The 52686-nt window shown below is 61.6% G+C and carries 46 protein-coding genes, 1 tRNA gene and 1 pseudogene; 26 read left to right on the top strand and 22 right to left on the bottom strand.

What is annotated here, in order from left to right:
• A pseudogene (locus Q0562_RS01190) lies at positions 1–453 on the bottom strand (M23 family peptidase); the annotation flags it as partial.
• A 60-nt stretch (positions 454–513) separates the two neighbouring features.
• On the opposite strand from Q0562_RS01190, the gene tyrS reads away from it, so the two are divergent.
• From tyrS to Q0562_RS01165, 5 genes are all read left to right on the top strand, one after another.
• On the top strand, positions 514–1710 hold the full coding sequence (gene tyrS / locus Q0562_RS01185) for a tyrosine--tRNA ligase (protein WP_366144667.1): 1197 nt from the start codon (positions 514–516) through the stop codon (positions 1708–1710).
• Positions 1707–3086 carry a serine protease gene (locus tag Q0562_RS01180; RefSeq protein WP_298640030.1) on the top strand — a complete coding sequence of 460 codons (1380 nt, stop codon included), beginning with the start codon at positions 1707–1709 and terminating at the stop codon, positions 3084–3086. The genes tyrS and Q0562_RS01180 overlap by 4 nt, the downstream gene beginning before the upstream one ends.
• Entirely contained in the window at positions 3071–3973 is a 903-nt protein-coding gene (locus tag Q0562_RS01175; protein ID WP_298640028.1) for an FHA domain-containing protein, read from the top strand. Before Q0562_RS01180 ends, Q0562_RS01175 begins: the two co-directional genes overlap by 16 nt.
• A gap of 69 nt (positions 3974–4042) precedes the next feature.
• Positions 4043–4513 carry a Dps family protein gene (locus Q0562_RS01170; RefSeq protein WP_298640026.1) on the top strand — a complete coding sequence of 157 codons (471 nt, stop codon included), beginning with the start codon at positions 4043–4045 and terminating at the stop codon, positions 4511–4513.
• A gap of 139 nt (positions 4514–4652) precedes the next feature.
• On the top strand, positions 4653–4796 hold the full coding sequence (locus Q0562_RS01165; RefSeq protein WP_298640023.1) for an entericidin A/B family lipoprotein: 144 nt from the start codon (positions 4653–4655) through the stop codon (positions 4794–4796).
• A 441-nt stretch (positions 4797–5237) separates the two neighbouring features.
• Here Q0562_RS01165 and Q0562_RS01160 read toward each other — a convergent pair whose 3' ends face one another.
• Complete coding sequence (locus tag Q0562_RS01160) at positions 5238–5687, bottom strand: MarR family transcriptional regulator (protein WP_298640020.1); 450 nt, start codon at positions 5685–5687, stop codon at positions 5238–5240.
• 129 nt (positions 5688–5816) lie between these two features.
• Between Q0562_RS01160 and Q0562_RS01155 the strand changes: the two genes are divergently transcribed.
• The 4 genes from Q0562_RS01155 to Q0562_RS01140 all read left to right on the top strand — a co-directional run bounded on the left by Q0562_RS01155 (position 5817) and on the right by Q0562_RS01140 (position 10917).
• A complete protein-coding gene (locus tag Q0562_RS01155) occupies positions 5817–6146 on the top strand; it encodes a hypothetical protein (protein WP_298640017.1) in 330 nt (109 codons plus the stop codon).
• Between the two features lies 1 nt (position 6147).
• Positions 6148–6528 (top strand): MipA/OmpV family protein, encoded by a 381-nt coding sequence (locus Q0562_RS01150; RefSeq protein ID WP_298640036.1) that lies wholly within the window; start codon positions 6148–6150, stop codon positions 6526–6528.
• 152 nt (positions 6529–6680) lie between these two features.
• Positions 6681–7799 carry an efflux RND transporter periplasmic adaptor subunit gene (locus tag Q0562_RS01145; protein ID WP_298640016.1) on the top strand — a complete coding sequence of 373 codons (1119 nt, stop codon included), beginning with the start codon at positions 6681–6683 and terminating at the stop codon, positions 7797–7799.
• Position 7800: 1 nt separating this feature from the next.
• On the top strand, positions 7801–10917 hold the full coding sequence (locus Q0562_RS01140) for an efflux RND transporter permease subunit (protein WP_298640013.1): 3117 nt from the start codon (positions 7801–7803) through the stop codon (positions 10915–10917).
• A 141-nt stretch (positions 10918–11058) separates the two neighbouring features.
• On the opposite strand, the gene Q0562_RS01135 is transcribed toward Q0562_RS01140, so the two are convergent.
• From Q0562_RS01135 to Q0562_RS01100, 8 genes are all read right to left on the bottom strand, one after another.
• Positions 11059–11985: a LysR family transcriptional regulator gene (locus Q0562_RS01135; RefSeq protein WP_298640011.1), complete on the bottom strand. Its 927-nt coding sequence runs from the start codon at positions 11983–11985 to the stop codon at positions 11059–11061.
• Between the two features lie 142 nt (positions 11986–12127).
• A complete protein-coding gene (gene phnE / locus Q0562_RS01130; RefSeq protein ID WP_298640007.1) occupies positions 12128–12949 on the bottom strand; it encodes a phosphonate ABC transporter, permease protein PhnE in 822 nt (273 codons plus the stop codon).
• Positions 12942–13754, bottom strand: coding sequence for a phosphonate ABC transporter, permease protein PhnE (phnE, locus tag Q0562_RS01125; RefSeq protein WP_298640004.1), 813 nt, complete (start codon positions 13752–13754; stop codon positions 12942–12944). Before phnE (Q0562_RS01125) ends, phnE (Q0562_RS01130) begins: the two co-directional genes overlap by 8 nt.
• On the bottom strand, positions 13751–14509 hold the full coding sequence (gene phnC / locus Q0562_RS01120) for a phosphonate ABC transporter ATP-binding protein (protein WP_298640001.1): 759 nt from the start codon (positions 14507–14509) through the stop codon (positions 13751–13753). The genes phnE (Q0562_RS01125) and phnC overlap by 4 nt, the downstream gene beginning before the upstream one ends.
• Before the next feature lie 39 nt (positions 14510–14548).
• A complete protein-coding gene (gene phnD, locus Q0562_RS01115; protein WP_298639998.1) occupies positions 14549–15526 on the bottom strand; it encodes a phosphate/phosphite/phosphonate ABC transporter substrate-binding protein in 978 nt (325 codons plus the stop codon).
• Positions 15527–16049: 523 nt separating this feature from the next.
• On the bottom strand, positions 16050–17444 hold the full coding sequence (aspA, locus tag Q0562_RS01110) for an aspartate ammonia-lyase (RefSeq protein ID WP_298639995.1): 1395 nt from the start codon (positions 17442–17444) through the stop codon (positions 16050–16052).
• A 351-nt stretch (positions 17445–17795) separates the two neighbouring features.
• Positions 17796–19586 (bottom strand): aminopeptidase P family protein, encoded by a 1791-nt coding sequence (locus tag Q0562_RS01105; protein WP_298639992.1) that lies wholly within the window; start codon positions 19584–19586, stop codon positions 17796–17798.
• Between the two features lie 105 nt (positions 19587–19691).
• Complete coding sequence (locus Q0562_RS01100) at positions 19692–21149, bottom strand: oligopeptide:H+ symporter (protein WP_298639989.1); 1458 nt, start codon at positions 21147–21149, stop codon at positions 19692–19694.
• 225 nt (positions 21150–21374) lie between these two features.
• On the opposite strand from Q0562_RS01100, the gene Q0562_RS01095 reads away from it, so the two are divergent.
• The 7 genes from Q0562_RS01095 to Q0562_RS01065 all read left to right on the top strand — a co-directional run bounded on the left by Q0562_RS01095 (position 21375) and on the right by Q0562_RS01065 (position 29601).
• Complete coding sequence (locus tag Q0562_RS01095) at positions 21375–22475, top strand: hypothetical protein (protein ID WP_298639986.1); 1101 nt, start codon at positions 21375–21377, stop codon at positions 22473–22475.
• 71 nt (positions 22476–22546) lie between these two features.
• Positions 22547–22639, top strand: a tRNA-Ser gene (locus Q0562_RS01090).
• Positions 22640–22788: 149 nt separating this feature from the next.
• Entirely contained in the window at positions 22789–23304 is a 516-nt protein-coding gene (locus Q0562_RS01085) for a hypothetical protein (RefSeq protein ID WP_298639984.1), read from the top strand.
• 9 nt (positions 23305–23313) lie between these two features.
• A complete protein-coding gene (locus Q0562_RS01080; RefSeq protein WP_298639981.1) occupies positions 23314–24357 on the top strand; it encodes a TerY-C metal binding domain-containing protein in 1044 nt (347 codons plus the stop codon).
• A gap of 2 nt (positions 24358–24359) precedes the next feature.
• Positions 24360–26093, top strand: coding sequence for a protein phosphatase 2C domain-containing protein (locus Q0562_RS01075; RefSeq protein WP_298639980.1), 1734 nt, complete (start codon positions 24360–24362; stop codon positions 26091–26093).
• On the top strand, positions 26090–28102 hold the full coding sequence (locus Q0562_RS01070) for a helicase HerA-like domain-containing protein (protein ID WP_298639978.1): 2013 nt from the start codon (positions 26090–26092) through the stop codon (positions 28100–28102). The genes Q0562_RS01075 and Q0562_RS01070 overlap by 4 nt, the downstream gene beginning before the upstream one ends.
• Positions 28099–29601: a lipopolysaccharide kinase InaA family protein gene (locus tag Q0562_RS01065; RefSeq protein ID WP_298639975.1), complete on the top strand. Its 1503-nt coding sequence runs from the start codon at positions 28099–28101 to the stop codon at positions 29599–29601. Before Q0562_RS01070 ends, Q0562_RS01065 begins: the two co-directional genes overlap by 4 nt.
• A 330-nt stretch (positions 29602–29931) precedes the next feature.
• Here Q0562_RS01065 and coaE read toward each other — a convergent pair whose 3' ends face one another.
• Genes coaE through Q0562_RS01040 form a run of 5 tightly spaced genes read right to left on the bottom strand, consistent with a single transcriptional unit; the run spans position 29932 to position 34941 of the window.
• Complete coding sequence (gene coaE, locus Q0562_RS01060) at positions 29932–30537, bottom strand: dephospho-CoA kinase (protein ID WP_298639973.1); 606 nt, start codon at positions 30535–30537, stop codon at positions 29932–29934.
• 4 nt (positions 30538–30541) lie between these two features.
• Positions 30542–31420, bottom strand: a complete 879-nt coding sequence (locus Q0562_RS01055; protein WP_298639970.1) for an A24 family peptidase — start codon at positions 31418–31420, stop codon at positions 30542–30544.
• Entirely contained in the window at positions 31420–32637 is a 1218-nt protein-coding gene (locus Q0562_RS01050) for a type II secretion system F family protein (protein WP_298639967.1), read from the bottom strand. The genes Q0562_RS01055 and Q0562_RS01050 overlap by 1 nt, the downstream gene beginning before the upstream one ends.
• 16 nt (positions 32638–32653) lie before the next feature.
• Positions 32654–34351 carry a type IV-A pilus assembly ATPase PilB gene (pilB, locus tag Q0562_RS01045; protein WP_298639964.1) on the bottom strand — a complete coding sequence of 566 codons (1698 nt, stop codon included), beginning with the start codon at positions 34349–34351 and terminating at the stop codon, positions 32654–32656.
• Entirely contained in the window at positions 34348–34941 is a 594-nt protein-coding gene (locus tag Q0562_RS01040) for an aminodeoxychorismate/anthranilate synthase component II (protein WP_366144666.1), read from the bottom strand. The genes pilB and Q0562_RS01040 overlap by 4 nt, the downstream gene beginning before the upstream one ends.
• A gap of 65 nt (positions 34942–35006) precedes the next feature.
• Here Q0562_RS01040 and Q0562_RS01035 point away from each other — a divergent pair, with 65 nt between their 5' ends.
• Complete coding sequence (locus Q0562_RS01035) at positions 35007–35669, top strand: recombination protein O N-terminal domain-containing protein (RefSeq protein ID WP_298639958.1); 663 nt, start codon at positions 35007–35009, stop codon at positions 35667–35669.
• A gap of 42 nt (positions 35670–35711) precedes the next feature.
• On the opposite strand, the gene argG is transcribed toward Q0562_RS01035, so the two are convergent.
• Positions 35712–37085, bottom strand: a complete 1374-nt coding sequence (gene argG / locus Q0562_RS01030) for an argininosuccinate synthase (protein ID WP_298639955.1) — start codon at positions 37083–37085, stop codon at positions 35712–35714.
• Between the two features lie 110 nt (positions 37086–37195).
• On the opposite strand from argG, the gene queC reads away from it, so the two are divergent.
• Positions 37196–37852, top strand: a complete 657-nt coding sequence (gene queC, locus Q0562_RS01025) for a 7-cyano-7-deazaguanine synthase QueC (protein WP_298639952.1) — start codon at positions 37196–37198, stop codon at positions 37850–37852.
• A gap of 43 nt (positions 37853–37895) precedes the next feature.
• Here the strand turns inward: queC and Q0562_RS01020 are convergent, their stop codons facing one another.
• Positions 37896–38678: a pilin gene (locus tag Q0562_RS01020; RefSeq protein ID WP_298639950.1), complete on the bottom strand. Its 783-nt coding sequence runs from the start codon at positions 38676–38678 to the stop codon at positions 37896–37898.
• 150 nt (positions 38679–38828) lie between these two features.
• Positions 38829–39575: a hypothetical protein gene (locus Q0562_RS01015; RefSeq protein WP_298639947.1), complete on the bottom strand. Its 747-nt coding sequence runs from the start codon at positions 39573–39575 to the stop codon at positions 38829–38831.
• A gap of 95 nt (positions 39576–39670) precedes the next feature.
• Between Q0562_RS01015 and Q0562_RS01010 the strand changes: the two genes are divergently transcribed.
• Complete coding sequence (locus tag Q0562_RS01010) at positions 39671–41398, top strand: suppressor of fused domain protein (protein ID WP_298639943.1); 1728 nt, start codon at positions 39671–39673, stop codon at positions 41396–41398.
• Positions 41399–41616: 218 nt separating this feature from the next.
• On the opposite strand, the gene yjjJ is transcribed toward Q0562_RS01010, so the two are convergent.
• The 4 genes from yjjJ to Q0562_RS00990 form a co-directional block, all read right to left on the bottom strand.
• Positions 41617–42939 carry a type II toxin-antitoxin system HipA family toxin YjjJ gene (gene yjjJ, locus Q0562_RS01005; protein ID WP_298639941.1) on the bottom strand — a complete coding sequence of 441 codons (1323 nt, stop codon included), beginning with the start codon at positions 42937–42939 and terminating at the stop codon, positions 41617–41619.
• Between the two features lie 127 nt (positions 42940–43066).
• Positions 43067–44776 carry a carbon starvation protein A gene (locus Q0562_RS01000; protein WP_298639938.1) on the bottom strand — a complete coding sequence of 570 codons (1710 nt, stop codon included), beginning with the start codon at positions 44774–44776 and terminating at the stop codon, positions 43067–43069.
• Positions 44777–44813: 37 nt separating this feature from the next.
• Positions 44814–45026 carry a DUF5363 domain-containing protein gene (locus tag Q0562_RS00995; protein WP_298639935.1) on the bottom strand — a complete coding sequence of 71 codons (213 nt, stop codon included), beginning with the start codon at positions 45024–45026 and terminating at the stop codon, positions 44814–44816.
• A gap of 213 nt (positions 45027–45239) precedes the next feature.
• On the bottom strand, positions 45240–46244 hold the full coding sequence (locus Q0562_RS00990; protein ID WP_298639933.1) for an ornithine carbamoyltransferase: 1005 nt from the start codon (positions 46242–46244) through the stop codon (positions 45240–45242).
• A gap of 333 nt (positions 46245–46577) precedes the next feature.
• Between Q0562_RS00990 and ccmC the strand changes: the two genes are divergently transcribed.
• Genes ccmC through Q0562_RS00955 form a run of 7 tightly spaced genes read left to right on the top strand, consistent with a single transcriptional unit; the run spans position 46578 to position 52598 of the window.
• Entirely contained in the window at positions 46578–47309 is a 732-nt protein-coding gene (gene ccmC, locus Q0562_RS00985; RefSeq protein ID WP_298639931.1) for a heme ABC transporter permease CcmC, read from the top strand.
• 1 nt (position 47310) lies between these two features.
• Positions 47311–47487: a heme exporter protein CcmD gene (gene ccmD, locus Q0562_RS00980; protein WP_298049730.1), complete on the top strand. Its 177-nt coding sequence runs from the start codon at positions 47311–47313 to the stop codon at positions 47485–47487.
• Positions 47474–47935, top strand: coding sequence for a cytochrome c maturation protein CcmE (gene ccmE / locus Q0562_RS00975; RefSeq protein ID WP_298639928.1), 462 nt, complete (start codon positions 47474–47476; stop codon positions 47933–47935). Before ccmD ends, ccmE begins: the two co-directional genes overlap by 14 nt.
• Positions 47932–49845 carry a heme lyase CcmF/NrfE family subunit gene (locus tag Q0562_RS00970; RefSeq protein ID WP_298639925.1) on the top strand — a complete coding sequence of 638 codons (1914 nt, stop codon included), beginning with the start codon at positions 47932–47934 and terminating at the stop codon, positions 49843–49845. Before ccmE ends, Q0562_RS00970 begins: the two co-directional genes overlap by 4 nt.
• 10 nt (positions 49846–49855) lie before the next feature.
• Positions 49856–51385 carry a DUF4145 domain-containing protein gene (locus Q0562_RS00965; RefSeq protein ID WP_298639922.1) on the top strand — a complete coding sequence of 510 codons (1530 nt, stop codon included), beginning with the start codon at positions 49856–49858 and terminating at the stop codon, positions 51383–51385.
• The gene (locus tag Q0562_RS00960; protein ID WP_298639919.1) at positions 51382–51909 is read left to right on the top strand and encodes a DsbE family thiol:disulfide interchange protein; all 528 of its coding nucleotides are present in this window, start codon (positions 51382–51384) and stop codon (positions 51907–51909) included. The genes Q0562_RS00965 and Q0562_RS00960 overlap by 4 nt, the downstream gene beginning before the upstream one ends.
• A gap of 20 nt (positions 51910–51929) precedes the next feature.
• Positions 51930–52598: a tetratricopeptide repeat protein gene (locus Q0562_RS00955; protein ID WP_298639916.1), complete on the top strand. Its 669-nt coding sequence runs from the start codon at positions 51930–51932 to the stop codon at positions 52596–52598.
• Positions 52599–52686: the final 88 nt, after the last annotated feature.

Below are 52686 nucleotides of genomic sequence, written 5' to 3'. Positions count from 1 at the left end.
GGGCGGGGTTTGCGGTGTTGTGCCGCTGGGCGGGGTTTGCGGTGTTGTGCCGCTGGGCGGGGTTTGCGGTGTTGTGCCGCTGGGCGGGGTTTGCGGTGTTGTGCCGCCGGGCGAGGTTTGCGGTGTTGTGCCGCCGGGCGGGATTGCGGGCGTCGTGCCGCTCGGCGTGGTTTGCGCGGCCGTTTCGTGCGATGGTGTTTCGGGTTTTTCCCCGCCGGGCGGCGGGGCGGGCGGCAGGTCGTCGTCGATGATGTCGCCGCTGTCGTCGTCTTCCGGCAGGGTATCGTTGGGTAGGGCTTCGCCGGCAGTTACGGTATGATGCGCGCTCTTGTATTCCGGCAGCCAGAAGTCCAGCGGCAGCAGGGCGTACAGGGCCACGCCGAGGAAGCCGATGAGGGCAAGCCAGGGCAGCAGGCGCTGCAAGGTGCGGTCATTGTGCGGGTGTTGCGGCATAGGGGGCTGGGTTGGCGGAAAGTGCCGCATTGTATCTGTTTTTTGGAGGTGTTTATGTCTATGGCTTTGGATGCGCAGTTGGCGTTGTTCCGCCGTGGTGCCGAGGATTTTATCGGCGAGGAGGAGCTTGCCGCCAAGTTGAAGGCAGGCAAGCGGCTGCGGGTGAAGCTGGGCATGGACCCGACCGCACCGGATTTGCATTTCGGTCACACGGTGGTCTTGAACAAGTTGCGCCAGTTCCAGGATGCCGGGCACACGGTGCTGTTTTTGATTGGCGATTTCACCGCGATGATTGGTGATCCCTCCGGCAAGAATGCGACGCGTCCGCCGCTGTCCAAGGAGCAGGTGCTGGCAAATGCGGAGACGTACAAGGATCAGGTGTTCAAGGTGCTTGACCGCGACAAGACGGAGGTGGTCTTTAATTCGCACTGGATGGAGGGGCTGTCGTCCACGGATTTTGTCCGCCTCGCTGCGAAGTACACGGTGGCGCGGATGCTGGAACGCGATGATTTCCACAAGCGCTATACGGAAGGCCGCCCGATTGCCATTCACGAGTTTTTGTACCCGCTGACGCAGGGTTATGATTCGGTGGCGCTGGAAGCGGATGTGGAATTGGGCGGCACGGATCAGAAGTTCAATCTGCTGGTCGGGCGCGATTTGCAGCGCGAGTACGGGCAGTCGCCGCAGGCCATCATCACCATGCCGATTCTGGAAGGCCTCGACGGTGTGCAGAAGATGAGCAAGTCGCTTGGCAATTACATCGGCATTTTCGACGCGCCGAACGAGATGTTCGGCAAGGTGATGTCGATTTCGGATGACTTGATGTGGCGCTGGTTCACGTTGCTGTCTTTCCGCTCGCTGGATGAGATCGAGGCGCTGCAAGCCGAGGTCGCAGCCGGGCGCAATCCGCGTGATGTGAAGTTTGAACTGGCGCGCGAGCTGGTCGGACGTTTCCATGATGCAGCGGCAGCAGAGGCAGCGCAGGAAGCTTTCGTCAACCGCTTCGCCAAAAACGAGATTCCGGAAGATCTGGAAGAGATTTCCATCGCTTGCGAGGGTGACGCCATGCCGATTGCGAATGTGCTGAAAGCAGCCGGGATGGTGCCGAGTACGTCTGAAGGGCTGCGCATGGTGGATGGTGGCGCGGTCAAGGTGGATGGCGAGAAGGTCGCCGACCGCAATTTCAGGCTGCCGCGCGGTTTCAGCGGCATTATTCAGGCGGGCAAGCGCCGCATGGCAAAGGTCGTGCTGGCATGAAGAAGCTGTTGATGTTGCCGCTGGCGGCGGTGCTGACCGCCGCTGTTTACGCCCAACCGCTGCCGTCTGCGCCGGGCGGTGGAACTGCTGAATCCGCGCCGGGCGGTGTCAATACCGGGGCTGCGGCGGATGGCAGTCACCCCGTCCCGCCGCCGCTGCTTGCCGCGCAGCAGGACACGCCGTTTTCCGTCAAAAGCCTGTTCTCTTCCTATAAACCCAGCATCTATCAGGTGCGCACCATCAACACCGCCACCGGGCAGAAAACCAGCATCGGCTCCGGCTTCGTCATCGGCGACGGCAAGATGATCGCCACCAACTACCACGTCATCGCCGACGCGGTGAACAAGGAAAAACACGCCATCGAATACATTGCCACCGACGACAGGGAAGGGAAGCTGCGCCTGCTCGCGGTGGACGTGGTGCATGACCTCGCCATCGTCGCCGCCGACCACGAACTCGGCAAACCCTTCAAGCTCGGCGGCATTCCCGAACAGGGCGAAGCGCTCTATTCCCTCGGCAATCCCGGCGACCTCGGCTTCATCATCGTGGACGGCATCAACAACGGCATCCTGCAAAAAAGCGCACGCTCGCGCATCCTCTTCTCCGGCGCCATCAACTCCGGCATGAGCGGCGGCCCGACCGTGAACAAGGCGGGCGAAGTCGTCGGTGTCAACGTCGAAAGCCAGGGCAACGACATCGGCTTCCTCGTTCCCGCCGACCACCTCGCCGCCCTGCTGAAACAGGCGGAAAGCGGCACGGTCAACATCAACGAAAGCATCGCCGACCAGCTCATCGCCGACAACGACAAATACTACGCGCCGTTTTTCAAAAACGACTGGAAAAAAGCGACCATCGGCCACTACACCGTGCCGACCGAACTCGGCGGCGACCTGCGCTGCTGGGACGTCTCGCCGCAGCAAGAGCTCGAAGACCTTGCCGCGAGCGAATCCGTCATCTGCCAGTCCGACCGCGTCACCTACATCAGCACCGATACCCAGGTCGGGCGCATGGGCTTCGTGTACAGCAACTTCTACGCGCGCGAACCCATGCCCACCGCGCGCTTCTACCACCTCTACAGCCGCGAATACCGCCTGCCCTATGAAATGCGCTCGCGCCGCGACTTTGGCGACTTCGCCTGCACCGCCGGCTTCGTCGCCATCGGCGGCAAACCCTTCAAAACCACCTACTGCACCCAACCGTCGAAAAAATACATCAAAAACGGCGAAGCCATCTCCGACCTTTACCTCATCGCCGCCCAAATCGGCGAAAAACAACAAGGCTTCACCATCACCATGATGCTCACCGGCATCCAGGAAAACCTCGGCAAACGCGTCATGGCGCACCTACTGGAACAAATCACATGGCAAGCGAACTAACCATCGAAACCACCGAACAGGTGTACCGCATCAGCCGCTACCCCGTACATATCGGCCGCAGCGCGGACAACGACATCACCATCAAAAGCCCCTTCGTCGCCGACCACCACGCCGTCATCGAAGACAGCGGCCAGGGCCTCACCATCCGCAGCCTCGGCGAAAGTCACGCCAACGGCACACGCATCCGCACCACCCGCCCGCTTGACGGCAACACCCTGCTGCAAATCGGCGCGGCCACCCTGAAAATCTGGACGGACCGCAGCAAACCCATGCCGTATGCCGACAAAAAACGGCGCTGGTGGCCACTTTTCACCCACCCCGCCGCCGTCTGCTGCTGGTTTGCCGCCGCCGTCGCCCTGCCGATGTGGGACGGCTACCTCGACAGCCCGCAAAGCTACATCTTCGACTACAACCGCTTCATCACCCTGCTCATCACCCTGCTCGGCATGACCTGGATCGTGCACAGCATGATCCTGCCGCTCTCGCGCCGCTACCTCATCCTGCCCGTGCTCGGCATCATCAGCGCATACAGCGCCGGCAGCGACCTCATGGACAGCCTCTCCGGCTGGTACGGCTTCCAGTTCAACAGCACGGCGGCGGCCACCTGCGGCACCCTGCTCGCCTACCTCGGCTACCTGTGGCTGCACCGCGCCTTCCTGCGCGACCACGTCCCGCTCGCCGGCCGCGTCCTGCGCCGCGCCACCCTGCTCACCGCATTGCCCGTCACCCTGCTCGTCAGCTACGCCTACCTGCGCGACCACGACTTCTTCAGCCAGCGCCCCGGCAGCTACCCCGTTTACCAAAACAAACTGGGCAGCAGCGTCCTCCTCGATAGTCAAATAAAACCAATCAAAAACTTCCTTTCGATTGACAAAAACGAACATTGAGCGAATAATGCGCCCCGTTGCCAACGCGCAGCATTGCAACACAACCCACTGAACAAACGGAGAAAAACCATGACCATCAACATCGGCATGACCGAAAACCAACGCAAAACCATCGCCGAAGGCCTGACCAAAGTACTCGCCGACAGCTACACCCTCTACCTCAAAACCCACAACTACCACTGGAACGTCGAAGGCCCGCAATTCCGCACCCTGCACCTCATGTTCGAAGAACAGTACACCGAACTCGCCACCGCCATCGACGAAATCGCCGAACGCATCCGTGCGCTGGGCTACTACGCGCCGGGCTCATACAGCGAATACGCCGCGCTGACCGGCATCAAAGAAGGCAAAGCCGGTACCGACGCCACCACCATGATCCGCGAACTCGTCGAAGGCCAGGAAACCGTTGTCCGCACCTGCCGTGTGCTCCTGCCCGCTGTGGACGAAGCGAGCGACGAACCGACCAACGACCTGCTCACCAACCGCATGCAAACCCACGAAAAAGCCGCGTGGATGCTGCGCTCCCTGCTGGAAAAATAAACCGGCACACCGAACACGAATAACACACACCACTCGCTGCGCCCACCCGTGGGCGCTTTTCTTTGCGCGGTTGCCACCCCGACAAAAAACCTTACAATGCGCGCACTTCCATTGTGGAAGGCAACAACAGGAGACACCCATGAAAAAACTGACCCTGACCGCCGTCCTCTTCACCTTTGCCGGCCTGCTCTGCGCCTGCAACACCACCCAGGGCTTCGGACGCGACATCCAGAAAGCGGGACAAGGCATATCCAACGCCGCCGAACGCGCCCAACGCGGCTGACCGCCCGCATCATCCATCCGCGCAACGCGCCATTTCGCAGAGAATGGCGCGTTTTTTTGTGCCTGTTCCGGGGCAATGTGTTGCAGATAAATTTCAGATGGCGGCCTGAAAAGCCGCCGGGCGGCGTAAACAGCGGCTTCCCGCGCAGCTTTTGCTGCGCAGCGTTGCCGCAACGTCTCAAAAGCGTCGTGATAAACCCGCTGTTTATCCCGTCTCGCGGCCGAGATGCAGGGCAAGGCCGGGGCGCATACAGTTTCAGGATGTCGGCGTAGAGGTCGGGCGCGCCTTTGCTGCGGGTGATGCCGGTGTAGAGGAGTTCGCGGCTGGGCAGACGTTGGTTGTGCGCGCTTCAGGATTGGAGGTGCCCAGGCGGGGTAAGCACTGAAACCGTCAAGCCGCCTGGTGGGAGAGGGTTTCTGCCGCAGGCGAAGAAGATGGTCATCAATCCACTGCCGTCTCCGCCGCCAGTTCGGCGGCAAAGGCGCTTTGAAACAGCGTCGCACCGCGCAGCAGTTGTTCGCCCAGTTCGGGGCCGAGGGTGGCGAAGGCTTTTTCTTCGGCGCGGTGCAGCGGCTCGACGAAGGGGCGGGCGTACTCGCGCCCGGCGTCGCTCAGGCGCAGCAGTTTGCGGCGGCGGTTGTTGTTGTCCTGCTCGATGTGCAAGAGCCCCCTGTCCATCAGGTCGTTGCTTTGTGTGGAGAGGGTCTGTTTGGCAATGCCCCACAGGGTGCAGATGTCGCTTTGCGTGCAGGTTTCTTCGGGGTAGAGCGAGTAGAGGATGGTGAAGGTGGTCGGGTTGATGCCCTGCCCCTTCGCCCAGCGGTCGTAGAGGCTGAAGATGTTGGTGAGGATGCAGCCCAGTTGGATGATGCTTGCGGCTTCTTGGTTCATGGCGGGTTCCGGTGGAGGGGGCGGTTATTGTAGCAGCAGGGGTACCGTCTCTTCCGCTAACCGTCTTGTTGATTAACCGTCCTAATTAAGACTATACTGCGCGTCCTGTTTTCTTATGAGGATTTTGTCATGCCCCGTTTTTTCCGCTCCTGCTTCTTGATGCTGGCCGCCGTCGCGCCGTCGGCGATGGCTGGGGATACGCCGCCCACAGAGGTTGCCGTCGGTGTCGCCGGTGGTTACAGCAAGGGGTTGTACCGCAGTTATGACGGCAACTGGTCGGCGGTGCCGCTGGTGCAGGTGGAATCGCCGTATTTTTATGTGCGCGGGCTGTCCGCCGGGGTGCGGGTGTTTTCGTCGGATGATCAGGCGCATGAAGTGCTGGTGGGTTCGGCCTGGCAGCTGGGGCAGGCGTTCAGGCCGAACCGCGCCGATGACCGGCAGATGCAGCAGCTTGACTAATGTGGAAACGAAGTGGTCGGCGGATATATCCGGGCGCAGCAAGGGACAGCAGACTTCCGTGCAGTACAGCTATTTCTGGCAGCCCGACGCGGCGCTGACCATCACGCCCGCCGTCGGTGTGGCGTATGCGGACAAGCGCTACAACCGCTATTACTACGGCATCAATGACAAGGAAGCGGCGCGCAGCGGTTTTGCCGCGTACTCACCCGATGCGACCTTGCAGCCGTATCTGGATGTGGCCGCCGAGTACCGCTTTTCCAGGCATTTCAGCGCCTTCGCCTCGACACGGCTGGAATCGTTGGGCTCGGCGGTGAAACGCAGCCCGATGGTGGACGAGCGTTTTCATTTTCAGGGCGCGACGGGGTTGTTGTACCGGTTTTGAGCGGGCAGCCACTCAAACCGTAAGGCGGGCAAAATCCGCCAAAAATTTTGCCCGCGCAGCAACCGAAACCACGTGGCAACAAGTTGCCCACGCGACAAACCCAAGTTTTATCCCGCCCGGCTTTCTTCATCATCAACCACCCAGGATTCCCCATGTTTTTTCCCCGCTTGTTTCTCGCGGCCCTGTTGTCCGCGCTGCTTGCCGCCTGTCATCGTGCCGCGCAGGAGGACGGGGATTTGCCGCCGCTGCGGGTCACGGTGCTGCACGCCGCGCCCGCCGAGTGGGCGGCGACGCTGCGTCTGCCGGGGACGCTGGTGGCGCGGGAGGAGGTGCCGGTCAGCACCGCCTTGCAGGGGCAGCGCATCCTCAGCGTCGCGGTGGAGGCGGGCGACCGTGTGCAGGCGGGGCAGGTGCTGGCGCGTTTGGAGAGTGTCAATGTGCAGGCGCAGGTGCAGCAGGTGGAGGCGCAGATTGCCCGCGCGCGGGCGCAGTTGCAGGCGCAGGAGGCGGCGGCGAAGGAAGCGGCGGCGACGTTGCAGCGTTACAGGAAACTGGCCGGGGCCGAGGCGGTGAGCAGGCAGACGCTTGATCAGCAGCAGGCGGCGGTGCAGTCCGCCCGTGCGCAGGTGCAGGCGGCGAAGGCGGAGATTGCCCAGTTGCAGGCGCAGCTCAAAGACAGCCGCAATCAGCGCGGCAAGGCGGCAGTCGTCGCCCCGGTCGCCGGGGTGGTGGCACGGCGCAATGCCGAGGCAGGTGCGCTGGCGGGGGCTGAGCCGCTGTTCTTTTTGATTAAGGACGATGCCGTCGAGCTCGCCGCCGAGGTGGGCGCGGCGGATTTGGCGTTGCTGCACCCCGGGCAGGCGGCGCAGGTGCATTTGTACGGCACAGGGGAAACGCGCAACGGCACGGTGCGGCGGCTCGATCCGGCGGTGGATGCCGCGACGCGGCTGGGCAAGGTGCGCATCGCTTTCCCCACCGGTGCGGCGCTGGTGAGCGGCGGTTATGGCGAGGCGGCTATCCGCCTGCCGACGGTGGCGGCAGCGCTGACCCTGCCGGAATCGGCGCTGACGTATGACCACGACGGCAAGGCAGCGGTGTGGCTGGTGGATGATGACGGCCGCGTGTCGCGCCGCGCGGTGGAAATTGGCCGCCGCCGGCAGGGGCGGGTGGAAATCCTGCACGGTATCACCGCTGCCGAGCGCGTCATCCGCCGTGCGGGCGCTTTCGTCAACGAGGGCGACGTGGTCACGCCCGTCTTGGAAGGGGTGTGAGATGAAGCTCTCTTCCTGGGCCATCCGCCGCCCGATTCCGACCATCGTCCTCTTCCTGCTCCTCTCCGCGCTGGGCGCGGTGTCCTTCCGCCTCCTGCCTGTCAACGCCAACCCGAGCGTCGATTTCCCCACCGTCAGCGTCAGCATCAGCCGCAGCGGTACCGCGCCGGACGAGCTGGAAAACGCCGTGACCCGCCGTGTGGAAAGCGCCGTGGCGGGCATCGCCGGCATCCGCCACATCACCTCGGAAATCACCGACGGCCTCTCCACCACCACCGTGGAATTCCAGCTGCACATCGACACCGACCGCGCCGTGAACGACGTGCGCAACGCCGTCGGGCAAATCCGCGCCGACCTGCCCGCGAGCATCGACGAACCGCTCATCGAACGGGTGGACATCGAAGGCGGCGCGCTCGCCTACTACGCCGTCGAATCGCCGGACATGGACACAGCGGCGCTGTCGTGGTTCGTCGATGACACCGTCAGCCGCCGCCTGCTTGCCGTCCCCGGCGTGCAGCAAATCACGCGCAGCGGCGGCAGCCAGCGGGAAATCACCGTCGCCCTGCACCCCGAACGCCTCGAAGCCCTCGGCATCAGCATCACCCGGGTCAATGCCCAACTCGTGCAGACCAGCGTCGATGTCCCCGGCGGCCGCCTCAGCGCCGACGGCGGCGAAAGCAGCCTGCGCGTGCCGGGCAGCGCCACCGGCGTCCCCGCCCTTGCCGCCACTCCCATCGCCCTCGGTGATGGCCGCCGCGTTACCCTGGGCGACATCGCCGACATCACGGACGGCCACGGCGAAATCCGCAGCCGCACCCGCCTGAACGGGCGGGAAGTCGTCGGCTTCAGCCTCTACCGCAGCAAGGGCACCAGCGACACCGCCGTCGCCGACGGCGTCGAACGGGCCATCGCCACCCTGCAAGCCGAAAACCCGCACATCCGCATCCGCCAAGTCCACAGCAACGTGGACAACACCCGCGAAAACTACCGCACCGCCATCGACACCCTGCTCGAAGGCGCCGTGCTCACCGTCCTCGTCGTCTTCCTCTTCCTGCGCGACTGGCGCGCCACCCTCGTCGCCGCCATCGCCCTGCCGTTCTCCATCCTGCCCGCCTTCCTCGTCATGCAACTCTGCGGCTACACCCTGAACAGCGTCACCCTGCTCGGCCTCACCCTCGTCATCGGCATCCTCGTAGATGATGCCATCGTCGAAATCGAAAACATCGACAAACACCTCATGCTCGGCAAACGCCCCTACCGGGCCGCCATCGACGCCGCCGACGCCATCGGCTTCGCCGTCATCGCCATCACCGGCACCATCGTCGCCGTCTTCCTGCCCGTCAGCTTCACCGGCGGCATGATCGGCCAATACTTCAGCCAGTTCGGCACCACCGTTTCCGCCGCCGTCCTCGCCTCGCTGCTCACCGCGCGCCTCGCCACCCCGCTGCTCGCCGCCTACCTCCTCGCCCCGGCAAGCGGCGCACAGCGGCACAAACCCCAAAGCCGCCCCATGCGCGCCTACCTCGCCCTGCTCGCGTGGACCCTGCGCCACCGCAAAACCACCCTCGGCCTCGCCGCCCTCATCCTCGCCGCCTCCTTCCTGCTCCTGCCGCTCCTGCCCACCGGCTTCATGCCGCGCGCCGACACCGGCTTCAGCCAACTCAACATCGACCTGCCGCCGGGCAGCACCCTCGCCGACACCGACGCCACCCTGCGCCGCCTGAGCGACAGCGCCAACCGCCATCCCGCCGTCGCCCGCACCTACGCCACCGCCGGACGCGGCGGCGACGTTGCCAAAGGCGAGCTCCTCATCCGCCTGCGCCCCTACAAAGAACGCAGCGTCGGCCTGCGCACCTTCGAACAACAACTGCGCGACACCCTCGCGCAAGAACCCGATATCCGCTTCGCCTTCCAGAACGACGCCGCGCAGCGCGACATCAGCATCATCCTCACCGGCGACGACTCCGCCACCCTGAGCGCCACCGCACGCACCCTCAAAAACCAGATGCAACCCATCGCGGGCATCACCAACATCCAGACCAACGAACCCCTGCCGAAAAACGAACAACGCATCCGCCTCAACGCGCAAGAAGCCGCCCGTCTCGGCATCACCCCGCAAGCCGTCGGCGACCTGCTCCGCCTCGCCACCCTCGGCAGCAGCAACAGCGAATCCGCCCGCTACAACACACACGGCCGGCAAATCACCATCCGCACCATCCTGAGCGCAGACGCGCGCCGCGACCTGACACAACTACAACACCTGCGCGTCCCCGCCGCCGACGGCACAAACGTGCCGCTGCACACCATCGCCGGCCTCCACCCCGCGAGCGGCATCGCCACCATCAGCCGCTTCGACCGCGAGCGGCGCATCAGCGTCGAAGCCGACCTCAAAAACGGCTACACCATCGGCACCATCATCGACGCCGTCAACCGCCTGCCCGTCATGCAGCCGCTGCCGCCCGGCATCCACAACCCCGAATACGGCGACAGCGAATACATGAACGAAATGTTCGAACAATTCGGCCTGGCGATGGGCTTTGGCGTCCTGATGGTGTACCTCGTCCTCGTCCTGCTCTTTCGCGACCTCCTCCAGCCCGTTACCATCCTCACCGCCCTGCCGCTATCACTGGACGGGGCGCTGGGCGCACTCCTCGCCTACGGCGCCGCGCTGGACCTCTCCTCCGTCATCGGCATCCTCATGTTGATGAGCATCGTCACCAAAAACAGCATCCTACTGGTGGATTTCGTCATCGAAAACCGCCGCCACGGCATGGCGCGCGCGACCGCCCTCGTCCAGGCCGGCGCCGAGCGGGCGCGCCCCATCATCATAACCACCATCGCCATGGTGGCGGGCATGGTGCCGGCAGTACTCGCCGGAGGCAGCGGTGCAGCCTTCCGCGCACCGATGGCCGTCGCCGTCATCGGCGGCCTGCTCACCTCCACCGCACTGAGCCTCATCTTCGTCCCCGTCACTTACAGCGTGCTGGACGACCTGCGTCATTGGCTCGCCCCGCGCCTCGCCCGCCTGACCAGCGTTACCGCCGCCGAGCGCGCAGCGGCAGAAGCGGCGGAGGGGCAGCCGCCAAGCGGCGTGAATAGCGGCTTGCGCGAAGCATGAAAGCCTCTTCCTCGTGGGGGGGATGGTTCGTAGGGCAGCTTCAGCCACCGCAGCGGTACGGGCAACTTGACGACCCCGGCATTCACGCCGCTTGACGGGCCCAATATTTACGCCGCCTGGCGGCTCCGGCAACCGGTGCCGCTATTCCGCCAGCGGTGGCAGGGCGTGCAAAAACTGCATGGCGGCGGGCGAGAGTTTGCGCTGGCGGGGGCGGAGCAGGTAGTAATCCGCGTTCAGGGCGAAATTCTCCACATCCAGCGCCACCAGCGTGCCGCGTGCGAGGGCGTCGGCAACGGCGAGACGCGGCAGTGCCGCCGCGCCGAAACCCGCCGCAACCAGGTCTCGCGCCGCTTCCAGACTGCCGACGGTAATCAGCGGCGCGGACGGCGCACGTTTGCCGCCCTGCCTGCGTACCCATTCTTCAATCTTGGCGCGGGTGCGCGTGCCTTTCTCGCGCACAACCACGCTCGCCTGCAAAAATTCGTCAAGATACAGCGGGCGGTGCAGCTCCGGCAGCGGCGAGCCTGCCGCCGCGACCACCACATAAGGCTCGCGATAGAGCAGGGTCTGCTCCACCTGCGCCGGGCGGCGTGTGCGTCCGGCAAAGCCCAGCTCCGCTTCCTGCCCCGCCACCCAGTCGAACACCTGGCCGGAATTGCCGATGCGGATATTGAAGCGGATTTGCGGGAACCGCTTGTGGAAGCGGCGCAATACCTGCGGCAGGTAGTAGCTGCCCATCACCGCCGAAGCGGCGAGGGTGAGCGTGCCCGCCTGCAACAGGCTGAGGTCCTGAAAAACCTGGCCGATTTCGTCGAAAAGGCCGAAGAGGCGGCGGGTGTAGCCGTAGAGCACTTCGCCCTCGGCGGTGAGCGTGATGGAGCGGCGCGAGCGGTCGAAGAGGGCGATGTGCAGCGCGTTTTCCAGTCCCTGCATCTGCTGGCTGACGGCGGGCTGGGTGAGGAAGAGCAGCCGCGCCGCGCGGGTGAAGCTGCCACTTTGCGCGACGCAGTGAAAGGTTTTCAGGTGTTCGAGGTTCATCCGGCTGACCGCCGGCGGCAGGGTATCCATGCGGGGCTCCGTGGGGGACTGGCGGCATGATAGCGCGGGGTCGGCGGGCCGGCAGGGATGCCGACGGACGGGTCCGGATTTTGGCGGTAGAGACGTTGCCGGCAACGTCTTTGTGCATACGGCGCAATGTGCGATGAACCGCTCAAATCAGGCGGCGGCGGAAGTAGGTGATGACGATTTCGGCGATGACGACAACGGCGAAGATGGTCAGCAGGATGACGGCAACGCGGTCCCACTCGAAGAGGTCGATGGCCGAGTTCATGATCATGCCGATACCGCCCGCGCCGACCAGGCCGAGCACCGAGGATTCGCGCACGTTGATGTCCCAGCGCAGCAGCATGATTGACCAGAAGGCGGGTTTGACGGCGGGCCAGTAGCCGTAAAGGATTTGGCTGCTTTGGGTCGCGCCCGCCGCTTTCAGCGCTTCGATGGGGCCGCGTGGCACTTCTTCCAGCGCTTCACCGAGCAGTTTGCCGACAAAGCCGACGGAGCGGCAGGCGATAGCAGCAGTACCCGCCAGCGGGCCGGGGCCGAAGACGGCGATAAAGAGCAGCGCCCAGACGAGCGAGTTCACGGAACGGCTGGCGACGAGCAGCGTCTTGGCAAGGAAGTTCAACCCCCGGTTGGGCGTGAGGTTGTGCGCGGCCAGGATGGAGAGCGGCAGGGCGGCGATGAGGGCGAAGATGGTGCCGAGGGTCGCGATGTGGAAGGTTTCCATCAGCGCCGTGTGCACCGCGACGCGGTAGTAGGCGTAATCGGGCGGGAACATGCGCTGCACCATGTCGAGCATTTGTTCCGGCGCGTCCCAGAGAAATTCCCAGATGACGTTGATGTTACGCAAAGACAGCAGCACAGCGATGCCGATGCCCAGCCAGAAGGCGGTGCGGGCGAGTTTCTGCCCGAGGGTGTGCCGCTGCCACAGGCGTTCGGCAAGCGCGGGGTTGGGGGTGTTCATTTCAGACATTGAAGATCCGTTTTACCGCGTTGGCGGCCAGTTCGCCGAGGAGGACGACCGCGATGATGGTAAGCAATATGGCGAGGACAAAATCGTATTCAAAGCGCTGGAAGGCGGCGAAGAGGGTGCCGCCGATACCGCCGGCGCCAACGATGCCGACCATGGTCGAGTTGCGCAGGTTCGCGTCGAGCTGGTAGGTACAGAAGCCGATGAGGCGCGCCATCACTTGCGGCAGTACGCCATAGGTAATGACGGAAAGGAAAGGTGCCCCCGTCGCGCGCACGGCTTCAATCTGCTTCATCGAAATCTCTTCGATGGTTTCCATGAACAGTTTGCCGACAAAGCCGACGGAGGCAACGATCAGCGCAAGGATACCGGCGAGCGGGCCGAAGCCGACGGCCTTGATGAAGATGATGGCGACGATGACCGGGTTGAAGGCGCGGCAGAAGGTAACGACGAAACGCGCCGGCCAAGTCGCCCAGGCGGGCATCAGGTTGCGCGCGCCGAGGATGGCGATAGGCAGGGAAAGCAGCACACCGAAGAAAGTCGCCAGCACCGCGATTTGCAGGCTTTCCACCAGACCGGTGAGCAGTTGCTGCCAGTCTTTGAAGTTAGGCGGGAACATGCGCGCCAGGAAGCGGCCACCGTTGTCGATACCCTTAATAAAGCGTTCGGCGGAGAAATCGAGCTGCCCCAGCGCGTAGAAGGCGTAAATGACGAGTGCCAGCGCGAGCAGGCGCGCGCCCCAAGAGGTGTGGAAGGGGCGAACGCTGGCAGGCGGTGGTGCGAGCGTGGGCTTGGCTGGCGCGTTCATTGCAACCAGTCCTTGCCGCCGTAAATCGTGTTCAGGTCGGCATCGGTCAGGGTGGCGGGGGCGCCGTCGAAAACAACCTTACCGCCCGTCATGCCGACGATGCGGTCGGCGTAGCGGCGCGCCAAATTGACATCGTGAATGTTGACCAGCACCGGAATCTGGTTATCCATGCCCTGCGATTTCAGCAATTCCATGATTTCCACCGAAGTTTTCGGGTCAAGCGAAGAAGTCGGCTCGTCGGCGAGCAGGATTTCCGGACGCTGCATCAGGGCACGGGCGATGCCGACGCGCTGCCGTTGCCCGCCGGAGAGACTGTCGGCGCGCTGGTTGGCAAAAGCCGCCAGCCCGACAATGTCGAGCAGGCGGTAGGCGTAGGCAATATCTTCGGTGGGGAAGCGGCGCAGCCAGGCGTTGAGCGGCGATACATAGCCCAAGCGGCCGGTGAGCAGGTTTTCCATGACGGACAGGCGTTCAACGAGGTTATATTCCTGAAAGACCATGCCGATGCGCCGCCGTGCTTCGCGCAGCGCGCGCCCTCTTATATGGGAAAGCTCTTCCCCTTTGAAGAGAATCGAGCCGTCGCTGGGTTCAATCAGGCGGTTGATGATGCGGATCAGCGTCGATTTCCCCGTCCCGGAAGGGCCGATAATCGCTGTCAGGCCGCTGCCCGCAAACGTCAGGTCGATGCCTTTCAGTACCGGCGCACCGGGCTTGTAGGCCTTGGTCAGGCCGCTGATTTGCAACACGGCGCTCATAGTTCTACCCGTTTATTCATAATCCCGTCCGTTTATGGCTTATTTCTTCTTGGCGTTTTCGGCTTCATAGCCACTGCGGTTCAGGCTCTGCCCGGCGGCAATGGCAACCTTGCGCACCAATTCCCAGTCTTTCTGATAATTGGCGGGGAGGAAGCGGTCGCCGCCCAAGCCTTTCGCCATTTCCGGCGGAATGCGGTACTCAAAGAAACATTCTTTGATCTTTTCCACCAGTTTCGGATCCAGATCGTGCGCATAAGCATAGGCATCGGTTGGGAAAAGCTCGCTGGTGTAGAGGACATTGAAATCATCAGCACCGACCACGCCGCGTTCCGTCATGTGTTGCAGCACGTCGCTCGCGACCGGGGCAGCGTCATAGTCGCCTGACTTCACGCCAAGGATGGACTGGTCGTGTTTGCCGGAATAGACCACCTTGTAATCCTTGTCCGGTGTGAGGCCGAGCTCTGAAAACAGGGCGCGCGGTGCGAGGTTGCCGGTATTGGAAGACGGCGAGGTGTGCGCGACATTTTTGCCTTTCAGGTCGGCCAGCTCTTTATAGGGGCTGTCTTTGCGCACAATCATCTTGATGGCGACACCTTCCGGGCCCTTTTCCGTGCCACGGATGGCAAACGGCACGGCACCGGCGATATTGACCGCGAAATTGGTCGGGCCGGTCGAGAAGGCGGCGATGTGCAGGCGGCCGGAGCGCATCGCTTCAATTTCTGCCGAGTTCGATTGCACGGCGAAGAATACCGTCTTACGGCCGACGCATTGCGACAAATGCCCCATGAACGGCTGGAAAAGTTTTTCATAGACTGTCGGGTCTTCCACCGGCGTGAAGGCGAAAATCAGCGTTTTCGGGTCGCGGAATTTTTTGGGATCGGTCGGCGGATCGGCGACCATATCCTTGTTGGCATCGCAGTAAATCGCATCGAGATCGCCACGGTGCGGACAGGCATCCTGCGCCGGTGCCGAAGCGGCAAACAGTCCTGCGGCGGCAATCAGGCTGAAACGAAACATCGGTATCACATTGTGATGGGCATGAGGGTGCATCATTTGCTCCAGAATTGTTATGGGGAATGACCAGACTTTCAGGACTAGCGGCATGAATGGCGCCTGAAAGAAAGGGGATAACCGCCTGCAAGGCAAACGGCAGCGGTTAAAAATGTGGATGCAATTGGTTGTTATCCACATGTTGCAACACGATATGCACATTATAGCCACAAGGAATTGCAGAAACAAAGTGGGAAATCCACAGTTTCCATGATTATTTGCAAAACCGGTTCCCCCTCGGCCAGGACGGACCGCCCGCTTGGCGGAGCCGGCATTTGTCCCGCTTGACGCACACTCGAATCAGAACTCGCAACCCAACAACCATGCGGCTTGATGACGCAGATGAAAACCCTTGATGCCCAGCGGCAGCTGGCGGATGTCATGTGGGCGCTTCCACACTAACTCAGCGATTGGAGCGTGCAAAAGAGATTGGCATAAAAAAGCCCCGCCGGGGCGGGGCTTGCCATTTCAGGCGGCTATGGATGTCGGGTTATTTCGGATACACCATGTTTTCCGGGGCGATGATTTTGTCGAGTTCGTCTTTGCTGAGGTAGCCTTTTTCCAGCACGATGTCGTACACCGAGCCGCCGGTGCGTTTTGCGGTTTTGGCGATGTCGGAGGATTTTTCGTAGCCGATGTAGGGGTTGAGTGCGGTAACGAGGCCGATGTTCGACAGCACTTGTTCGCGGCAGTGCGCTTCGTTGAGCTGTATGCCGTCAATGCATTTTTCGGCGAAGGTTTCGCAGGCGCGGGAAAGCATGACCATCGCGGTGAAGAGGTTGAAGGTAATGACCGGCTCAAACACGTTCAGTTGCAGTTGTCCCGCTTCGGAGGCGAGCGCGATGCTGTGGTCTATGCCCATGACGTGGAAGCAGGTCTGGTTCACGACTTCCGGGATGACCGGGTTGATTTTGCCCGGCATGATGGAGCTGCCCGGCTGTCTGTCCGGCAGGATGTAGTTCGCCAGCCCTGCGCGTGGACCGGAGCTGAGGAAGCGCAGGTCGTTGGCGATTTTCGAGAGGCGGGTGGCAATCAGGCGCAGGTTGCCGGAGAGGTGGACGTAGGCGCTGGTGTCCTGCGTTGCCTGGATGAGGTCTTGCGCGGTTTTGTAGGGTTTGCCGGTCACGGCAGCGAGATGCCGCTCGCAGGCGGGGATGTAGCCAGCCGGGGCATTCAGGCCGGTGCCGATGGCGGTCGCGCCCATGTTCATTTCGTAGAGGCGGCGGCGCGGTTCGTCCAGGCGCTCGATTTCGGTCGCGATCATGGTCGCGAAGGCGTTGAATTCTTGTCCGGCGGTCATCGGCACGGCGTCTTGCAGGTGGGTGCGGCCCATTTTCAGTTTGTCGCCGAATTCTTTGCTCTTGCGGGCGAAGCTGTCGTGCAGTTTTTGCAGCGAGCCGATGAGGCGCTCGATGTAGCTGTCAAGGGCGACGTGCAGCGCAGTCGGGTAGGCGTCGTTGGTGGATTGCGATTTGTTGACGTGGTTGTTCGGGTGGCAGTACTCGTATTCGCCTTTTTTGTGGCCGAGGATTTCCAGCGCACGGTTGGCGATGACTTCGTTGGCGTTCATGTTGGTGGAGGTGCCCGCCCCGCCCTGGATCATGTCCACCAGGAACTGGTCGTGCAGTTTGCCGCTGATGATTTCGTCGCAGGCGGCGCAGATGGCGTCTTTGATTTTGCCGTCCAGCACACCGACTTCGTGGTTGGCGAGGGCAGCGGCTTTTTTCACTTGCGCGAAGGCGTTGATGAAGGTGCTGAACTGGTCAAGGTGCACGCCGGTGATGTTGAAGTTTTCCAGGGCACGCAGGGTCTGGATGCCGTAGTAGGCGTCGACGGGGACATCGCGCTCGCCGAGTAAGTCATGTTCACGTCGTGTTGTTGTCATGAGATTTTCTCCTGTTAGGTTTTGTGTATTTTAACGCTATTCCCGATGGTTGTAACGTGAAATCCGCATTTTGATACGACAGTTTTCTCAATTTTTCACTAGTCTTTGTTTTTTCTTACTATCTTTTTATTTCGTTCCGCATGGCAGGTTTATGGCGTTTTTCGCCCGCTGTGCTGCCGCCACTCCCGCTGCATTCCCGCTTGGATGGCGTGGATTTCACTCTTTCAGGCGGTGCTTTCGTAAAAAAAGCCCGCCGGTGCGGGCAAATGTTCATGCGGTGGGCTATGTCCGGGCAGCCACCAAGCGGCGTAAATACCAAACCCGTCGGCGGCTGCGGGGAGGTTTTTTGTGTTAAATCGCTTCGGTGTTTTTGATGAGCCAGTCGTGGGCCGCACCTTTGGTGTGTGGCGCGAGTTTGTCGCGGACGCGGGCGTGGTAGGCATTCAGCCAGTGTTTTTCTGCCTCGGTGAGCAGGGTTTTGTCGATGAGGCGGGTGTCGATCGGGCAGAGGGTCAGGGTTTCAAAGTAGAGGTAGTGGCCGAAGGCGGTCTCCGCCGGTTGGGCGACGCGGCGGTTGACGACGAGGTTTTCGATGCGGATGCCCCACTGCCCGGGGCGGTACAGTCCCGGTTCGTTCGAGGTGATCATGCCCGCTTTCATGCCGCTCGCGCCGTGGATGGGTGCGTGGTAGGAGAGGACTTGCGGGCCTTCGTGGACGTTCAGGAAGTAGCCGACGCCGTGGCCGGTGCCGTGGCCGTAATCGCACTGTTCGCGCCACATCGGTACGCGGCAGATGGCGTCCAAAAGCGGCGCGGCGATGTTTTCGGGGAAGATGGCTTCGGCGAGGGCGATGTGCGCTTTCAGCACCAGGGTGTAGTCGCGCTGCATGGCGGCGGCGGGTGTGCCGATGGCGATGACGCGGGTGATGTCGGTGGTGCCGTTTTGGTATTGGCCGCCGGAGTCGATGAGCAGCAGGCCGTCGCGGCCGATGGTGCTGTGGTGTTCGCGGGTGGCGCTGTAATGCGGCAGGGCGGCGTTTTCGTTGTAGGCGGCGATGGTGCCGAAGCTGGGCGAGATGAAGTGCGGTTGGGCGCTGCGGTGGGCGAGGAGGAGGTCGTCCACGTCGAGTTCGGTGAGGGTTTCGCCGGCGCCGAGGCGCGCTTCGAGTTCGGCGAAGAAGCCGCACAGTGCCGCGCCGTCCTGCACCATGGCGTCGCGGGTGTGGGCGATTTCGCCGTCGTGTTTGCAGGCCTTGAAAAGGGTGCCGGGGTTGATGGCTTCTATCAGGGTGATGTCGGGCGGCAGGCGGCGCAGGGTGCTGACGGCGGTTTTTTCGGGGTTGAGCAGCAGGCTGCCGCCGAGTTTGCCGACGGCGTCATGAATGGCGTCGTAGGGGGCGATGCCGATGCTGGCTGCGGTGAGGGTCGCGGTGGCGGCGGGGGTGAGTTTGGCGGCGTCCACGTAGAGGGTGGTGTCGTGCTCGCCGATGTGCAGGTAGGCGAGGAAGACGGGGTTGTAGGGGACGTCGCTGCCGCGCAGGTTGGTGAGCCAGGCGATGTCGTCCAGTGATGAGATGAGGTGGTGCGTGGCGCCTTTTTCTTGCATGGCGGCGCGGACGCGGGCGAGTTTGGCGGCGGCGTTTTCGGGGACGAAGGCGGGGTCGTGCGGGTAAATTGCCGCTTTGGGCAGCGCCGGACGGTCGTGCCAGAGGTCGTTCATCAGGTCGTGGTTGTGGTTCACGCGGATGTTTTTCGCGGCGAAGGCGGCTTCCATCTGCCGCTTGGCGCTAAGCGAGAGCATATCGGCGGCGATGCCGACGACGGCACCCTGCGGCAGGTAGTCGGCGAGTGCGTCAATGTGGGTGCGGCCGGAGCCGAGTTTTTGTAATTCGATGCCGCTGCCGGCAAGTTGCTGCGTCGCCTGTTCCCAGTAGCGGCTGTCCGCCCACAGTTCGGCGCGCCCGGCGGTGACGATAAGCGTCGGCACGGAGCCGGTGAAGCCGGAGAGCCAACGCCGCGTCTGCCAGTGGTCGGGCAGGTATTCGGAGAGGTGCGGGTCGGCGGAAGGCGCGACCCAGGCGTCGAGCTGGTGTTGCTGCATGAGTTCGCGCAGGGCGGTGATGCGTTTGGCGTAGATGTTCATGAGTGTTCCTGTGTGTGTTGATGTTTGCAATAGTTTGCCGCGCTCAGGCGGTGTGGGTCGTGCGGGGAAGCCCGCAGTTGTCCTGCCTGGCGCTTTTGCAAGCGGTTATTCCGCCCCTTTGAGCATTTTGTTCAATAGCGGCACCAGTACCAGCAGCACGAGGCCGGTGGCGATGGCGATCAGCGCGGTGAGGGCGTAGAAGCCGGCGGGGCTGTCCGCCCGGTAGCAGACGGCGAAGTATTTGCCGCCGAGGGTGAAGCCGAGCGAGAGGCTGAGGAAGTTCAGCGCCACCATCTGCGTCTTGAAGTGTTCCGGCGCGATGCGGGTGACGAAGGAGAGGGAAATGGGCGAGAGCAGCAGTTCGGCGAGGGTGTTGAACAGCACCGCGATGGCGAGGATGACAAGCGGCATCACCGTGCCGCTCAGGAGGAAGGGCAGGAAGACGAGGTAGCTCAGGCTGAGGACGAAGAGCGACAGCGCGAATTTCAGCGGTGTTTTCGGCTGGCGCGCGCCGAGTTTGGTCCACACCGCCGCCATCACGCCGGAGAAGATGATGACCCACAGGCTTTGCAGCGAGTCTTTCCACGACACGGGGATGACGAAATCGCCGATGGTGCGTTTTGCCAGCATGGTTTCGTCGAAATAGACGGTGAAGGCGGTGTAGATTTGGAACCACAGCGCCCAGAAGATGCACATCGCGGAGAAGAGCGGGATGTAGGCGAGGATGTAGCGGCGGTGTTCGGCGTCCACTTTGTCGTCATTCATCAGGCGGACGAAGTAGCCGGTAACGGCGAAGATGACCACGACGAGCAGCACGGTCGGGAAGTTGTCCAGCCGCAGTTCTTTGAAAAACACCGCGCCGGCGACGAAGGACGAGACTATCAGCACGGCAGCGGCGGCAATCTTGATGCTGTCCGGCGGCAGGGGGTTCGGCGCGCCGGTGCGCGGCAGGTTGCGGCGGCCGATGGTATAAACCAGCAAACCAATGGCCATGCCGACGGCAGCCGCGCCGAAACCGTAGTGGAAACCGCGCGTCGTTTGCAGCCAGCCGGTGATGATGGGGCCGAAAAAGCCGCCGACGTTGATGCCGAAGTAGAAAATGGTGAAGCCGGCGTCGCGCAGCGGGCGCAGTTCGTCGTTTTCATAGAGCGCGCCGACCATCGAGCTGGAAGACGCCTTGACCCCGCCGCTGCCAAGCGCAATCAGCACCAGACCGCAAATCAGCCCCGGCACGCCTGGCACGATGGCAAGGGCGATGTGGCCGAGCATCACCGTGATGCCCGCATAGAACAGGGTGCGCTCCGCGCCGAGGACGCGATCCGCCGCCCAGCCGCCGAGGATGGTGGAGAGATAAACGCTGCCGCCGTAAGCGCCCATGATGCCGCCGGCGACGGTCTTGTCGATGCCGAGGCCGCCTTCGGTCGCCGCGTAATAAAGGTAAATCATGAGGATGCCCTGCATCCCGTAGAAGGAGAAACGCTCGAACATCTCGATGCTGAACAGCGAGAACAACTGGCGCGGATGGCCGAGGAAGGATTTGTGGGTAGGGTTTGAAGCAGACATGAGCGGGACTCCCGTTGTGTGAAAGACTGCATCACGCGCCAACGCGCGCCTGCATTCGGGGTTCCGCTGGGGACAGTCCCCGAACGGGCGGAATGTAGCACAGATGAAAGAAAAGCAACAAGTAATCCACAGATAAGATAACGCCTGCTGTTAATCAGCCACAGCAAGCAACATTCCCGCTTGCGCCGCCCTATAATCCGTCGGTCTCCATCACCGCTTCAGCTCATGCCCGCATCCGCCCCGCTTACCCTGCCGCACCGTTGCCGCTTCCTCGGCTGGCTCGTCCGCCGCCTCTACTACCGCCGCGTGAACCTGCGCGGCGACACCGTCAACCACCGCCGCCCGACCCTCTTCCTCCTCAGCCACAGAAACGGCGCGACCGACGGGCAAATCTACATGGCGGCAACAGGCGGCGCGCCCTCGCTCATCTCCATCCAGCTCCTGCGCCATTGGTACCTGCGTCTCTTCTTCGCCGGCATCCCCGTCGTGCGCGACAAAGACCGCGCCCGCTACGGCCTTGCCGCCGACGCCGTGCCCTCGCCGGTGCGTGCCGCCATCGCGCAAATCAAAAACGGCGGCAGCCTCTGCCTCTACCCCGAAGGCACCAGCGCCTGGCAGGCGCAACCGCTCCCCTATCAGGGCGGCATGGCGGTCATCGCCGCCCGCCTCAAAGCGGCGGGCGTGGATTTCGCCGTGCAGCCGCTCGCCGCCCATTACAGCAAACCGGACGGCTTCAAGAGCCGCGTCAGCATCATTGTCGGCACCGCCTTCCGTCCGCAAGGCGACAGCATCGCCGACTTGCAGGAAGAACTCGGTGCCGCACTGCGCCACATCAGCGTCGATACCGCCGATAACGCCGCCTTCAACCGCATTCAGGCACGCGCCTGGCGGGGTGCGCGCGATGGCGCGGATTACGGCGCGGTCTTCCTGCGTACCCAGACGGGCGAACGCACCGCGCAAGACCGTCCGGAAAAACCGCTGCCCGCCACCTGGCGCGTTACCCGCGCCTACCCGCCTGCCGACGAAGCACGCATCCGTGCCACCAAAGCAGAACGCCGCCCGTGGGCCAAGGTACTGTTTGCCCTCGGTTTCCCGCTAGTTGCCGCCGCAGCGCTGCTCGCCGGACGCGCCGCCGACGGCCGCAACAACACCACCTTCTTCCGCACCCTCGGTGCCGCCGCTGCCGCCGTGCCGCAAGCCGCGCTGTGGCTCACCGCCTGCTACTGGGCACCGCTGCCCGCGCTGCTGTGGCTCACCCTCGGCATCTGCGGCTGGTATTACTACCCCGAACCCGCGCCCGTGCCGCTGGCAGAAACCCACGATTGACCCCGCCGCGCGCCGGAAAACCCTGCTTTACATCACCGGCGGGCAACTGTATGATGCGCGCCTCATTCAATGGAGAGGTGGCCGAGAGGCTGAAGGCGCTCCCCTGCTAAGGGAGTATAGAGTTTATAGCTCTATCGGGGGTTCGAATCCCCCCCTCTCCGCCAGAACAACAGAACCACCGTCGCCGGTGGTTTTTTTGTACCCGACGGTTCCCCGCTGGTCGCTGCCGCGCGCAAGACGGCACGGATTTTTGCCCGCTTGCCCGGCGGGCGTCTTTGCTATCATTACACGAACATTAACCACCCGCCCCGTCATGTCCCGCCTGACCGCCGTCCCCGCCCGCCTCGCGCCGTTTTTCACCCATCCGGCCATCTTTTATACGCTGCTCGCCGCCTTTTTCGTGCTGTACCGCCCACTGGCGCCGACGCAGCCGTGGTGGCAGGATGCGGTTGTCATCGTCCTCCTTGCCGTGTTGTGCGGCTTGGCGTATCACAACAAACCGACAGGCCTGGATGTCCCGTTCATCATGCTCAGCGGCTTTTTCTATTCCGTCGAAGATCCGTATTTTTTCGCCCCGCCCCTCCTCACCGCCCTGTTTTTCTACCTCATTACCCTGTGGCAGGAAGTGCGCGGCCAAACGCCGCCGACGCGTCTTGCGCTCGCGGCCGATTACACCGCCCATCTTGTCAACTTCGCCATCACCCTGCTGTGGCTCGCGCTTGCCCGCACCCATCCGCACTACGCCGCGCTTGCCGCCTATTTCATCATCATGACCCTGTTCAGCGGTGCCGCCCTTTTTTGCCGCGCCGCAAGAGCCCTCAAAACATAAGGAATCCCCATGCGCCGCCTCCCCGTTTACCTCGTCATCGACATCTCCGAAAGCATGGCCGGCGACAACCTGCGCCGGATGCAGGAAGGCATCGATCGCCTTATCAAAGCCCTGCGCGCCGACCCGTATGCGCTTGAAACCGTGCACCTCGGCGTTATCGCCTTCGCCGGCGTGGCGCGCACCATCGCGCCGCTCACCGAACTCTTCGCCTTCTACCCGCCGCGCCTGCCCATCGGTTCCGGCACCTCCATCGGCACCGCGCTCGAACACCTCATGGCCGAAATCGGGAGCAACGTGGTGGCGAACAGCCCCACGCAAAAGGGCGATTACAAACCGATGGTGTACCTCATGACCGACGGCAAGGCGACCGACGACCCTACCGCAGCCATCGCCCGCTGGCAGCGCGACTACAAAAACCACGCGACGCTGGTCAGCATCGGCATCGGCCCCTTCGCCGACCTCGGCGCGCTGAGCGCCATCAGCGACCACACCCTGCGGCTTGACCACAACGACGAAGACGACTTCCGCACCTTCATCAACTGGATCTCCACCTCCGTCTCGGCGCAAAGCAAAAGCCTCGGCGTGGACGTGCCGCTGACGCTGGACAAAAACGAAAGCCCGGCACTCAGCCTCGTCAAGGACGCGATGGCCGCCGCCGCCATTGACGAAAACTACGTCATCATCACCGGCCTCTGCGCGAAAACCCGCCTGCCGTATCTCATGAAATACGAGCGGATGCCCGACATCGGCGACATCCCCTTCTTCACCAAACAGGCACCGCAGGTGTACCGCTATGTCGGTGTTTATCCGGCGGAAAAAGACTACTTCGACTGGTCGGACAAACGCGCCAACGCCAACACCATCGCCGCCTCCATGCTTGAAGGCGGCGGCGGCTGCCCGCACTGCGGCGCGGCGTACGGCCTCGCCACCTGCTCCTGCGGCCAGGTCTTCTGCGTGGACGGCGACGGCGAAGTTACCTGCCCCGGCTGCAACCAGACCATCTACATGGGCAGTGCCGAAGGCGACTTCGACATCGCCCGCTCACGAGGTTGACCATGACGCCGAAAACCCTGAAAGACTGGCTGCATCACGCCGACGACGAAATCCTTGCCCGCTTCATCGCCAACCACCAGAACCTCATCGCCCAGCTCATGCAGGCCTGGCAGCGACAACTCGACAAAGAACAGGCGGCAAACAGCGCGATTGTTCCTGGCGAAAAAACCCCGCTTGCGGAGGAAGAAAGCAGCAAAAACGCCGCTTGCAGCGACGACAATTCCCTCTCCCCGCCTGCGGGGGGAGGTGCTGCGGAGCAGCGGAGGGGGGGAGAAGACGAACCCGCCAGCGGTACAGCCACCACAGCAGCGCACAACCCACAGTGCGACGCGACCACCCCCAACGCGTTTTCCCCGCTTGCAGAAGAAAGCAGTAAACACGCCGCTTACGGCGACGACACCCCCCACCCCGCCGCTGGCACTGCTGCTTCAACATCCCCCCATCCGGCCTCTGCTCACCTCCCCCCGCAAGCGGGGGAAGGGATTGATAGCAACGACGAATTCGCCCCGCTCGAACCCCCAATCCCGGACATCGCCATGCCCCTGACACCCCACAAACCCGCCCCGACCGCCATCCAGCCCCCGCCCATCCACCTGCCGCCGCTGCCGAATGCCAACCAGGGACAGCCCTACGACCACACCCTGCCTGCCGACCTGCCCATCACCGGCCTCACCATCAAAACCGCCGACAGCGGCCTCGTCTGGGACGCCGCCGCCCGCCGCATCCACGGCATCCCGACCACGAGCGGCGACCTGCCCATCCGCATCACCCTGCGCGATAACGACAAAGAAGTCCCTCTCCACCTCAACCTGCACATCAACCCCGACCCAAAAAGCCTGTGGCAAAACCTGCCCTCCGACCAGAATGGACCTTTTGCCAAGCCCGACAGCGCCCACGCAGAACAAACCACCCCGCACGGCCGCCTTCTCGCCGCCCGCCAGCGCGGCCGCTCACACGCGCACGTCGGCAGCTACTGCGATGACGACTACCGTATCGCCTACCACCCCGCAAGCGGCCTGCACCTCCTCATCGTCGCCGACGGCGCGGGCAGCGCCCAATACGCCCGCTACGGCTCGCAACTTGCGGTCGAGGCGGTGAAAAACACCATCATCGGCATCCTTGACGCCGCCAAGTCATACGACAAACTGACAGGCCTCAACGCCGGCGAACGCGAAGAAACCGCGACAAAAATCATCACCCACGCCCTGCACGCCGCACACAACGCCCACCGCGAAGCCGCCCAACAACACGGCCTTGACGCAAAAAGCCTCTCCTGCACCCTGCTCATCGCCCTCGCCGTACCGCTTGCCGACGGCAGCTGGTATCACGCCGCCTACCAGGTCGGCGACGGTGCCGCCGCCCTGTGGCAGCCCGAAAACAGCCAACTGCACCTCTTGGGCGAAGCCGACAGCGGCGCCTACTCCGGCGAGACCCAATTCCTCAGCCGCGCCCAGCTTGAAGAAACCGACATCGCCCGCCGCATCCGCCACCACAGCGGCCACGCGCCCGCCGCGCTCATCCTCATGACCGACGGCGTCTCCGACCCCAAATTTGAAACCGACGCCGGCCTGAAAAACCCCGCACTGTGGCAGGCGCTGTGGCAAGACCTCGCCACCCCGCTCGCCGCTGCCGCTCCTGATGCCGCCCTGCTCGAATGGCTGGACTTCTGGTCCAGAGGCAACCACGACGACCGCACCATCGCCCTCCTCATCCCCCACGACAAGGAGCGTTCATGACCGCGCTCACCATCGCCCACACCTGCAAAGAGCGGCACCCGCTTGCCATTCTTGGCCGCATGGCGAACCGCCACGGCCTGATTGCCGGCGCGACCGGCACCGGCAAAACCGTCACCCTGCGCAAAATGGCCGAAACATTCAGCAACGCGGGCGTCCCGGTTTTCCTTGTTGATGCCAAAGGCGACCTTTCCGGCATGACCCGCGCAGGCGACGGCAGCGGCCTCATTAGCGAGCGCATGGCGCAACTCGGCCTCGGTACGGATTACCTGTGCGGCAGCCCGGTGCGCTTCTGGGATACTTACGGCGAAAGCGGCATCCCGCTGCGCCTGTCCATTGACGAAATCGGGCCGATGCTGCTGGCGCGCATCATGGATCTCACCGAAGCGCAGGAACGCGCGCTGGCCGTTGTGTACCGCGTCGCCCGGGACAACGGCTGGGAAATGATCGGCCTGCGCGACCTGCGCGCGATGATTACCTACGTCGTGGATAACGCCGAACTCTACCAGCGCATCTATGGCAACGTCCGCCCCGTGACCGTCGGCGCCATTCAGGGCCGCCTGCTCCTGCTCGAAAACGAAGGGGCGGAGCGCTTCTTCGGCGAGCCTTCGCTCGACCTCAACCACTGGCTGACCACCGCCGCCGACGGGCGCGGTATCGTCAACATCCTCAATGCCGAAAAACTGCTGCTGCGCGCGCCGCGCATTTACAGCACCTTCCTCATCTGGTTCCTCACCCGCCTCTTCGAGACTCTGCCCGAATGCGGCGACCTGCCGCTGCCGAAACTCGTCCTCTTTTTCGATGAGGCACACCTGCTCTTCAAAAACCCCTCGCCCACCCTGCTGGAACGCATCGAAAGCACCGTGCGCCTCATCCGCTCCAAAGGCGTCGGCGTGTACTTCATCACCCAGAACCCGCGCGACCTGCCCGACAGCGTCCTTGACCAGCTGGGCAACCGCGTCCAGCACGCCCTGCGCGCATACAGCGCCAGCGCCATCAAAAACGTCGAAGCCGCCGCCAAAACCTTCCGCCCCAACCCGACCCTCAACACCGTGCAGGCCATCACCGAACTCGGCAAAGGCGAGGCCCTCGTCTCCTTTCTTGACGGCGACGGCATCCCGCGTCCCGTGCAGCGCGCCTACATCATGCCGCCGCAAAGCGACCGCGCCCCGCTGAGCGACGCCGCGCGCAACGCCGGCTACCAAAATGACCCGCTCTACCCCGCCTACCGCGACACCATCGAGCGCCCCACCGCCTACGAAGCCCTGCAAGCGCTGGCTGATGCCGCCGCAGAAGACGGCGTGGAAGATCCTGCCTTGCGTATCCCCATCACCCTCCCGCCTGACAACGGCGCCCCCGCCGCACCATCGCGCCCCGCGCCCGCGCCCGCTGCCGCTGCCAACGGCACACCTGTCACCCCGCCCCGCCCCGCGACTGCCGCCATTGCCAACAGCACGCCCGCCGCCACCCCCCAGCCCATCACCACGACAAAAATCCCGCTTGAACTCGTGCGCGGCCAGAACACCACCCTGCCTGCCGCCGCGCAACTGCACCTCCGCCTGCACTGGCCGCAGGCCGCCGTCGCCCCCGACCTCAGTCTCTTCCTGCTCGGCACGGGCGGCAAAGTGCGCGGCGATGGCGACATCCTCTACTACAACCAGCCCGCGACCGCCGACGGCAACATCCGCCTCGCTGGCGACACCCTCACCCTCCGCCTCGCCGGACTGGATGTCGCCATCGATGAATTGCACCTCTGCGCCAGTATTGATGACGCAAGCCCCTACCGCCGCCTGAGCGAGGCGGGCGAAGCCGTCCTCAGCATCCGCGACGACAGCGGCAGCGAACACATCCGCTACCGCCTCACCCCGCACGAAACCGGCACTGCCACCGCTCTCAACATCGCGCAACTCTACCGCCGCCAGGGGCAATGGAAAATCCGCGTCCGCAGCGAAGGCTACCGCGACGGCCTCGCCAAACTCTGCGCGCACTACGGACTGGAAGTACAACCATGAGCAAAAACATCATCACCCTCACCGCGACCAACGGCCAGACCATCCGCTTCATCGACGAAGTCAAAGCCCAGGGCGGCATGAAAGACGTCAAATTCTCGCCGGACGGCGACTACGTTGTCGCCTTCTTCCGCGACAAGGCCGATCCGGCCACGCGCGAGCGGCTGGAAATGATCACCGGGCAGTACCGCGAGCGCATCTTCAACCAGGCAGGCGGCGACTACCTGAAAAACCTCTACTGCTGGCCGACCGCCGTCGTCGAACACGACGGCCGCCTCGGCGTCGTCGTCCCCTTCTACCGCAAAAACTTCTTCTTCCGCTACGGCAGCCGCAATAACGACATGCTCAACATCAAGGGCAAAGAAAAAGACGGCAAATGGTTCGCGAGCGCCAACAACCGCAACAAATACCTCGACCCGCGCGAACTCGGCGACTGGATGCGCCACCTGAAAATCTGCCTCATGCTGGCGCGCGCCGTGCGCCGCATGCACATGGCCGGCCTCAGCCACAGCGACCTCGGCTACAAAAACTGCCTCATCGACCCGACCACGGGCGAAGCCTGCCTCATCGACATCGACGGCCTCGTCGTCCCCGGCAAACACCCGCCGACCGTGGTTGGCACCCCGGACTTCATCGCCCCCGAAGTCGTCGAAACCGCGCACCTCGACAAAGACGACCCCCAGCGCAAACTGCCGAGCCGCAGCACCGACCTGCACGCGCTCGCCGTCCTCATCTACATGTACCTGCTCTACCGCCACCCGCTCCGGGGCGACAAAATCCATGACGCGAACGACAGCCAGCGCGACGAAGAACTGAGCATGGGCAGCCGTGCCCTCTTTATCGAACACCCGACGGACGCGAGCAACCGCATCAAAACCGCGCAACTCAAAGCGAGCGAACTGCCGTGGAAAGACACCGCGAAAACCCCCTACACCCTGTGCGGCCCCTACATCGCCAAACTCTTCGAACGCGCCTTCATCGACGGCCTGCACAACCCGTCCGCGCGCCCGACCGCCGACGAATGGGAACATGCCCTCGTCAAAACCGTTGACCTGCTGCAACCCTGTGCCAATCCGCAGTGCGAGCAGAAATGGTACGCCTTCGACAACAGCCGCAGCCCGCGCTGCCCCTTCTGCGGCACGGCGCACAGCGGCAAATTGCCGGTCTTGAATCTCTACTCGCAAGCCCCCGGCGGCAGCTACCGCCCGGACAACCACCGCATCATGGTGTACAGCGGCCAATCCCTCTTCCGTTGGCATGCCGACAGCCGCGTCTTCCCCAACGAGAAACTGGCGGCGGCGGATGCCAAACGCGTCGGCTACTTCGTGCAGCACAACGGCGACTGGTGGCTGGTCAACGAAACCCTGCCCGAATGCTACGACGTGCAGAAAAAAACCACCGTCCCGCCCGGTGGCAAAGTGAAACTCGAAGAAGGCGCGCAAATTCTCCTGCAAAAAGGCGAGGGCGGCCGTCTCTTGATGGTGCAGATGGCGGGGGTATAGCTGCCAAGCGGCGTGTGCCGGGTTCGCGTCAAGCAATGTGGTTGCCGGCTTCGCCAAGCGGACACCAAATCCTTCCCGCTTGCGCGTGGGGAGGTGTGTCTGCATGGATGAGGGGGAGAGCGGCCAAGCGGTGGATCGCCGGCTCTACCAGGCGACGTGGTGACTGGGCCCGTCAGCGATAAGCAAAGCCTCTTCCCCTGCGCGCGGGGAAAAGATGCCCAAAGGGCGGTGCAAATCTCAAATGGCGTGAATACCGGATTCGCCAGCAGCTACAGGAGATTTTCTTGCCGTGTACGAAAGGGGATCGGGATGAAATTTTGCGCGCAGATTTCAGACAGCGTGATGCCGCGCCCAGCCAAGAAAGCGCTGGTGTAGCGCGGCGAGTTGGGCGTAGGTTGTGTCGATGCCGTTTTCGTTATTGACGATGAAATTGGCACGACACAGGCGTTCCCCGCGCGGAATTTGTGCGGCGATGATGGCGGCGATGGCTTCGCACTGCTGCCGGTCACGCTCGCTGCCGCGCGCCAGTTGCGTGGCAATGGATACATCCACGACCAGGACAAGATCACAAAGCGCATCCAGCCCGTTTTCCAGCAACAGGGGCGCGCTGAGTATGCGGTAAGGTTTCGGTGGAGCCGCTTGCAGTTTTTGCAGCAAGCGATAACGAATGGCCGGCTGCATGACGGCATTCAGACGATTGCGGGCGGCATCATCGCCAAATATGCGGCCGCGCAGGGCGGCGCGGTTGAGATTGCCGTCGGCGGTCAGGATGTCATCGCCAAACATATCAGCCAGTTCCCGCAACAGCGGCGAACCGGTGATAACGACTTCCCGCGCGATGAGGTCAGCGTCAATCACGGCAACGGAACGGGCGGCAAACCAGTCGCTACATAATGTCTTGCCACTGGCTATGCCGCCCGTTAGTCCGATAATCATGATGCTAGAAGGACAGGCCGGTTACCGCTGCAATTTGTCCGCCATACATGAAAGTGAGCCAGCCGGCGATGGCCAGATAAGGGCCGAAGGCCATTGGAACGCTACGACCAATGCGGTTGATAATGGCAAAGATCAGGCCGGTCAATGCCGAGAAGAACAGGATGAATGGCAACATGGCAATCCCCTGCCAGGCACAAAGCAGCGCTAGCAGTTTGAAATCCCCATACCCCATGCCTTCCTTGCCGGTCATCAGGCGGAATACCCAATACACCGACCACAGCGAAAGATAGCCAACCATGGCGCCCACCACACTGGTATGCAGGCTGACAAAAAGACCGCCATGAATGCAGGCCGCTAGGATACCGAGCCACATAAACGGCAGGGTCATCACATCCGGCAGCAGCTGTTTTTCCGCATCAATAAAAATCATGGCGAGCAACGCCCACGTCAGCAGCAAGGCAAAAATCAGTTGCCACGGGTCGGGGTAACGCAACACAACCAGGATGCTCAATACGCCGCACAGCAATTCCACCAATAAATAGCGGATGGAAATTCTTGTGCCACAACCGACGCAGCGCCCGCGTTGCAAGAGATAACTGACAATGGGGATATTCTGCCAAAAACGGATATGTGCACCGCAATTCGGACAATGCGATCCCGGCAACATCAGGTTAAATGTTTCCGTTGTCTGATAGGGATTCTTGTCTTCGCCTTCCGCTTCACCATGCAGGATTTCCCAGGCGTACATTTTCTCTTCGTGCTCCATCATGACGGGCAGGCGATAGATCACGACGTTGAGAAAACTCCCCACCATTAAACCCCAAACGCCGATCAGCGCAATGCCGAAAAGCGTCTGGAAAAAAGCAGCGTCCAAAGACAGCATTAGAACAATTGACCCAAATTGAAGATTGGCAGGTACATGGCAATAATCAGGCCACCGATAACAACCGCCATGAAGGCCATAATTGCCGGCTCAATCATGGCGGTCAGGTTATCAATACGCCAGTCCAGCTCTTCTTCATAATACGTCGCCACCCGACCCAGCATTTCACCCAAGTTACCGGATTCTTCACCGATCGCAGTCATTTGCACGGCAATTGTCGGGAACAAACCGGTATTTTTCATAGCAAAGCTCATTTGCTGGCCATTTTGCACATCATCACGAATTTCATAAACGGCTCTTTCAAAGAGGACGCTGCCGGTTGCCGGCGCTGTTGCCTGCAAACCACGCATTAATGGTACACCGGCATTAAACAAGGTGGACATGGTACGGGCGAAACGGGCGTTGGCACCGCATTTCAAGATGCCGCCAATAATGGGGGTCTTGAACATGACAATATTGGTTTTTTCTTGCAAGTTTTTATTACGTCGTTTGATATAGAAGAACAGATAACCGAAGAAGATAAAGGCAATAAAGAAATAAATTCCTTTTTGCACCATAAAGTTGGACATTCCCACAACCATTTGTGTCAATCCCGGTAATTCGCCGCCGTTGGCTGTAAAGAACTGGGCAAATACAGGCACCACTTTAATTAACAAAATTGCCGTTACCACAATGGCAAAAAGCATCACGATCGCCGGGTAGGTTAGTGCTTTCTTCACCTTTTTCTTGGTGGCTTCTCCTTTTTCCAAGTTCAGGGCAATATTGTCCATGGTAGATTCCAGCATACCAGCATCTTCACCGGCAGCAATCAGGCTGGTATAGAGATCATCAAATTGCAGGGGATGTGCCCGCATGGCTTCGGCCAGTGTTGCGCCGTTTTGAATACGTTCGTAAAGATCGAACACCATCTCGCGCATGGCAAGCGGTTTTTCGATACTTTCACCAACCAAATCCAAAGCACGTAAAACCGGCATCCCTGCCCGTAGCATGGTTGCCATTTGCCGGGTGAAAAACAGAATATCTTTACTCCTGATTTTCCCTTTTGACTCAAAAAGGGGTTTCGGTTTCTCTTTAACCGAGACATTGACCAATCCTTGCTTGGCGAGGAAAGCCTTTAATACCGCATCATTCTTGGCATCATTTTCCCCGGAAATTTCTTTTCCCAGTTTGTTTCTGCCTTTCCATTGATAGGTTTTCAGTTCTTTTTTCGTTTCCATGGTGACTCCTAACTAGTTAGTCTGTGGTGACGCGTAATACTTCTTCGATACTGGTAAGCCCCTGGCGTACTTTGTTGAGTGCCGATTGGCGCAAGTCCCAGTATCCTTCCTTCTGGCATTGTTCGGCGATATCTGCTGCGGATGCATTATGCAGGATCATTTCCGATAGTGGCTCTGAGATGGGAACGACTTGATAAATCCCTGCTCGTCCGCGATATCCCTGATAACTGCAACGTTCACAGCCTTTGGGCGCATAAATGCGCAAATCATCGATTTCGTCTTCGGCGAATCCCAGGGCGACCAATTCATCATGACTGTGACGACGATCACGCACTTTGCAGTTGCCGCACAAACGCCGCGTCAGGCGCTGCGCCATAATCAGGTTGACACTCGCGGCGATGTTATAGGAAGGAATACCGATATTGACGAGACGGGCGATGGTTTGCGGCACGTCGTTGGTGTGCAGGGTGGATAGCACCAAGTGTCCCGTCTGTGCTGCCTTGACGGCAATCTCCCCCGTCACGATATCCCGGATTTCCCCTACCATGATGATGTCGGGATCCTGCCGCAGAAAGGCTTTGAGCGCGGCAGCAAAATCGAGCCCCGTCTTGGTATTGACGTTGACCTGATTGATCCCGGGCAGGTTGATTTCTACCGGGTCTTCCGCTGTGGAGATGTTGACCGTCGGCTTGTTCAGAATGGATAGTCCCGTATAAAGGGAAACCGTTTTACCGGAACCCGTCGGACCGGTAACCAGCACCAATCCTTGCGGCTTGCTGATGGCATCCAGATAATGCTGTTTCTGATCCGGCTCAAAACCTAAAACATCAATATTCAGTTTTGCAGCCGAGCTATCCAAAATACGCAATACAATTTTTTCTCCCCACAGGGTGGGAAGCGAGCTGACCCGGAAGTCAATCGCTTTGGTATCGGAAACCTGCAATTTTATCCGCCCGTCCTGCGGCACCCGCTTTTCGGCAATATCCAGACTGGCCATAACTTTCAGGCGGGCAGTAATCCGGTTGGCAATATTCGGTGGTGGTGCGGCGACTTCCTGTAACACACCATCCCGGCGGAAACGTACCCGATAGCTGGTTTCATAAGGTTCAAAATGAAGGTCTGATGCCCCGGTACGGATGGCATCCAGCAACATGCCGGAGACGAAACGAACAACAGGCGCTTCTTCTTCCGTACCGGGCATCCCTGCCAATGCCTCGCTGATGGCATTGATATTTTGTTCCTGGTTTTCGTCATCCTCAAAGATTTCTTCCATCCCCCCCACACCGGCATAATGGTCTTCGATCAGTGCTTCGATGACCCCCATATCGGCAATAATGGGTTCTACGGAAGTGAATTTTCCCTGATACTTGAATTCATCCAGCATCATGTGGTTGGATGGATCGAAAGTTGCAACGAACAAGCGTCCGCCTGCGGCATAAAAGGGCAAAGCCATGTGCTTGCGCACTATGGTCTCTTTGAATTGAGCCGTCAGTTCCCGACGAATATCCATTTCCCGCAACATCACATAGGGAAGGTTATAGACTTCCCGATTAATCTGTGACAGCCGCGAGCCATCCAGCAGTCCATCGCTTAATAATTGTTGCAGGAAATTGCCGCGTTTCTTCTGCACACTGATCTGTACTTCCCTGATTTGTTCGGGGGTACAGATTTTGTGCTGCACCATATAACTGATTAGAGGATCATAATCGCTCATGCCATAACCTTCCTGTTGTTATCTGCGAATGTTTCGAGAAAATTGCCCAACATTTGATGCCCGCACTCTGTCATAAAGGATTCCGGGTGGAACTGCACCCCTTCCATCATGAGTGTCGGATGGCGCATTCCCATCACGACTTGCTGTTCACCATCGAATGACCAGGCAGTCATTGTGAAGCCTTGCGGTAATTGCCGGGGCGGCACTGCCAGTGAATGGTAACGCACGACTTGTACGGGGTTGGGCAGATTACGGAAGACACCCTCTCCCTTGTGAAAGACGGTCGAGGTTTTACCGTGCATCACCATCGGCGCGCAGGTCACCATTCCGCCAAACACGTATCCCATACATTGGTGCCCCAAGCATACGCCAAGTATCGGCACCTTCCCTGCAAAAGCCCGGATGATGGCATTAGCCCCTTCTGCTTCTGCCGGCGAGCAGGGTCCCGGGCCGATGACGATGTAATCGGGCGACAGAGCGCGTGCTTGTTCGGGGGTGATTTCATCATTACGATAGACGACTACCTCCTGCCCCAGTTCTGCGAAGTACTGAACGAGGTTATAGGTGAACGAATCGTAATTATCAATCATCAGAAGCACAACAAAATCCTGCCTTATCTAAACAAATTGCAATTATAGCACCATCTTTTGCATCAATGATACATATCGAACAGGAGCCCGCCTTCGTCCTGCACCGCCGCCCCTATAAAGAAAATCATTATTTGATTGATGTATTTAGCGCACATTACGGCTGCTTTCGTGCCAGCGTGCGTATCCCGCAGCAACGCGCTTACCGCCAGACCGATGTCTATGCACCTTTCCGCTTGCTGACCGTGTCGGGGCAGCGTAAAGGGGATCTCGCAAGTTTGTGGCAGGCGGAAATTCAGGGCGATTTTGTGCCGCCGGTTGGTCAGTCGTTATTGAATGCCCACTATTTGAACGAACTTCTTCTGGGGTTATTACCGCCGGATGATCCCGCGCCACACCTGTTTTATCAATACGCGCAAGCCCTGCAATCCCCGGATGCCGCTGCGTTGCGCCGCTTCGAATATGCCTTGCTGATGCACTTGGGATTACTGCCGGAGTTGCAGGGTCATGCGGATTACTATTACCTGGACAGCAGCGGCGACACGGCGGTACTGCGTGCTGCTGTACGGGGCTATCGCCGTGAGGTTTTGCAGGAATTGTTGCAGGGCAACCCCGACTGGTCCCACCCGGATGTACGGTATTTATTACAGCAACTCGTGCATCTTTACAGCCAGCGGCGCGCCAATACTCGCAAAACCACCGTTGCGCTAAAACGGCTGCTGCAAAGGTAAGCGCTGAAAAATCTCTTGCCTTTTGCCAAACCTCAGGGGCGATCAATCATGACCGATTTGCGGAAGCGGGCTGATACTGCCGTCGCCGCCGATCTGCGGAATCGGGCTGTCACCGGCATCGCCGATCAGGCCGGTTTTGACATAGAGCGCCAGTTTGCCGCGACTGTCGCTGATGTCGAGGTTGCGCATGGTGAGCTGACCGATACGGTCGGCAGGCGTGAAGGCGGCGTTTTCCACTTTTTCCATGGAGAGCCGTTCCGGCGCGTAGGTAAGGTTCGGCGATTCCGTATTGAGAATGGAATAGTCGTTGCCGCGCCGCAGTTCAAGGACGACTTCACCGCTCACTACTTTTGCCACCCAGCGTTGCGCGGTTTCGCGCAGCATCAGCGCCTGCGGGTCAAACCAACGCCCCTGGTAAAGCAGGCGGCCGAGACGGATGCCGTTGATGCGGTATTGCTCGATGGTGTCTTCGTTGTGGATGCCCGTCACGAGGCGTTCGTAGGCGATGTGCAAGAGGGCCATGCCGGGCGCTTCGTAGATGCCGCGTGATTTGGCCTCGATGATGCGGTTTTCAATCTGGTCGCTCATGCCGAGGCCGTGCCGCCCGCCGATGCGGTTCGCTTCCAGCATCAGCTCGACGGGGTCGTTGTATTCGCGTCCGTTCAGGGCAACCGGCACACCTTCGGCGTAACGGATGCGTACTTCTTCCGGGGCGATAATCGTGTCCTGCCGCCAGAATGCGGTGCCCATGATGGGCTCAACGATGCGGATGCCGCTGTTCAGGTATTCGAGATCTTTTGCTTCGTGGGTGGCGCCGAGCAGGTTGGAATCGGTGGAGTAAGCCTTTTCCGCGCTCATCTTGTAGTTGAAACCGTTGGCGTTCAGGAACTGCGACATTTCCGCGCGGCCGCCGAGTTCATCGATAAAAGCCTGATCCAGCCACGGTTTGTAGATTTTCAGGTGAGGATTGGTCAAGAGACCGTAGCGGTAGAAACGCTCGATGTCGTTCCCTTTATAAGTACTGCCGTCGCCCCAAATGTTGACGCCGTCTTCCTGCATGGCGGCAACCAGCATGGTGCCGGTCACGGCGCGGCCAAGCGGGGTGGTGTTGTAATAGATGTAACCGGCGGTTGTCACGTGAAAAGCGCCGCACTGGATGGCGGCGATGCCTTCGCGCACAAGCTGGCTGCGGCAGTCCACCAGCCGCGCCTGTTCCGCACCGTAGGCGAGGGCTTTTTGCGGAATGGCGTCGTAGTCGCTTTCATCGGGCTGACCGAGATTGGCGGTGTAGGCATAGGGGCGCGCGCCTTTCTGTTTCATCCACAGCAGGGCGGCGGAGGTATCCAGCCCGCCGGAGAAGGCGATGCCGACTTTTTCGCCGACGGGCAGGTGTTGCAGGATGGTTGCTTGGCTCATGACGGTTTCCGGTTAATGTGCAAAGCGTGCATTCTAGCACTCTGATGACAGGGCGGTAACGCTACCGCCATCTCTCGCTATAATGTCTGTTTTATTTAGGGAATATCACCATGCACGAGAAGATTCTGGTCATTTTTTCCGGCGGGCAGGACTCGACAACCTGTCTGCTGCAAGCGGTTGCGGATATTGGTGCGGCGCAGGTCGAGGCGATAACGTTCAGCTACGGGCAGCGCCATGCCATCGAGCTGGAATGCGCGCACCGGATCGCCGCTGACCTGGGCGTGCGGCAAACCGTGCTGGATATTCCCCAGTTGCAGACTGTGACCCACAACGCCTTGATGGATGAAACGGCGGCGATAACGCAAGGTGATGACGGTCTGCCGACGACCTTCGTGGCCGGACGCAACGCGCTTTTCCTGCTCTATGCGGCGATTTACGCCAAAGGGCGCGGCATCCGCCGCATCATCATCGGCGTGTCGGAAGCGGATTTTTCCGGCTACCCCGATTGCCGCGATGTCTTCATCAAATCCATGAACGTCAGCCTCAACCTGGCGATGGCCTGCGATTTCCGCATCGAAACGCCGCTGATGTTCCTCACCAAAGCCGAGGTCTGGGCACTGGCTGATCGACTGGGGCGGCTGGATTACGTACGCGAATACAGCCACAGCTGCTATCGCGGCGTGCGTGGCGGCTGCGGCGAATGCCCGGCTTGCGCATTGCGCGAGCGCGGCTGGCGTGAATATATGGCGCTGCGCGGGCGGACATAAAAAAGCAGGCGACGTATCGCTACGCCGCCTGCCCCGGAGAAATTCAGTTAACCGGACAGCGTGCCGGGATATAGGTCTCCGGCAAATCGGTGTGACAGCGCCAATCCATGCCGGAATTGGGAATCTGGTACAACTCGAAAATCATGCTGCTTCCCTGCAACCCGCTGTAAGCATCCTGATTAAACGTCAGCTTGATGGCATTGTCCGCTTCCACCCCGATGTGGTAATACGCACCATCGTTGGAATAGGTAGAAGGGAAGACTTTGTTGCTGCGGATAAGATTCATGACCTCCTGCCCCGCATTGCTCAATGCCACATAGGCCTCTTCCGCCTGCTGTTTGGCGCGATAATCGTCATAAAACGGCTTGGCGGAGAAATAACCGATGGCCAAGGCAAGCGCCAGCATGCCGAGAAACACCATGGAACGCCCGCCAGAGAGCAAGCGATCACGCGAGGCCAAGCCCTTCTCCCAATCTTCCAGCTCGCTGGCCATCTGGTTGTAGCGCGCTTTTTGCGCATTGCGCAATGCTTCTTCGGAGCTGTATTCCTTGCCGGTAACATCAACAAACGTCTGCTTTTTCGGTTCCTCCTGCAAGCGGATGGCGACGTAATAATCACCGCGCAGACCGGGAGACAGGCCAAGTTTGTCGTCATAAGCGCCGCGTTTTTGCGGATCGCTCAGGGTTTCCTCGATCGTATTGAGCGTCGCGGTGTAGTTGCCGGCACTATCCTTTTTGCGCAACGCACTGATGGCGCTACGGATTTCCGGCACCCCAGCGGTGCTGGGGACACCCAGGATACGGTAATAATTGTGTGTCGCAGCCATAAAAACATCCTTAAAAAATTACGGCGAAAACCCTTGTGTAAAGGGGGTTGACGCTCCTTGTGAGCCACGGGTAGGCGTGTGAAATGTTAAATTGTCGTGTCTAAATTGTAATAATCCGGCCCGTAAAAAGCAAAGAAATTTTACCTTTATTTAATCCGGGCACTCGCCTGCCGCGTCATTCACGCGTTCCGCATCACGCAGCACGTCCAGTGCGACACGCCCTTCCACCTGTGCGCCGCAACCGTCGGCACTGGCAGATAACGTGCTGCATGACATCACAAAGTCAAACCCTTCCAATTCGGGCTGATGCTGCGGCTGCCCATAGCAGCCATGGTTCTGCGCCCCGGCGGCGGCAATTGACGCGTTGAATACCCTGGCAAAACGTTCACGCAGCGCGCCGTTTGCCTGTGCGCGGAAGCCTGCGGCAGGCAGCAGCGCCTGCACATCCGGCGGCAGCAGCACCGCCACCTTGTCGCCCCGGCCGAAATACCAGAAACGGCGGCTGAGCAGCACATTGCGCCCTAACTCAATATCACGGGCAAAGTCGCTTTCACCATGCCCCGACCACGACGGCAGCGGGAAACGGCTTGCGGGCGGCCACAGCGCATCGGCGGCATCCAGCACATTGTGCGGCACGCGGTTGCGCCATGCGGCGCGCGTTTTCGCCGCATACGCCGGCCACGGCAGCACCTCATCGACCACAAAAACAAACACCACCCGCACCTGTCCCGCATCCGCCGCGAGGCCGAGCAGCACATCATCCGGACGTGCCTGCGCCCGCACCAGCGGCTGGGCGAGGGCAAACGACGCCAGACCGTCCTTCACAAACGGCGCGACGCCGCCATCAAAAAACACCGGGAAACTGAACAACCGCGCGGGTACAGCCAGAACGCTCATAAACACCTCGGAAAAGAAAACCGGGCCGCATTCTACGCGCCGCCTGCGGAAAAAGCCCGTACAATGCCCGCCAAACCACAGCCAAAAACACCAATATGGACACCGCCGAAAGCCTGCGCCACTATCTCGAAACCCTCGCCGCCCGCAGCCTCAGTAGCGCGCTCAATCCGGGCGCGAGCGAGGCCGACCTGAAAAACTTCGAAAGCGAGCACGGCATCCGCCTGCCGGACAGCCTTGCCGGCATCTACCGTGCCTTCAACGGGCAAATCCACGACCTCATCCCGCCGGGCGAACCGCGCTGGCTGGCGCTGGACGAAATCTACGGCAAACAGCAAGAATGGCGCGAATTCTGCGAAACCTACTACGGCAAACACTGGCCAAGCGTGCGCCTGCCGCATATCGACGCCGAGGGGCTGGCCAAAAACACCCTTTACAACCCCTTCTGGCTGCCCTTCATGGCCGACAATGAAGGCTTCTACTGCGTCGATTTCGACCCGGACACGAACGGCAACAGCGGCCAGATCATCTACACCAAAATCAATACCGACCCCGCCACCAGCGACATCATCCACCTTGACGACAGCTTCGCGCTGTGGTTCGACAGCCACGCCCACGCCCTCGGTGCCAGCCATCACACCGTCGGCCTTGCCACCCTCCTCGACGAATATCTCACCTGCCAGCGCGCCAACCCCGCCCTGCCGCTCAACCCGCCCGCCAACCCGAACGACATCCGCATCACCGAACACATCAACGGCATCCATTTCCCCGACAACCTCAAAAAAATCTGGGCGGCTTACAACGGCTACAAACACCCCACCGCCGACAACCGCGAATACTGGATCGGCCACGACGCCATCGCCGCCGCGCAGACCGCCTGGCGCGACAGACTCGCCGCCCGCTTCGGCGCCGACCCCGCCACCCTCACGCGCCCCGATGCCGACGCCGGCAACCAGGCCCAGCCCTACTACTACCACCCCATGTGGCTGCCCGTTTACCAAATGGGCGACATCATCATCGCCCTCGACTACGCGCCGGGCGAAGACGGCAGCAGCGGCCAGCCGCTCGTCATATACAGCGGCGAAGACTACGAAATCCTCACCGACTACGAAAGCTTCGACGAATGGCTCTACACCTTCCTCAGCTACACCCTCTACCCCGAAGAAAACGACGACCCGCCGCCCGTCTCCGCCGCCAACCACAGCTACCGCCAGGAAATGCGCGCGCACATCGAGCGGCACTTCGGCCCCATCGCCGCCACCTTCAAGCGGGAAGAAAGCGCGAGCACCATCGACCTGCTCTGGCTGCCGCCCGACAACGACCACCCCTACCAGACGCTCATCACCAGCGGCCTCTCCGACCACCCGATGGACGTGCCGGACGATGCCGACCGCGCCCGGCGCGAACGCATCGAACTGATGATCATGCTGCCGCTCAAATGGCAATTCAGCCCGCAAAACCTGCACAGCGAACAGGGCTACTGGCCCATCGTCTGGCTGTCGATGCTGGCGGACTACGCGCAAAGCAAGGGCAACTGGATCGGCATCGGCAACCTCTTCCCGAACGGCAACCCGATGACGCCGATTGCCGGCACCCCGTTCAGCGGCGTCACCATCCTGCCGCCCTTTATCGGCCACCCGCAGGAATCCGGCACCTACCGCAGCAAAGACGGCACCCGCATCAACATCTACTGCCTGATGCCGCTCTACGCCGGCGAAATCGAACTGCTCAACCGCGAAGGGCTGGAAGCCCTGCTTGCCCGCTTCGATGCCTGCCACATCACCAGCGAAGTCGCCGATCCGGCGCGGCCGGACAGCAGCCGCTGAAACAAACGCCCCGCGCTGCCGGGGCGTTTTGCATTCCCGCCGACAATGCAAAAACAGCACCCTGTTTGCAGGCAACCCGCATGAACGATTCCTCCGTCGCCGCATGGAAATACCCATCCAACCGCCTGTTTGCAACGACGATACATGCGCAGGGCGGGCCTTATCACGGCGGTTGACGCCGCCCGGCCAAGACAGCTCTATCTCTTGGGCGGCATCATTCAACCGGCAAACAGGCGCGCAGCGGTCTCAATATGTTGCGCCAGCGCCGCGATGCAGGGGCGGAAACGCGGGCTGAAGCGCGGTTCGGCGGCGAGGCGGCTCAGGTAGTTGCGCGCGAGCGGCAGCATTTCCCGCCGGATGGCGGGCGCGATGTCGCCGGGGCGCGGTTGCAGCGGCGGCAATGTATCGCGCAGGCCGCCGCCACGCTTTGGGGCGAAGGCCATCGGCGTCATGTCGTAAGCGGGGGCAATGCCGTAAGGGCGATGGGTACCGAGGAAGGACAGGTTGCCCTTGTGCATGTCGCTGTTGCCGATCAGTGCGCCGAAAGCCCACAGGCGGGCGGCGGCGTCGGCGGCTTCCCCACTGATGCGTTGCTCACGCGCGAGCCGGCGGGTAATGACCGGCCAACCGGCAGGCGCTTGCCCGGCGAATGCGGCGTCCAGCGTGGTCAGGCTGAACAGCCCCAGGCGGCCGCGCGCACCGACGCGGTCGAAACGCTGCACTTCGAGGAAACGCTGCCCGCCGTGATCGAGAATGGCCGTTTGTGCGACGGCAATGCCGGCGGCGGCGAGTGTTTGCAGGGCGAGGTGTTCGGCGAGTAGCAGGTCGCGCCAGCGTTCGCTCACCGCGCTGTCCAGCAGTTCGCTGAATTTGACGATGACGTGCCGCGCGCCGGCATCGGTTTCGGCATAAGCGGTGAATTTCGCCTGCTCCCCGGCGGCGGATGCACCGGGCACATCGCCGCTTGCCGCCCGTGCTGCCAGCTCCGCGTAGGCGGCGGCGCGCGCGGCATACGGGATGGGCTGCGCGAATGTCGCCTGATAGCGTTGCCGCATGGCATCACCGAGCAGCAGGTTGCCGCTCAGGTCATCACCCGCCTGCATCAGGGCGCGCAGGATGTGGCTGTCCTGCCAGTCTGCGAGACGCGGCGGCAGGTCAAGCGCATCGCTGTGTTGCTGTACCCACGCCCGCCCCAGATAACCTTGCGGGCGCATATCGTTCAGCCACCACGGCAGACCGTCGCTGTACACGTTGCCTTGCGCCTGCTGCATGACGTAGCCGCCGCCGGCAACGGGTGCCAACTGTCCCAGCCGCTGCACTTCGCCCGCTTCATCGATGCGGTACACGGGCATATCCTCACCGCCGCGCCGCGCATAGCGAGTCGCCCGCCCCCTGCCGATTTTGATGACCTCATCCGCCATGCGGCGCAGGGTGCGTGACAGGGTGGCGGCGCTGATGCCGCCCGCCACCAGCCGCAGTTCGGCAGCAGTGGCGATGCCCCGGCTGAGGCGGCGATAGATGTGGCTGGCAGGAGTATTCATGACGCAGGCGGAATAAGGAAGAAGCCGGGATTGTTGCCGCTTGCCGCCGCGCTGTCAAACGCCAGCCGCCCATCACCGCGCACAAAAAAAACGGCGCCGCAGCGCCGTTTTTGCTTCATGACAGGCGTCAGTCGTCCAGCACGGGTGCCGCGCCGCTCAGGGCTTTGGCATGATCCGGCTTGAAGGCGGCGAAGAACCACACGGTGAAGACGGCGGCGACAATCGCGCCGCAGGTCATCGAGGCTTCCCACACGCTATTGCCGAGGCCGATCTTCGCCCACACCCAGCCGAAGCCGATGACCGGGTTGAAGAAGAGGTAGCAGGCGCAGATTTGCGTCATCACAATCGCCGGGATGGTGCAGACCCAGTGCAGCTTGCCATGACGGTAGAGATACGCCGCCGCCGTCCACAGCATGATGGTGGCAACGGTCTGGTTCGCCCAGCTGAAATAGCGCCACAGCACGTCGAAGTTGATGTTGGTCAGCGCGATGCCGATAACGAAGAGCGGGATGGTGATGTAGAGCCGTTTCACCAGTTGCCGCTGGTCCGCGTTCACGCCGTGGTCGTTCAAAAATTCGGCGAGTTGCAGGCGGGCAGCGCGGAAGGCGGTGTCGCCGGAGGTAATCGGCAGCACAACCACGCCAAGCACGGCCAGCATCCCGCCCAGTTTGCCGAGCATGGCCACGGCGGAATCATAAACGACCGGTGCGGGCGATTTCGCCGTGGCGGCCAGCAGCGCCTGCATTTCCGGATAGAAGCTGATGCCGACCATGCACCAGATGAGCGCAATCACGCCTTCGGTGATCATCGCGCCGTAGAAAATGAAGCGGGCTTCGCGTTCGTTTTCGGTGCAGCGCGCCATCATCGGTGTTTGCGTGGCGTGGAAGCCGGAAATCGCGCCGCAGGTGATGGTGACGAAAATCAGCGGCCAGATGGGCATGGTATAGGCTGCCGTCACCCCGATTTTGTTGAGATGGTTCAGGTCGAGGTATTGGTGCAGGTACACGATGAAGTCGCCGCCGCAGAGGTAAAGCAACGGTTGGAACTTGGCGATCGGGTTGGCCGGCGGGTAGAAGTTATGGAAGAAGTCGCTGAGGGAGACGCCGTCTTGCAGGCCGACGGTGCGGAAGGCGGGGATGCCTTCAAAGATCAGGCCGAAAAGCATGCCGGCGGTCATGAACATCAGGAGCGCGCCGAAGATGGGGTAGATACGGCCGATGATTTTGTCGATGGGCAAAAGCGTCGCGATGATGTAGTAGGCGAAGATGATGCAGACCCAGATCAGCGTCAGCGTGTCGGTGCTGACCCCGGTCGCGGATTCCGAGACCGAGCCGACGGCAGCTCCGGCGCCCGCACCGCTGTTGAGCACGGTTTCGGTGAGGCGGGTGAGCAGGTCTGCCGGGGTGCGGACAAAGACGACGCCGACCAGCACCAGCAGGATGAGGGCAAGGGCGTTGATGATGTGCTTCATCGGGCGACCGATGTAGCGGCCGGACATCGTCGGGATGGACGCGCCGCCGTTACGCAGCGAAATCATGCCGCAGAAATAATCATGCACCGCGCCGGCGAAGATGCAGCCGACGACGATCCACAGCATCGCCACAGGCCCCCAGATGGCGCCGAGGATGGGCCCGAAAATCGGGCCGGTGCCGGCGATGTTGAGCACCTGAATCAGCCACACTTTCCAGCGCGGCAGCGGCACATAATCCACGCTGTCGCTCATCGTGTAGGCGGGCGTCTGCCGCTGCGGCTTGATGACGAAGATTTTCTCCATCAGGCTGCCGTAGAAGAAATAGCCCGCAAGCAAGAGGGCTACGCAAACAAAGAAAATAACCATAATGTCTCCTCTAATGAAGCAAAAATGACGGCCGCCGTCAGACCTCGCGCGACTCCTGCCGGTTCTGCGCGGCATGGCGCGCGGTTTCGTCATTGCGTTTTTCAAACCCGCCCCATTGCAGCGGCGGATCCTCTTTCACCAGCGGTACGCAGCGCCGGCACGCGCCGGGTTGGGACAAGCCCGACTCGTCGCAGAACTCGGTGTACTCGCGCCACAACCATTTGAACAGGTTTTCACCTTCTTTCCGCATGGATTGATTACCTCAGTGTGAATTCGCGCACATTATAGCGCCGCCTTGCACGGCGGGTGAGGTGCAGGCGGCAGAAAAACAGGGCGGTGCCGGCCCGTTTCCACAGGAATCAACAGTTGTGCCGGAACAAAAAGCGAACCGTCGCACAGAATCGCAAACAGTACCCTGCTGCGGCTTTTTGCCCTTCCGTCATTATCTTTTTTGTGTTCTTTCTCAACTCAAACTGGCGTACATCACCGCCTTGATGGTGTGCATGCGGTTTTCCGCCTGTTCAAAGGCGATATTCATCGGCGATTCAAATACGTCTTCCGTGACTTCAATACCGTTTTTCAGTTCCGGATATTTGGCGGCAATTTCTTTGCCGACTTTGGTTTCGCTGTTGTGGAAGGCGGGCAGGCAGTGCATGAATTTCACTTTCGGGTTGCCGCTGCGTTTCATCAATGCCGGGGTAACCTGATAGGGCAGGAGAATCTTGATGCGTTCGCCCCAGCTTTCCAGCGGTTCGCCCATCGATACCCAGACATCGGTATGGACGAAATCGACATCTTTCAGCGCTTTGTCAATGTCATCGGTCACGGTGATGCGCGCGCCGCTTTCTTTGGCAAAGCCTGCGCACATTTGCACCAGTTTTTCTTCCGGCAATAAGGCTTTCGGCCCGCAGATACGTACATCCATGCCGAGTTTGGCGCCAATCAGCAATAAGGAATTGCCCATGTTGTTGCGGGCGTCGCCGATATAGACATATTTGATTTCATGCAGCGGTTTATCGCTGTGTTCCATCATGGTGAGGACGTCGGCGAGCATTTGCGTCGGGTGGAATTCATCGGTGAGGCCGTTAAAGACCGGCACTCCGGCGTATTCGGCCAATTCTTCCACGATGCTTTGGCTGAAGCCGCGATATTCGATGGCATCATACATTCTGCCCAATACCCGTGCGGTATCCTTCATGCTTTCCTTGTGCCCGATTTGTGAAGAGCCGGGGCCAATATAGGTAACATTCGCGCCCTGGTCATGCGCGGCGACTTCAAAGGCACAGCGGGTGCGGGTGGAGGTTTTTTCAAAGATCAGCGCAATGTTTTTGCCTTTGAGTTTTTGTTGTTCGGTGCCGTAATATTTCGCCTGCTTCAAATCGCGGGCCAAATCGAGCAGATAGCGGATTTCCCGTTCGCTGTGATGCACGAGGCTGAGCAGGTGGCGGTTTTTGAGGTTGAAGGCCATGATTTTTCTCCCGATTGTTGATAAAACATGAAAGACGGATTTTGCTAAAACTCCCTGTTCTTTCGCGGTGCATCATAGAAAAATATGTTTGAAACTTTGCGCTTATTTTTGCCGCCTCCCGGCGGGGCCTTGCAATTTTATGCGGCGTTTCCCGGCAAAAACCACACCGGATTTCACATGAAGCAGAAAAGCATCATCAGTTTTCCGCAAACAAGCACCCGATAACCCCCGCATCCTCACGAAAAACCCCCGCCGTCAACAGCCGCCACGTGCCGCCGCTTCCCCCACCCAAGCCCTTATAATGCCGCCGGTTAACCCCCACCTGTCATCATCATGAAAAGCTCCCTGCACAAAAGCCTGCAACACTGGGGCAGCCCCGCCGGTTTTGAGCGCCTGAGCGGGCGCATCCTGCCGTGGCTGACGCCGCTCGCTTGGACACTGCTGGCCGTCGGCGTCGTCTGGGGTCTCGCCTTCGCCCCGCCGGATTATCTGCAAAAGAACAGTTTCCGCATCATCTATATCCATGTCCCCGCCGCGATGCTCTCCATCAGCATCTACGTTTTCCTCGCCGCCGCCTCGCTGGTGCATTTCGTCTGGCGCAGCCGCCTTGCTGCCTGGCTGGCGCGCGCCGCCGCGCCGTATGGCGCGCTGATGACGGCGCTAGCACTCGCGACGGGTGCGATTTGGGGCAAACCAACCTGGGGGACGTATTGGACCTGGGACGCCCGCCTCACCTCCGAGCTCATCCTGCTTTTCCTCTATCTCGCTTACCTGCTGTTGCAGGCGAGCATTGAGGAACGCGACCAGGCCGACCGCCTCGCCGCCATCCTCGCCATTGTCGGCGTCATCAATATCCCCATCATTCATTACTCGGTGGTGTGGTGGAATTCGCTGCATCAGGGCGCGACGCTCTTCCGCGCCGACGGCCCCAGTATCGACGGCACCATGCTGCGCCCGCTCATCATCACGCTACTCGCCTTCTACGCCCTTTTTGCTGACTACCTCATCCGTGCCGTTGACAATCTGATTCTTGAACACCGCATCCGCCGCCAACTGGAAACCTGACATGACCTTCGCCAGCCTCAGTGAATTTCTGCGCATGGGCGCGCACGGCGCCTACGTCTGGACCGCCTACGGCCTCACTCTCGCCGCCCTCGTCGCCATTCACATATTCACCGCGCGCCGCCGCCGCCGCTTGCAACACACCCTCGATACCCTGAAACAACACGATGACTCCCGCTAGAAAAAAACGCCTCACCCTCATCGGCCTCATCTTCGCTTCCTTCGCCGCCGCCGCCGCCCTTCTGCTCTATGCCATGCAGAACGACCTGAACCACTACTACTCGCTGGAACAAATCGCCGCGCATGCTGCGCCGCTGGAACAACCCGGCATCCGTGTCGGCGGCATGGTGGAAGACAAATCCCTGCAACGCGAGGGCGACAGCCTCACCGTACACTTCCGCATCACCGACTACCGCCACCCGCCGCTTACCGTGCACTACACCGGCATCCTGCCCGACCTTTTCCGTGAGGGACAAGGCGTCATCGCGCGTGGCACCTTGCGCGCCAACGGCGATTTTCAGGCGGATGAAATCCTCGCCAAGCACGACGAAAACTACCTGCCGCCCGAAGTCAAAGCCGACATGGACAAAAGCGGCCACCCGCACCAAAGCCAGCAGACACGACCATGACCATCGCCCTCGGACACTACGCACTGTGGCTGGCGGGCGCGCTTGCCCTCATCCAGGCCGTCATCCCCGCCCTGCTTGCGGACGAACGCCGCGCCTGCGCCATCGCCATGAGCGCTGCCAAAACCCAGGCGGCACTCTTCACCCTCAGCATCGCCGCCCTCGCCTGCGGTTTCCTCGCCAACGATTTCAGCGTGCGCTACATCGCCGCCCACAGCAACAGCCTCCTGCCGTGGTACTACCGCGCGACCGCCGTCTGGGGCGGACACGAAGGCTCGCTGCTGCTCTGGATTACCATCCTCGCCTGGTGGACGGCGGCCTTTGCCGTGCGCAGCCGCGACCTGCCGGACGCCGTGCGCGGCAAAACCCTCGCCATCCTCGGCTACATCAGCGTCGGCTTCACCGGCTTCATCGGCTTCACCTCCAACCCCTTCACCCGCATCTTGCCCGCCCCGTTTGACGGCGCCGACCTCAACCCCTTGCTCCAGGACCCGGGCCTCATCCTCCACCCGCCGCTGCTCTACACCGGCTATGTCGGCTTTGCCGTCGCCTACGCCATCGTCCTCGCCAACCTCTGGCAAGGCCGCCTCGATACCCTCTCCCTGCGCCGCGCCCGCCCGTGGACACTCGCCGCCTGGAGCGCCCTCACCCTCGGCATCGCGCTCGGCAGCTACTGGGCCTACTACGAACTCGGCTGGGGCGGCTGGTGGTTCTGGGACCCCGTCGAAAACGCCTCACTCATGCCGTGGCTCATCGGCGCCGCCCTCATCCACAGCCTCATCGTCAGCGAAAAACGCGGCGGCCTGCGCACCTGGACGGCGCTGCTCGCCATCAGCGCCTTCACCCTCAGCCTCATCGGCACCTTCCTCGTCCGCTCCGGCGTTCTCACCTCCGTGCACGCCTTCGCTGCCGATCCGACCAGAGGCGTGTACATCCTGGCTCTCATCGTTGCCAACACCCTGCCCGCGCTCATCCTCCTCATCCTGCGTGCGCCGCAACTCGCGAGCGACGCCCGCCACGGCCTGCTCGCCCGCGAAACCGGCATCCTCGCCAATAACTGGCTGCTGGCGGGCGCCTGCCTCATCGTCTTCACCGGTACCCTCTACCCGCTACTCGCCGACACCCTGAACCTCGGCAAAATCTCCGTCGGCGCGCCCTACTACAACCGCCTCATCGTGCCGCTGGCACTCGCCAGCCTCATCCTCCTTGCCGTCGGCCCGCTCCTGCGCTGGCAACGCGACCGCGCCCGCCGCCTCCTCCCGCGCCTTGCCATCATGACGACCGCCGCCGCCCTCGCCACCCTCGCTATCTGCCACGCGGCAGACACCTGGCAATGGCGCACCATCGCCGCCGTCACCTGCGCCACCTTTGCCGCGAGCGCCATCCCGCTCGACTACCTTGACCGCCTACGCCACCGCATCCCCGCCAGCCGCCCCTACCACGGCATGCAACTCGCCCACCTCGGCTACATCGTGCTGGCACTCGCCATCACCGCCGCGAACCAGTACAGCATCGAAGAAGACCACAGCATCAAAGAAGGGGCGAGCGTGAACATCGCCGACTACCGCCTCACCCTCATGACGCTCGCCACCGAAAAAGGCCCGAATTACAACGCAACCGTCGGCAAAATCCTCGTACAAAAAAACGACGGCACCCTGCTCACCGTCCTCACCCCCAGCAAACGGCAATACCACATGAGCGCCATGCCGATGACCGAGAGCGCGCGTCTCGTCACGGTAACGCACGACCTCTACGCCGCTTTGGGTGAAGCCATCAATGCCGACACCTGGGCCATCCGCATCCAGTACAAACCCTACATCAGCTGGATCTGGACCGGCGGCCTGCTCATGGCGCTCGGCGCCGTACTGGCGATGGGCGGCAGACGCCCGCCCGCACCGCGACAGCCCATATAGAGGAAACACCATGCACGACATCACCACTGCCTTCGCCCTGCTCAACGCCTGCCACGACGCCCCGCACCTCGCCAAACTGGCGCAAAGCGCACTCGCCTACTATCCGGACGACCCCAATACCGTCCTCATCAAACTGCGCCAGCTCGGCGAAGCCATCCTGCACAACACCGCGCAGCACCACCACATAGAGGCCGACAGCAGCGACAAACAGCGCGACCTGCTCGCCCTCCTGCAATACCGCGAACTCATCCTGCCCGACGACATCGCCGACCACCTGCACGCCCTGCGCCGCCAGGGCAACCGCGCCGCACACGATTACCACGAAGACGCCGCAGACGCCGCCGTCTGCCTGCAACACGCCGCTGCCGTTGCCACCTGGCATTACCACACCTGCTACGCCGCCGAAATCGAAGCCAAAGCGCGGGCGGCAGAAGCCGCTGCCGCAGAAGCAGCGGCACAGGCAGAACGCGCCGCCGAACGCAAAGAACGCCGCGCACAGGCGCGCAGCGAAGAAGCGGCACACATCGCGCGCGCCATCGCACAACAACAACAGCGAACAGCCGCACAGGTGGTGAAAGCAGAAGCTGCTGCCGCCACCAGAGCCGCCCGTCGTGCCGAAAAAGCCGCGTGCAAAGCGGCAAAACAGGCCGAGCATGAACAACTCGCTGCGGCAAGACAGGCAGAAGCCGCCGAACGCCGCCGGCAAAAAGCCGAACGGCAAGCGCACAAAAAAAGGATTGCCGACCTGACCCTCCTGGGTGACCGGCACAAAAAAAACAAAAACCACCGTGCCGCCGCTGCCGCCTACCGCGAAGCGGCGGAAGCGGGCGGCATCCGCGCCATGGCCGAACTTGCCCTGCTGTACATCTACGGGCACGGCGTCGAACAGGATTACGCGGCCGCGCTGGTCTGGAACCAAAAAGCCGCCACACGGCACAACCCGATGGCGCTGACCAATCTGGGACTGGCGTACGAAAAAGGCCTGGGCGTCGCCATCGACGGACAAAAAGCGCTGCACTACTACCGCCGTGCCGCCGCCCTGGGCGAAACCGCTGCGCGACACAACCTCGGCAGCCTCTTCCGCAAAGGCAAAATCGTGCCACAAGACCTGACGCAAGCCCGGCAGTGGTACGAAAAAATAGCCGACCACAGCATCAGCGCCAGCACATGGCTGGGCTGGTTTTACCTCTACGGCAAAGGCGTGCCGAAAAACCCGCACAAAGCCGCGTTCTATTACCGGTGCGCCGCACAAGCCGGTGGCCCGGCGGCCCAAGTCTCCCTCGGCCTCATCCACGGCAGCGGCATTCTTGGCGAAAAAGACTACCGCACCGCCCGCTACTGGCTGGAAAAAGCCGCCGCACAAAACGACAGCGACGCACACGCAGCCCTCGGCGACTACTACCGCTATGGCAAAGGCGTCCCCCCCGATCTCGACAGGGCCATCGCCCACTACCGTGTCGCCGCCCGCCTGGGTAACACCGCCGCCCGGCGGGCACTGGACGACATCAACAAAAAACCGCCCCCCGGCAAAGAACCATGAAAAAACCCCACATCGCCATCCTCCTCCTCGTCGCTTTTGCCGCCCTGATCGCCCTCTTCGCGAGCGGCCTCGGCCATAACCCGCAAGAACTGCCCTCCGTCACCACCGGCAAACCATTACCCGCCTTCGACCTGCCCGCTCTTGACGACAGCCGCCGCTACACCAATGCCGACCTGCCGCAGGATACGCCCTACCTCATCAACATCTGGGGCAGCTGGTGCCCCGCCTGCCGCGTTGAACACCCCTACCTCATCGAACGCTCCGCGCAAATCCCCATCATCGGCGTCAACTGGTCGGCGGATAACAAAAACGAAATCGCCGACGCCACCGCCATGCTGACAACAAGCGGCAACCCCTACCGCCTGAACCTGCGTGACCCGGACGGCACCCTCATCACCGACCTTGGCGTCTATGGCGCCCCTGAAACCTACCTCATCGGCCGCGACGGCACCATCCGCTACCGCCACGCCGGCCCGCTCACCCCGCAAGACTGGGCAACCCATTTCCAGCCGCTGCTCGACTAAACCACACCAGGAGAACCCCCGTGTATAAAACCCTCTGCCTCGCCCTCCTCCTCACCGCAAGCGCCGCCCATGCCCTGACGGCGGAAGAAAGCCAAACCCTGCGCCAGGCCGCCATCACCGCCGGCAAACAGGGGGATGACGCCACCGCCTTCGCCCACTGGCAAACCCTTGCAGAAGCAGGCGATGCCGAAGCCCAACTCACTCTGGGCCTTCTCCACTACCAAGGTGATGGCACCGCGCAGGACAGCGCCCAAGCGCGCGAATGGCTGGGAAAAGCTGCTGCCCAAAACAACACCACCGCCCAATACATGCTCGGCGTCCTCTACCAGCGCGGCGAAGGCGGCGCGCAAGACCACGCCAAAGCGCGCGAGTGGTTTGAAAAAGCTGCCGCGCAAGGCTCACCCGAAGCCCAATACCGCCTTGGCCTCATCTACGAAAGCGGCATAGGTGTCACGCCGGACGACGCCCAAGCCGCCGCCTGGTGGGAAAAAGCCGCCGCCCAAGGCTTTCCCGAAGCCCAATACAACCTCGGTATCTTCTACAAACAGGGGCGGGGTGTCGCACAAAACACCGCCAAAGCACGCGCCTGGTTCGAAAAAGCCGCCGCACAAACCCACGACAAAGAAACCCAGCAGGCTGCACAAAAAGCCTTGCAAAACCTCAACAAGACCGGCGGCAAAAAACCATGAAACGCCTCCTCCCTGCCCTCCTCCTCGCTTGCACCCTGCCGCTCCACGCCGCCCTGAGCGACGCGCCGGAGTTTACCCAGCCGGGCGA

Origin of the sequence: uncultured Cardiobacterium sp. (genome assembly GCF_938028825.1) — a bacterium.
Classification (GTDB): Bacteria; Pseudomonadota; Gammaproteobacteria; order Cardiobacteriales; family Cardiobacteriaceae; genus Cardiobacterium.
The sequence above is the reverse complement of the archived record's forward strand: the minus strand, read 5'-3'. Positions and strand labels throughout refer to the sequence as shown.

Coding starts and splice junctions, on each gene's coding strand:
- aspA (WP_298639995.1), bottom strand. CDS start 17,444: ATGACAACAACACGACGTGAACATGACTTACTCGGCGAGCGCGATGTC.
- phnC (WP_298640001.1), bottom strand. CDS start 14,509: ATGAGCGCCGTGTTGCAAATCAGCGGCCTGACCAAGGCCTACAAGCCC.
- Q0562_RS01020 (WP_298639950.1), bottom strand. CDS start 38,678: ATGGCTGCGACACACAATTATTACCGTATCCTGGGTGTCCCCAGCACC.
- phnE (WP_298640007.1), bottom strand. CDS start 12,949: ATGTCTGAAATGAACACCCCCAACCCCGCGCTTGCCGAACGCCTGTGG.
- Q0562_RS01050 (WP_298639967.1), bottom strand. CDS start 32,637: ATGGAAACGAAAAAAGAACTGAAAACCTATCAATGGAAAGGCAGAAAC.
- phnE (WP_298640004.1), bottom strand. CDS start 13,754: ATGAACGCGCCAGCCAAGCCCACGCTCGCACCACCGCCTGCCAGCGTT.
- Q0562_RS01135 (WP_298640011.1), bottom strand. CDS start 11,985: ATGGATACCCTGCCGCCGGCGGTCAGCCGGATGAACCTCGAACACCTG.
- Q0562_RS01140 (WP_298640013.1), top strand. CDS start 7,801: ATGAAGCTCTCTTCCTGGGCCATCCGCCGCCCGATTCCGACCATCGTC.
- Q0562_RS01070 (WP_298639978.1), top strand. CDS start 26,090: ATGACCGCGCTCACCATCGCCCACACCTGCAAAGAGCGGCACCCGCTT.
- Q0562_RS00990 (WP_298639933.1), bottom strand. CDS start 46,244: ATGGCCTTCAACCTCAAAAACCGCCACCTGCTCAGCCTCGTGCATCAC.
- Q0562_RS01065 (WP_298639975.1), top strand. CDS start 28,099: ATGAGCAAAAACATCATCACCCTCACCGCGACCAACGGCCAGACCATC.
- Q0562_RS01040 (WP_366144666.1), bottom strand. CDS start 34,941: ATGATTGATAATTACGATTCGTTCACCTATAACCTCGTTCAGTACTTC.
- Q0562_RS01160 (WP_298640020.1), bottom strand. CDS start 5,687: ATGAACCAAGAAGCCGCAAGCATCATCCAACTGGGCTGCATCCTCACC.
- Q0562_RS01145 (WP_298640016.1), top strand. CDS start 6,681: ATGTTTTTTCCCCGCTTGTTTCTCGCGGCCCTGTTGTCCGCGCTGCTT.
- Q0562_RS00970 (WP_298639925.1), top strand. CDS start 47,932: ATGACCATCGCCCTCGGACACTACGCACTGTGGCTGGCGGGCGCGCTT.
- argG (WP_298639955.1), bottom strand. CDS start 37,085: ATGAGCCAAGCAACCATCCTGCAACACCTGCCCGTCGGCGAAAAAGTC.
- Q0562_RS01155 (WP_298640017.1), top strand. CDS start 5,817: ATGCCCCGTTTTTTCCGCTCCTGCTTCTTGATGCTGGCCGCCGTCGCG.
- phnD (WP_298639998.1), bottom strand. CDS start 15,526: ATGTTTCGTTTCAGCCTGATTGCCGCCGCAGGACTGTTTGCCGCTTCG.
- Q0562_RS00960 (WP_298639919.1), top strand. CDS start 51,382: ATGAAAAAACCCCACATCGCCATCCTCCTCCTCGTCGCTTTTGCCGCC.
- ccmE (WP_298639928.1), top strand. CDS start 47,474: ATGACTCCCGCTAGAAAAAAACGCCTCACCCTCATCGGCCTCATCTTC.
- Q0562_RS01165 (WP_298640023.1), top strand. CDS start 4,653: ATGAAAAAACTGACCCTGACCGCCGTCCTCTTCACCTTTGCCGGCCTG.
- pilB (WP_298639964.1), bottom strand. CDS start 34,351: ATGAGCGATTATGATCCTCTAATCAGTTATATGGTGCAGCACAAAATC.
- Q0562_RS01000 (WP_298639938.1), bottom strand. CDS start 44,776: ATGGTTATTTTCTTTGTTTGCGTAGCCCTCTTGCTTGCGGGCTATTTC.
- tyrS (WP_366144667.1), top strand. CDS start 514: ATGGCTTTGGATGCGCAGTTGGCGTTGTTCCGCCGTGGTGCCGAGGAT.
- ccmC (WP_298639931.1), top strand. CDS start 46,578: ATGAAAAGCTCCCTGCACAAAAGCCTGCAACACTGGGGCAGCCCCGCC.
- Q0562_RS01080 (WP_298639981.1), top strand. CDS start 23,314: ATGCGCCGCCTCCCCGTTTACCTCGTCATCGACATCTCCGAAAGCATG.
- queC (WP_298639952.1), top strand. CDS start 37,196: ATGCACGAGAAGATTCTGGTCATTTTTTCCGGCGGGCAGGACTCGACA.
- Q0562_RS01175 (WP_298640028.1), top strand. CDS start 3,071: ATGGCAAGCGAACTAACCATCGAAACCACCGAACAGGTGTACCGCATC.
- Q0562_RS01075 (WP_298639980.1), top strand. CDS start 24,360: ATGACGCCGAAAACCCTGAAAGACTGGCTGCATCACGCCGACGACGAA.
- Q0562_RS01095 (WP_298639986.1), top strand. CDS start 21,375: ATGCCCGCATCCGCCCCGCTTACCCTGCCGCACCGTTGCCGCTTCCTC.
- Q0562_RS01100 (WP_298639989.1), bottom strand. CDS start 21,149: ATGTCTGCTTCAAACCCTACCCACAAATCCTTCCTCGGCCATCCGCGC.
- coaE (WP_298639973.1), bottom strand. CDS start 30,537: ATGATTATCGGACTAACGGGCGGCATAGCCAGTGGCAAGACATTATGT.
- Q0562_RS01010 (WP_298639943.1), top strand. CDS start 39,671: ATGGACACCGCCGAAAGCCTGCGCCACTATCTCGAAACCCTCGCCGCC.
- Q0562_RS01085 (WP_298639984.1), top strand. CDS start 22,789: ATGTCCCGCCTGACCGCCGTCCCCGCCCGCCTCGCGCCGTTTTTCACC.
- Q0562_RS01105 (WP_298639992.1), bottom strand. CDS start 19,586: ATGAACATCTACGCCAAACGCATCACCGCCCTGCGCGAACTCATGCAG.
- yjjJ (WP_298639941.1), bottom strand. CDS start 42,939: ATGAATACTCCTGCCAGCCACATCTATCGCCGCCTCAGCCGGGGCATC.
- Q0562_RS01055 (WP_298639970.1), bottom strand. CDS start 31,420: ATGCTGTCTTTGGACGCTGCTTTTTTCCAGACGCTTTTCGGCATTGCG.
- Q0562_RS00965 (WP_298639922.1), top strand. CDS start 49,856: ATGCACGACATCACCACTGCCTTCGCCCTGCTCAACGCCTGCCACGAC.
- ccmD (WP_298049730.1), top strand. CDS start 47,311: ATGACCTTCGCCAGCCTCAGTGAATTTCTGCGCATGGGCGCGCACGGC.
- Q0562_RS00995 (WP_298639935.1), bottom strand. CDS start 45,026: ATGCGGAAAGAAGGTGAAAACCTGTTCAAATGGTTGTGGCGCGAGTAC.
- Q0562_RS01170 (WP_298640026.1), top strand. CDS start 4,043: ATGACCATCAACATCGGCATGACCGAAAACCAACGCAAAACCATCGCC.
- Q0562_RS01180 (WP_298640030.1), top strand. CDS start 1,707: ATGAAGAAGCTGTTGATGTTGCCGCTGGCGGCGGTGCTGACCGCCGCT.
- Q0562_RS01035 (WP_298639958.1), top strand. CDS start 35,007: ATGATACATATCGAACAGGAGCCCGCCTTCGTCCTGCACCGCCGCCCC.
- Q0562_RS01015 (WP_298639947.1), bottom strand. CDS start 39,575: ATGAGCGTTCTGGCTGTACCCGCGCGGTTGTTCAGTTTCCCGGTGTTT.